The following is a 42,056-nucleotide window of genomic DNA, read 5'->3' as shown; positions in this document are numbered from 1 at the left end:
GTGGCCGCCCGCCAGGTGCGGCAGGGTCAGATAGAGGGCCCCGGCCGTGGCGGAGACGGTGAGCAGCCCGGCCGAGGCCGCGCGGTGCGGGTCGCGCTGCCCGGCGATCCCGGCGGCGGCCACCGCCGTCGCGGTGCCGGAGCCGATCCCGCCGAGGACCGAGCCCGCGATCACCAGCGGCACGAGGCCGGTCGCGGCGGCGGCGGAGTAACCGACCGTCATCGCGAGGAGGCCCGCGCGGGCCGCCCGGCGCGGGGCGATCCGCTCCCCGCGCGCGGCGAGCGTGAAGCCGGCGGACGAGGAGCCGAGGAGGAGCACCGAGCCGACCAGGCCCGCTTGCGCGGGAGTGAGGCCGAGCCCGGCGGAGAGCCGTCCGACGACGGTCGGCAGCAGATACGGGGCGAGATAGCCGGCGGTGAAGAGGGCGACGAGGGCGACGAGGGCCCCCGGGACGCGCGGGCGCGACGACATGGGCGTTCCAGGAACTGAACAGGGAAATGAGACGGGGCCCGGTCATCCACGGGCTCGCGGCACCATGTGTATCAAGCATCCGAGCAAGCGGAGAAGACGGTTCCCCCCGATTCGACCTGTGATGTGGGTCACCAATAGTTTGGGTCGGGTTCGTCGGGGTACGCCGTGACGTTCCTGCGGTGTCACCCCCGTCTCTCCAGCCCTATCGGGCACACTGTCCGGATCGGCACCACGGTGCCGATCCGCCGCACCACGACCGGGAGTCCGCCGTGACCACAGCCAGGGGAGAGCAGCAGCGACACGAGTCCGAGGTCGACCCGCTGGGGTGCCTGCGCGAGCCCACCGACCCCTCCTGTGACGTCTTCCTGACCGGCACCGTCTTCCTCGACATCATCTTCACCGGCCTCGACAGCGCCCCCGTCCGGGGCACCGAGTCCTGGGCCCGGGGCATGGGATCGAGCCCCGGCGGCGTCGCCAACATGGCCACCGCCCTCGCCCGCCTCGGCCTCCACACCTCCCTCGCCGCCGCCTTCGGCGACGACCACTACGGCGAGTACTGCTGGGACGCCCTCGAACAGGGCGAGGGCATCGACCTCGCCCTCTCCCGCACGGTCCCCGGCTGGCACTCCCCGGTCACCGTCTCCATGGCCTACGAGGGCGAGCGGACGATGGTCTCCCACGGCCACGAGGCCCCCGACCCGGACGGCGTGCCCGTCCACCCGCCGCGCGCCCGCGCCGCCGTCGCCTCCCTGGTCCCCGGTCGCCCCGAGGAATGGGTCGCACGGGCCGCCCGGAACGGCGCCAAGGTCTTCGCCGACGTCGGCTGGGACGACACCGGCCACTGGGACCTCAAGGGCCTCACCGACCTCGAACACTGCGAGGCCTTCCTGCCCAACGCGGCCGAGGCCATGCGCTACACCCGCACCGACTGCCCCCGGGCGGCCGCCCGCGCCCTCGCCGACAAGGTCCGCTACGCCGTCGTCACCCTCGGCTCCGAAGGCGCCTACGCCGTCGACGGCGGCACCGGCGAGACCGCCGAGGTCCCCGCCATCCAGGTCTCCGCCCTCGACCCGACCGGCGCGGGGGACGTCTTCGTCGCCGGATTCGTCACCGGCACCCTCGCCGACTGGCCGCTGGCCGACCGGCTCGCCTTCGCCGGGCTCACCGCGGCCCTCTCCGTCCAGGAGTTCGGCGGCTCGCTCTCCGCCCCCACCTGGGACGAGATCGCCGCCTGGTGGCAGTACGCCCAGGGGCACACCGGACAGGACCCCGAGCTGCTGCGCGCCCGCTACGCCTTCCTGGAACGGCTCCTCCCCGCCCCGGCCCGCGCCTGGCCGCCGCGCAGGGCCGTCCCCACCATCGGCTTCCGCGCCGCCCCGGCCTGACAGGCACCGGTCCCATGGGTTCATCCGACGATCGCCCGAGCCGGAAATCCGCTCGACCGCTAAACCCGTAAACCACTACGGGCTCCCGGCCCCCAAGTCGTAGGCTTGGTGGCCAGAGGTTGTCGAGCGGCGACAACCCTGCACGGGAGGTATGCGCAGGCCACTGTGCCGGCCCATGACTCAGACACCCACAGCCCACGACGGATCGCCCCAGGACGGGACGCCCGGACAGGCCCGCGCCCACTTCACCGTCCCCGCCAAGCATCCGATGGTGAGCCTCCTCGGCTCCGGTGACGCACTGCTCCGCGTGATCGAACGCTCCTTCCCCCGGGTCGACATCCACGTCCGGGGCAACCAGGTCAGCGCGGTCGGCGAAGCGGCGGAAGTCGCCCTGGTCCAGCGCCTGTTCGACGAGATGATGCTGGTGCTCCGCACCGGACAGCCGATGACGGAGGACGCGGTGGAACGCTCGATCGGCATGCTCAGAGCGAACGAGAACGGATCGGGTGACGGCGGGGAGACCCCCGCCGAGGTGCTCACCCAGAACATCCTCTCCAACCGGGGCCGCACGATCCGCCCCAAGACGCTCAACCAGAAGCGCTACGTCGACGCCATCGACAAGCACACGATCGTCTTCGGCATCGGCCCCGCCGGCACCGGAAAGACCTACCTGGCCATGGCCAAGGCGGTCCAGGCGCTCCAGTCCAAGCAGGTCAGCCGCATCATCCTGACCCGCCCCGCCGTGGAAGCGGGCGAACGCCTCGGCTTCCTCCCCGGCACCCTCTACGAGAAGATCGACCCGTACCTGCGCCCCCTGTACGACGCGCTCCACGACATGATCGACCCCGACTCCATCCCCAAGCTGATGGCGAGCGGGACGATCGAGGTGGCGCCGCTGGCGTACATGAGGGGTCGCACCCTCAACGACGCCTTCATCATCCTCGACGAAGCCCAGAACACGAGCTCCGAGCAGATGAAGATGTTCCTCACCCGCCTCGGTTTCGACTCCAAGATCGTCATCACCGGTGACATCACCCAGGTCGACCTGCCGAACGGGACGAAGAGCGGACTGCGGCAGGTCCGCGACATCCTGGAAGGGGTTCCGGACGTCGCCTTCTCGTCGCTCACGTCGCAGGATGTCGTCCGGCACCGGCTCGTCGGCCGTATCGTCGACGCGTACGAGCAGTACGACAGCCGCAACGGGAAGTAGTACACGAGCACCATGTCGATCGACGTCAACAACGAGTCCGGAACCGAGGTCGACGAGCAGGCGATCCTCGACATCGCCCGCTACGCACTGGCCCGGATGCGCATCCACCCGCTCTCCGAACTCTCGGTGATCGTGGTGGACGCGGAGGCCATGGAGCAGCTCCACATCCAGTGGATGGACCTGCCCGGACCGACGGACGTCATGTCCTTCCCGATGGACGAGCTGCGTCCGCCGGTGAAGGACGACGAGGAGCCCCCGCAGGGCCTCCTCGGCGACATCGTGCTCTGCCCCGAGGTCGCCACCCAGCAGGGCAAGGACGCGCCGACGGAGCACTCCATGGACGAGGAGCTCCAGCTGCTCACCGTCCACGGCGTGCTGCACCTCCTCGGGTACGACCACGAGGAGCCCGACGAGAAGGCCGAGATGTTCGGCCTCCAGGCGGCGATCGTCGACGGCTGGCGCGCGGAGAAGGGCCTCACCGGCCCGTCCCCCGCGCCGACCGTCTCCTGACCCGATGAGCGTCTCGCTGATCCTCGGCGCGGTCGCCCTGGTCGTGGTGGCCTGGCTGGCCGCCTGCGCCGAGGCGGGTCTCGCCCGCGTCTCCGGTTTCCGCGCGGCCGAGGCCGTACGGTCCGGGCGGCGCGGGGCCGAGCGGCTCGCCCAGGTGACCTCGGACCCCACCCGCTACCTCAACGTGGCGCTGCTGGTCCGCGTCGCCTGCGAGATGGCGGCCGGGGTCCTCGTCACGTACGCCTGCCTCGAAGCCCTTCCCGAGACCTGGGAGGCGCTGCTCGTCGCGATCGGCGTGATGGTCCTGGTCTCCTATGTGGCCGTCGGCGTCTCGCCCCGGACGATCGGCCGCCAGCACCCGCTGAACACGGCCACCGCCGCCGCGTACGTCCTGCTGCCGCTGGCCCGGGTCATGGGCCCGATCCCGCAGCTGCTGATCCTCATCGGCAACGCGCTCACCCCCGGCAAGGGCTTCCGCAAGGGCCCCTTCGCCTCCGAGGCGGAGCTGCGGGCCCTGGTGGACCTCGCGGAGCGGGAGTCGCTGATCGAGGACGAGGAGCGCCGTATGGTGCACTCCGTCTTCGAGCTGGGCGACACCCTGGTGCGCGAGGTGATGGTGCCCAGGACCGATCTGGTCTGCATCGAGCGGTACAAGACGATCCGCCAGGCCCTCACCCTCGCGCTGCGCTCCGGCTTCTCGCGCATCCCGGTCACCGGGGAGAACGAGGACGACATCGTCGGCATCGTCTATCTGAAGGACCTGGTCCGCAAGACGCACGTCAACCGGGAGTCCGAGTCGGACCTGGTGTCGACGGCGATGCGGGCCGCGGCCTTCGTGCCCGACACCAAGAACGCCGGTGACCTGCTGCGCGAGATGCAGCAGGAGCGCACCCATGTCGCCGTCGTCGTCGACGAGTACGGCGGCACGGCCGGCATCGTCACCATCGAGGACATCCTGGAGGAGATCGTCGGGGAGATCACCGACGAGTACGACCGGGAGCTGCCGCCGGTCACGGACCTCGGCGGGGGACGGCACCGGGTGACCGCCCGGCTCGACATCGGCGACCTGGGCGAGCTGTACGGTCTGGGGCCCGACGAGTACGACGACGAGGACGTGGAGACCGTCGGCGGTCTGCTCGCCAAGGCGCTCGGGCGGGTCCCGATCGCGGGCGCGAAGGCGGTCGTGGAGCTGCCGGACGGGCGGTCGCTGCGGCTGACGGCCGAGTCCCCGGCCGGCCGCCGGAACAAGATCGTCACGGTGCTCGTGGAACCGCTGGACCAGGAGGAGAACCCGAAGTGACCCCCGACGAGCTGCGCGCCTTCTGCCTGGACTTCAACGACGCGACGGAGGAGTTCCCCTTCGGTCCCGAGTCCTCCGTCTTCAAGGTCGCCGGGAAGATGTTCGCGCTCTCGTCGCTCGACGCCGAGCCGCTGCGGGTCAACCTCAAGTGCGATCCGGACGACGCGCTGCGGCTCCGCGAGGAGCACCCGGGCATCGCCCCCGGCTATCACATGAACAAGCGGCACTGGAACACGGTGAGCGTGGGAGAGCTCCCGGACCGGCTGGTCCGGGAGCTCGTCGAGGACTCGTACGACCTGGTGGTCGCGGGTCTCCCCAAGGCGGTACGGCTCCGCCTCGACCACCCCTGAGTCACCGGCGCCGCAGTCCGAGCCCCACCAGGAGCGCGGCGCCGAACAGGATCGCCGCGTCCAGGACGAAGACGGTGCGGACGCCCTCGTAGAGGTTTCCGCCGGTGGTGGCGAGGACGCCGAGCAGCGGGACGCCGACGGTGAGGCCGACCTGCTGGGTGGTGGTCACCAGACCGGTGGCCAGACCCTGCTCCTCGTTGGGGACGCCGGAGGTGACGGTCAGTCCGTACGAGACGATCGAGCCGAGGTGACCCGCCGAGGCCAGCGAGACGGCGACGGTCGCAAGCATCACGCCCGAGTCCTCGCCGACCCCCAGCAGCGCGGCGGTCATGACGGCCTGGAGCAGGAGCGAGCCGACGAGGACGCGACGGGCGCCGAACCGGCCGACGGCCCGGGGCGCCAGCATTCCGGCGGCCACCGACGCCACGCCCTGCACGCCGAAGACCAGACCGGTCGCGAAGGCGGAGAGGCCCAGGGTCTCCTGGAGGTACAGGGTGAGGACGAAGACGATCGTCGACATCATCGAGAAGGTGATCAGACCGCCCAGGTTGCCGAAGGCGACCGTGCCGCGCCGGAGCATCGGCAGCGAGACCAGCGGGGCCGCCGCGCGGGACTCGACCCGCACGAAGAGGGCGAGGAGGAGTATGCCCGCCACCAGGGTGACCAGGACGTCCGTACCGCCGAAGCCGCGCTCGGCGGCCGTCGACAGGGCGTAGATCAGGGCGAGCAGTCCGCCGGTCACGGTCAGCGCGCCGGGCACGTCGAGCCGGGGCCGGTCGGGGGTGCGGGACTCGGGGAGCAGACCGGGGGCCAGCGGCAGCACGATGACGCTGAAGAGGGTGAGCAGGCCCATGGTGGAGCGCCAGCCGAGGGTGTCGGTCATGACGCCGCCGAGGACCATGCCGACGGTGAAGCCGAGGGAGAGCAGGGTGCCGGAGATGCCGAGCGCCCGGTCGCGCAGCGGGCCCTCGGGGAAGGTCGTGGTCAGCAGGGACATGCCGGTGGGCACGATCGCGGCGGCGCCGATGCCCTGGAGGGCGCGGGCGGCGAGGAAGACGGCCGGGCTCCAGGCGAGGGTGGCGAGCAGCGAGGCGGCGCCGAAGAGCGCGAGCCCGGAGAGGAACAGCCTCTTGCGTCCGTAGAGGTCGCCGACGCGTCCGAAGAGGAGCAGGAAGCCGCCGGAGGGCAGGGCGAAGGCGGTGATGGCCCACTGGAGGGAGGACTGCCCGAAACCGAGGTCGGAGCCGAGGACGGGCAGGGCCACGTTCAGTACGGAGAAGTCGAGCGACACCATGAACTGGGCGGCGCACAGCACGACGAGGATGAGCCGGGTGCGGCCGTCGATGGCCGGGGGAGCGGCCGGAGCGGCGAGGCCGCCGGGAGGGGTGGTCAGGGTTGGCATGACCCCACCTTCGGCGCACGGGAACAAGGCTGGGGAGCGGGAACTTATGCTGTTGGTCGCACCACCAGGCACGGGCGGCGGCCACCGGACAGCACCGCGAGGGCCCCGAAGGGATGAAGGACACGTGGCCACCACGTTGGAGAGCACCACGGCGAAGCAGCGTCGGCTGGCTCAGCTTCGCGAGTTTCTGATGAGCCGCAGGGCCCGGGTGAGCCCGGCCGAGGCGGGGCTGCCGGACGGTGGCGCGCGGCGCCGTACGCCGGGGCTGCGCCGGGAGGAGGTCGCGGTCCTCGCGGGCGTCGGCGTCTCCTGGTACCAGTGGCTCGAACAGGGGCGGGACATCACGGTCTCGCCGCAGGTGCTCGACTCGGTGGCGCGGGTGCTGCGGCTGAGCCCGGCGGAGCGGCGCCATCTGTACGTCCTGGCGGCGCTGAACCCGCCGGCCCCGGTGACCGCGCCGGAGGACCGGGACATGTGCGCGGGGCTGCGGCGGATGATCGACGCGTGGATGCCGTTCCCCGCGCAGATCATGGACATCTACTGGAACACGATCCTGTACAACGACGCGGCGGCGGTCGTGTTCGGGATGCGGCCGGGGACCTCGCAGAACTGTCTGCGGAACTTCTTCACCGATCCGCTGTACCGGACGCGTCTGGGCCAGTGGTCGGCGCTCGCGCCGAAGGTCGTCGCGCAGTTCCGTTCGGCCTGCTCGGAGTCCCCGGAGGACGAGGGCTTCCGGGTGGTGGTCGAGGACCTGAAGGCGCTGAGCCCCGATTTCACGGAGCTGTGGGAGCGGCAGGACGTCCGGCCCGGCGGCCAGAACCGCAAGGAGCTGGAGCATCCGCTGGTCGGCGCGCTGGTGTTGGAGGCGACCCAGCTGAAGGTCCCGGCCCGGCCCGATCTGGTGATCGTGCTCCATACGCCGCTGGCGGAGGAGGACACGGCGGGAAAGCTGGAGTGGCTGGCGTCGCCGGAGGGACGGCGCGGGGCCATGTACCCGGTCGCGGTCTGAGCCGCCGGGCCGCGGGCCCCGTCGTGGTCCGGCCTTCGATGCCGGTGTACCCGGTCGCGGGCCTGGTCCCGGGGCCGACCTATGCTCAGGGGCATGACACTCAGCAGCGAGCACGGCGACCTCGGCGCCGAGGACCTGAAGATCATCACACTGGCGCGTAGCGCCCGCGCCCGCAACGGGGTGCCCGAGGGCGCCGCCGTACGCGACGAGACCGGGCGCACCTATGTGGCGGGGACCGTGGAGCTGGAGTCCCTCCGGCTGAGCGCGCTGCGGACGGCGGTCGCCATGGCGGTGGCCAGCGGCGCCCAGTCCCTGGAGGCCGCGGCCGTCGTGTCGAGCGCGGAGGAGGCCTCGGCGGAGGACCGGGCGGCGGTGCGGGACCTGGGCGGTCCGGAGACCCCGGTGCTCCTCGCGGGCCCGGACGGAAAGCTGCGCGCGGCGGTCACGGCGGGCTGAGCCTCCGGAATCGGGCGGAGCCCCCGGAGACGGAAGAAGGACCAGGGGCGGGCCGAGCCCCGGGAGCAGGATGGGGAAGGGCCCGGCGGCGCGCCGGGGCCTTCCCCTTCGCGTATTCGTGAAGGATCACCGCGCCTTCTCTTGCCTTCCCCGGCCGTCTGCGTCTCAATGAACTCCGGTTCGTTCGATGGGCCGTCAGATTCACCGTCCTTGACGCAGCGCCCGCACCCCTGCGTTCGTCATCGGAAGGGGTTCGAACCCGTCATGAGAAGAAGCAGCACCCTGGGGACCGTCGCGGTCCTCGCCGGTGGTCTCGCCGCCACCGCACTCGCCTTCGCCCCGACGGCCGCCGCCGTCTCGCCGGGCTCGGCCTCGGCTTCGTACGACTGCGGCACCTGGGGCGGCGGTCCCGCCACCCTCACCGCGACCCAGAGCGGCACGACCGCGACCTTCACCCTCACCTCCGGCATCACGACCCCGCTCGCGGTCGGCGTCGACCAGATCAACGCGACGCTGACGATGGCCAAGGCGGGTGGCGGCACCCGGGCCTTCACCGGCAAGAAGAACCCGGCGCTCCCGATGGGCGGGACGGTGGTCATCGGCCCGCTGACCGGGACCGTGGCCTCGGGCGACAGCCTCAACTCGTACTTCGCGGGTGTCGCCCTCAAGATGGTGATCTTCGGGGTCACGGTGAACTGCGACGCGGTGACCTCGCAGACCCCGGGCCCGTTCGTCTTCAGCTGAGCCGGACCCGCTCCGGCCCGGACCGGTGCCGCCCCGGCGGTACCGGTCTCCTTCGTGCGCAGACCCACCCGTGACCTGCGAAGAGACCGGGCAAGTGGCCCCGCCCGCAGCTGATGGTCCATCAGGCAATGTCTCCCGTGTGCCTTGACTTCTTCCGACCGGCACCCGTCAATGGCGCCCACTCATTCCTCAGGAGGGGGCACACCATGGCACTCACCCGAACCCGGGCGGCGGTCCGAGGACGGCGCTGGACCGCCGTCCTCGGCGCCACCGCACTCGCGGTCGCCGGGGGCGGCGCGCTCGCCGCCCCCGCCGGAGCGACCAGTACCTCCGTCGAGGTCGGCTTCCCCACCCGCTGCGTCCCGCCGCCGATCGCGGGCATCCCGCCCATCGAGGGCACCACCACCGCCGCGATCTCGGTCGACAAGAGCCGCCCCAAGGTCGGCGACACCGTGACGGTCACCTACACGGTCGCCAAGCCCGCCGCGTCCAACCCGGTCGACCTCGCGCTCCCGGCCGACATCATGACCCCCAGCGGCAAGGTCGCCCTCGGCGGCGCCCAGTCCGGCTCCGTCACCGTCACCGGGCCCAGGAAGAACCCCCCGGTCCCCGGCAAGGGCTCCTTCCCCGCCTTCTCCATGACCGGCACCTTCACGGTCGCCAAGGCGGGCACGATCACCCTCTCGCCCGGCGACTACAACATCCACACCAGCTACCTCATGGAGCTGGACACCCCCTGTACGGTCCTCACCCCGCCCGCCCCCGTCTCGGAGACGCTCGTCGCCACCCCGGCGACCACCCCCAGCCCCCGGGCGCTCCAGCTCGACACGGCCTCCGGCGCCCCCGGTGTCCGGGTCACCGTCAACGGCTCCCGGTTCACCCCGCTCACCGCCGTCACCGTCGTCGGACGCGCCGGAGCCGCCGAGACCGCCGACAAGATGACCGTCACCACCGACAGCGAAGGCTCCTTCGCCGCGCGCCTCAAGGTCAACGACACGGCGACCACCGGGATCGTGGCCTACGAGGGCGCCTCCTGGAACGCCGACAAGGGCGCGGGACCGGCCGCGTACACCGTCGTCGACGACACCCCGCAGCCGCCGGGCAGCCAGCGGATCAGCGCCTCCGTCACGGCGGGCGAGCTGTCCATGACGCAGGCGGGGGACGCCGTCGGGCTCTCCGCCGTCGACTTCGGCCACGGCGGCGCCGCCACCGGCGGCCTCCAGACGGTGACCGTCAAGGACTTCCGGGGCGGCCCCGCCGGATGGTCCCTCACCGGCAAGGTCACCGACTTCACCGGCCCCGGCGGCTCCATCGGCGCCGGAAACCTCAGCTGGACCCCGTCCTGCACCGCGAAGGCGGGCAGCCCCAGCACCTGCGCGGCCGGTTCGGCGGGCCCCGTCGGCGGCTCCGGCGCCACCCTCGCCACCACCCCGAACGGCACCGTCACCGGCGGCGAGTTCACCGTCGACGCGGGTCTCTCCCTCGACGTACCGGCGTTCACCGCGCCCGGCGCGTACGCGGGCGTGCTCACGCTCACCCTGTCCTGACCCCGCGACGGGCCGGGCGCGCACCCGCCCGGCCCGCCGCCGACCCGCACCCCAGGGGGTTCCCGCACCGTGCGCGCCGCACCGCACGTCCACCGAGCGAAGCCGTACGCCCACCAGGCCAGGCCGTCCGTCCACCGAGCGAAGCCGTACGCCCACCAGGCCAAGCCGTCCGTCCATCCCGCCAGGCCGTACGCCCACCGAGCCAAGCCCTGCGCCCACCCCGCCAGGCCCTGCGTCCTCCTCCTGAGCGTGCTTCTTCTGCTCCTCGGGTTCGCGGCGGACGCCGGGGCGGCCGAGAACGGCGAGTGGGCCGTCTATCCGACGGCCGCCAAGCCCGGCAGCCGCCCCTACTTCTTCCTGACCGCCGACCCGGGCACCACCGTCACCGACCGGGTCACCGTCACCAACAAGACGAGCGCCCCGCTGACCTTCCGGCTCTACGGCGCCGACGCCTACAACACCGACCGGGACGGCGGCTTCGCCGTCCGCACGGAGCGGGAGACGCAGACCGGCACCGGAGCCTGGATCAGACCCGCCCGCACCCGGGTCACCGTCCCGCCCCGCTCCGCCGTCACCGTCCCCTACACCCTGACCGTCCCCGCCGACGCCGACCCCGGCGACCATCCGGGGGCCCTCGTCGCCCTCGACGAGCGGATCAGCCCCGGCGCGCCGGGCTCCGTCGCCGTCGGCGTCCAGCGGGCCGTCGCCGCCCGCGTCTATCTGCGGGTCACCGGACCGACCGTGCCCGCCCTCGCCGTCGAGGACGTCACCCTCGAACAGGACCGGCCGCTGGTCCCCGGCACCCGTGCCGGAAGCGCCGTCCTCTCGTACACCCTGCACAACCGGGGCAACGTCACCCTCAGCCCCCGGGTCGCGCTCCGCGCCGAAGGGCTCTTCGGCCGCACCCTGCTCGCCCGCGACCTCGCGAAGGTCCCCGCCGAGCTGCTGCCCCGGCAGCGGATCCGGCTCACCGAGCGGTGGACGGGCTCCCCGCAGTTCGACCGGGGCGAGATCACCCTCACCGCCACCGCCAAGGACGTACGGGAGACCGGCACGGTCACCTTTCTCGCCCTGCCCTGGCCCGCCGCCGCCCTCCTCCTCACGGTGGCCGTCGCGGTGCTTCTCGCCCTCCGGTTCCGGCGCCGGGCGGCCCGCCGGGACCCGGCGGACGGGCGGGCGGAGACGCCCCGCGCACCCGCGAGCGCGCACTGAGTGCGTACGGGGGCCGCTCATCGGGGACAATGGCCCCCATGAGCGCTCGCAACCAAGAAACCGAAGCCGTCCACCGGGCCGGCTTCGCCTGCTTCGTCGGCCGCCCCAACGCGGGCAAGTCCACCCTCACGAACGCTCTGGTCGGCCAGAAGGTGGCCATCACCTCGAACCGGCCGCAGACCACCCGGCACACCGTCCGGGGCATCGTGCACCGCCCGGACGCCCAGCTGATCCTGGTCGACACCCCCGGGCTCCACAAGCCGCGCACCCTCCTCGGCGAGCGGCTCAACGACGTGGTGCGCACCACCTGGGCCGAGGTCGACGTGATCGGCTTCTGCCTGCCCGCCGACCAGAAGCTGGGCCCGGGTGACCGGTTCATCGCCAAGGAACTCGCGGAGATCAAGAAGACCCCCAAGGTCGCGATCGTCACCAAGACGGACCTGGTCGACTCCAAGACCCTCGCCGAACAGCTGATCGCGATCGACCAGCTCGGCCGGGAGCTGGGCATCGAGTGGGCGCAGATCGTGCCCGTCTCGGCCGTCGGCGACAAGCAGGTGCAGCTCGTCGCCGATCTGCTGATCCCGCTGCTCCCCGAGTCCCCGCCGCTCTACCCCGAGGGCGACCTCACCGACGAGCCGGAGCAGGTCATGGTCGCGGAGCTGATCCGCGAGGCGGCCCTCGAAGGCGTCCGCGACGAGCTGCCGCACTCCATCGCCGTGGTCGTCGAGGAGATGATCCCGCGCGAGAACCGCCCGGCGGACCGGCCGCTGCTCGACATCCACGCCAACGTGTACATCGAGCGCCCCAGCCAGAAGGGCATCATCATCGGCCCGAAGGGCAGCCGCCTCAAGGAGGTCGGCATGAAGTCCCGCAAGCACATCGAGGCCCTGCTCGGCACCCCGGTCTTCCTCGACCTGCACGTGAAGGTCGCGAAGGACTGGCAGCGGGACCCCAAGCAGCTGCGGAAGCTCGGCTTCTGACCCGACCGCCCCGCTTCCCGCCCCGCTCGCCCGCCCCGTTTCCCTTCCGTCCGGTCTCCCGGCCGGAAGGGTCCGGCTAGGCGCCTTCCTTGAGGACCCTCGTGACGAGGGTCCTCTGGTCGTCCGTGAGCCGCGGATCGCCGCAGCGCACGGTGGTGCCGTCGATGGTGATCTCGTACGAGAAGCCGTCCGGCACGCCCCGGCCCCCGTCGCCGCCCTCCCGGAGGACCGCGCCGGCCAGGGCGTGCCAGACCTCGGCGTCCGGCCGGCCGGAGGTGTCCACCTCCGCCGACCGCTCGATCCCCGCGAAACCGCCTGTGCGCCGCACTCGAATCCGCATGGGACCTGTCTACCAGCCGGATCAGCCGGTCGGCACGCCCACCGTGGACCAGGCCTTCAGAACGGCCTGGATCTCCGCCCCGTCGCCGTACCGGGCCCGCGCCGCCGCGACGGTGGCCGCCGCGAACTCGGTGAACCGGGCCTCGGGAGCGAGCGACCCGTTGGTCATCACGTCGTACCAGATCTGCCCGGCCCGCTCCCAGGCGTTGCCGCCGAGTTCGGTGGCGGCCAGGTAGAAGGCGTGGTTGGGGATGCCGGAGTTGATGTGGACGCCGCCGTTGTCCCGGCTGGTGCGGACGTAGTCGTCCATGTGGCCGGGCTGCGGGTCCTTGCCGAGGACGTCGTCGTCGTACGCGGTGCCCGGCGCCTTCATGGAGCGCAGCGCCGTCCCCTCCACGTCGGGGCCGAAGAGCCCCTCGCCGATGAGCCAGTCCGCCTGCTCGGCGCTCTGGCCGAGGGCGTGCTGCTTCACCAGGACGCCGAAGACGTCGGAGACGGACTCGTTGAGGGCGCCGGACTGGCCGTAGTACTCCAGGTTCGCCCCGTACTGGGTGAAGCCGTGGGTGAGTTCGTGGCCGATGACGTCCACCGGGAGGGTGAAGTCGAGGAAGATCGCCCCGTCCCCGTCGCCGAACACCATCTGCTCGCCGTTCCAGAACGCGTTGCCGTAGTTCCGGTCGTAGTGGACGGAGGCGTTCAGCGGGAGTCCCGCGCCGTCGATGGAGTCGTGCCCGTAGGCGTTGAGGTAGAGGTCGAACGTGGCGCCGAGACCGGCGTACGCCCGGTTGACGGTGGCGTCGGCGGAGGCGGCGTCGCCCTCGCCCCGGACCTTGGTGCCGGGGAGGGTGGTGCGGTGCTTGCAGTCGTGGATGGTGCGGTGCGGATGTCCGGCGGCGTCGGCACCGAGGACCGCTGCCGAGGGCGGCAGACCCCGGAAGGTACGGGCGGAGGCGTCGGCGACGAGGGTGCGCCGGGCGACCGCGGCGACCTCGGGATCGCTGGAGCGCGAGAGGTGTTCCAGCAGGTGCGGGGGGACGATCGAGCAGAAGACAGGCCTCTGGGGTGTCATGCTCGCAATGTGGCACCGCGTGAGCGCACTGTCACGGGATGGGACGAGGATTGGCGAAATGGAGTGATGCATCACTGTTCGGCCTTGACGAACACCCCGTCCCGCATACTGAAACGCGACGTCCGTCTCCGCCGACCTCCGCTAGGCTGCCGCCCATCATGCGTTTCGGGCTGCTTCTCCTTAGCTGCCGCGGCGAGGGCCTGTAGTCGTAGGCCGACCCCCTCCCCGCGGGACCTGGTGTTGCGTTCGACAGTCGGCCTCCCCGAGTCCCGTTTCGAGGGACTGGGGGGAATCTCCGCCGCACCGAGGAGCCCAACGCGATGTCCCAGTCCCCGTTCATCGGCCGTCCCACGCCCGTCACCAACGCGACGCGCCCGCAGAAGCCGTCCGGGATGCCGATCCACAAGTACGGCCGGTACGAGGCCGTCGAGATCCCCGACCGCACCTGGCCCGAGCAGCGGATCACCCGGGCCCCCCGCTGGCTCTCCACCGACCTGCGCGACGGCAACCAGGCCCTGATCGACCCGATGAGCCCGGCCCGCAAGCGCGAGATGTTCGATCTGCTGGTCCGGATGGGCTACAAGGAGATCGAGGTCGGCTTCCCGTCCTCCGGCGAGACCGACTTCGCCTTCGTCCGCTCGATCATCGAGGAGGGCGCGATCCCGGAGGACGTCACCATCTCCGTACTGACCCAGGCCCGCGAGGACCTGATCGAACGGACCGTGGAGTCCCTGGTCGGCGCCAGGCGCGCCACCGTGCACCTGTACAACGCCACCGCGCCCACCTTCCGCCGGGTCGTCTTCCGGGGCTCGAAGGAGCAGATCAAGCAGATCGCCGTGGACGGCACGCGGCTGGTGATGGAGTACGCGGAGAAGCTGCTGGGCCCGGAGACGGCCTTCGGCTACCAGTACAGCCCGGAGATCTTCACCGACACCGAGCTGGACTTCGCCCTGGAGGTCTGCGAGGCCGTCTGCGACGTGTGGCAGCCGGGCCCGGACCGCGAGATCATCCTCAACCTGCCCGCCACCGTGGAGCGTTCGACGCCCTCCACCCACGCGGACCGCTTCGAGTGGATGTCCCGGAACCTGACCCGCCGGGAGTACGTCTGCCTGTCGGTGCACCCGCACAACGACCGGGGCACGGCCGTGGCCGCCGCCGAGCTGGCGCTGATGGCCGGCGCCGACCGCGTCGAGGGCTGCCTGTTCGGGCAGGGCGAGCGGACCGGCAACGTCGACCTGGTGACCCTGGGCATGAACCTGTTCAGCCAGGGCGTCGACCCGCAGATCGACTTCTCGCAGATCGACGAGATCCGCCGCACCAGCGAGTACTGCAACCAGATGGAGGTCCACCCGCGCCACCCCTACGCGGGCGACCTGGTCTACACCGCCTTCTCCGGCTCCCACCAGGACGCCATCAAGAAGGGTTTCGACGCCATGGAGGCGGACGCCGCCGCCCAGGGCAGGACCGTCGACGAGATCGAGTGGGCCGTGCCGTATCTGCCGATCGACCCCAAGGACGTCGGACGCTCCTACGAGGCCGTCATCCGGGTCAACTCCCAGTCCGGCAAGGGCGGCATCGCGTACGTCCTGAAGAACGACCACAAGCTGGACCTGCCGCGCCGGATGCAGATCGAGTTCTCGCGGATCATCCAGCAGAAGACCGACACCGAGGGCGGCGAGGTCACCCCGGCGGCGATCTGGGCCGTCTTCCAGGACGAGTACCTGCCCAACCCGGAGAACGCCTGGGGCCGGGTGCAGCTGCGCTCGGGGCAGAGCACCTCCGACACCGACGGCACGGACACGCTGACCGTCGAGGCGGTCGTGGACGGCGTGGAGACCGTCCTGACGGGCTCCGGCAACGGCCCCATCTCCGCCTTCTTCGCCGCGCTCCAGGAGGTCGGCGTCGACGCCCGGCTGCTGGACTACCAGGAGCACACCATGAGCGAGGGCGCCTCCGCGCAGGCCGCCTCCTACATCGAGTGCGCCATCGACGGCCAGGTCCTGTGGGGCATCGGCATCGACGCCAACACCACCCGCGCCTCCCTGAAGGCGGTCGTCTCGGCGGTGAACCGCTCCGCTCGATGATCGCTGCGGGTAGTCGCTGAAACCGGTTACTACCCGTTGGTACCAACTGAATTCACCACCCCACCGTCGCTGCCCCGTACCTCTCCGTGAGATACGGGGCAGCGACACGTGTGAAGTGCGTCACTGTTTCAGGCTTCCTTAAGGAGGAACGTCCGATCAAGGCGGATTGGCTCCTGTATGGGGCGAGTTGACGGTAGATCAAGGCGTGGCGGAAGGTCTGTCCGTCCCCCATGGACATTCCCCACGCCCCCCCACGCGCCCTCCCCGTAATCTCCCTGACCTGGAGTTTCGTTATGCGCACGACCGCTGCCGTGGCCGCCGTTCTCGCCGTTACAGGCGCCGCCCTCACCTGGGCCCCCGTGGCTTCCGCCACGACCACGACGGAGTGCGTGACGAATCCACTCGGCATCGCCGGCCACTACGCCGAGTTCGTCGAGAAGGACTCCGTCCGCCACTCGGACTCCGAGGGCGCGGTCGCCGTCGGCGGCGACGCCACCTTCGGTGACCCCAAGCGGCCCTCGGGCTTCTCCATCGGCCACCAGCTGACCGCCGCCGACCTCGCCCAACTGCCCGACGGCCGCAGCCTCGTCGTCGGCGGCACGCTCTACGCGAACGGCGTCGTCCTCGACAACGGCACCGGCATCGCCCGCAAGGTCGTCAACCGCGCGACCCAGGGCCAGGGCTTCGGCGTCGACGGCAACAAGGTCAAGGAAGGCCCCTCGCCGATCGACTTCGGCAAGGAGTTCGCCGGGCTGCGGGTCCTCTCCGCGGGCTGGGCGGGCGTCAAGCCCAACGGCGAGGTCTCCGCGAGCGAGCAGGGCGTCTTCCTCACCGGCACCGACGCCAAGCTGAACGTCTTCGCGATCAACGCCGCCGACCTGGAGAAGGCCGGCGCCATCTCGATCAAGGTCCCGGCCGGTTCCTCCACCCTGGTGAACGTCCTCGGCGGCTCGTACAACATGCAGGCCAAGCCCACCTACGGCGTGTGGATCTGGGACGAGCAGTCCAACGGCTACGTCCAGGACGACTACAACTCCGGCAGCGCCGCCTTCAAGCAGGTCCGCTCCAAGCTGCTCTGGAACTTCCCGCAGGCCGAGACCGTGAAGAAGAACTACTCCTCGTGGCCGGGCACGATCTTCGCGCCCAACGCCACCGTCTCCATGGGCAGCGAGGGCGGCTACGGCCCCGGGCACGTCAACGGCTCCGTCATCGCCGAGACCCTGAAGACCATCCCCGGCGCCGAGACGCACCAGATGAACTTCACCGGCTGCCTCCCCGGCAAGGTCACCCCCGGCCCGGTCATCACCCCGGAGACCCCCAAGCCGACCGAGACCCCCGCCCCCACCCCCTCGGCCACCACCTCCGAGCCCGTCCCCGGGGCCACCCCCAGCGAGGGCGGCGAGACGCCGGGCGCCACCGAGTCGCCCAGCGGCTCCGCCTCCCCGTCCAGCCCGGCCACCCCCGGCACGCCGGAGGAGACCGAGTCCGCCCCGGCCCCGGCCGCGACGCCCACCGAGGCGCCGTCCGCCACCCCCGAGGGTGACCTCGCCTCGACCGGTTCGTCCGTCGGACCCGTCGTGATCGGCGTCGCGGCCGCCGCGGTCGTCGTCGGCGGAGGCTTCCTGGGCTTCGCGAAGTACCGCCGCCGCACCTCCTGAACGAAGGCGCGTCTCGGCCATCTCCACGGCGAAGTGCTGACGGGGTGCTGACGCCACATCGAGGATGTGGCTAACATCACGCCAACACCGGCAGTGCAGCCGGGCCGTCGAGGAGGTGCGTGTGCGGTCTGCCCGGAATTCACGTGGTGGAAAAGTGGGCGTCTGCGGAATCCGTACCTCCTGGAACACCGTCGGAGACGGCGAGTTCTTCTGCGAGGAGTGCGGGGGCGACCGCAACTACCGGCGGCGCACCGGCCGCCGCCGGTTCGCCGTCCTCGGCGTCCCGGTCCTGCCCCGGGGCTGTACGGGCCCCGTCGTCGAATGCGCCGCCTGCCACACGCACTTCGGCACGGAGGTGCTCGACTCCCCGACGACCGGCCGCTTCGCCGCGATGCTCAGGGACGCCGTGCACACCGTCGCCCTGGCGGTGCTCGCGGCCGGCGGCACCGACTCGCGCGAGGCCCTGGACCGGGCCGTCGACGCGGTCAGGTCCGCCGGCTTCGCCGAGTGCACGGCCGCCCAACTCGTCGACCTGGTGGAGGCCCTGGAGGCCGACACGGGCCGCTTCATGCCCGAGGTGAACCCCGAGGGGGCGCTCCTCGCGATCGAGCTGCACGAGGCCCTGGAGCCGCTCGCCCCGCATCTGGCCGCCGCCGGGCGCGAGGCGATCCTGCTCCAGGCCGCCAGGATCGCCCTCGCCGACGGGGCCTACACCCCCTCCGAGCGGGAGGTCCTGGCCACCGTGGGCACCGCCCTCGCCCTGGACCCCGGCGACGTGGCCCGCCTCCTCGCCTCGGCCCGTACGGTGCCGTGAACCCCGGCCCGTACGGTGCCGTGAACCCCGGCCCGTATGGAGGGACTTGGGGCTTGGTTCGTACGACCGTGTGAAGAAACGCGTGACGGCTCCGGCCCCCGCCCCGTCCTCCCGGAGGAGGCGGGGCGGGGGCCGGAGCCGTCGGCCGTGCCGGGGCCGTCAGCCGATGGCGCCGCTCGCGCGCAGCATGTCCTCGCGCTCGACGATCTTCACGCGCTCGCGGCCCTGCGGCTCGCCGAGCGCCTTCTCCGCCGCGTCCAGGGCGTACCAGCCCTCCCACGTCGTGTACGTGAGCCCCTGGGCCTTCAGGAAGGCCACCACGGCGTCCTCCTCCGGGGCGTCGGGGGTCAGCAGGCGTCCGTGGGCGAAGTCGTCCAGGAGGTTCGCCACGGTCTCGTTGGCGTCGCCCTTGGTGTGGCCGATGAGGCCGACCGGACCGCGCCGGATCCAGCCGGTGACATAGGTGGAGGCCATGTGCTCGCCGGTCTCCTCCACGACCCGGCCGCCCTGGTCGGGGACGGTGCCGCTCGCGGTGTCCCAGGGCAGCTTGGGCAGCTCGTCGGAGAGGTAGCCGACCGCGCGGTAGACCGCACTGACGTCCCAGTCGGTGGTGGCGCCGGTGCCCTTCACGTTCCCCGTGCCGTCCAGCCCGGTGCGCTCGGTGCGCAGACCGACGACCCGGCCGTCCTCGCCGAGGATCTCGACGGGCGACTCGAAGAAGTGCAGGAAGAGCTTGTGCGGGCGGTCGCCGACATCGCGGATCGCCCAGTTCTCCAGGGTCTTGGCGACCATGTCGGTCTGCTTGTTCTTGCGCCGCTCGGCGATCGAGCCCTCGTCGTAGTCGATGTCCTCGGGGTTGACGATGACCTCGATGTTCGGCGAGTGGTCCAGCTCGCGCAGCTCCATGGGGCTGAACTTGGCCTGGGCCGGACCGCGACGGCCGAAGACGTGGATCTCGACGGCCTTGTTGGCCCTGAGGCCCTCGTGGACGTTGGCCGGGATCTCGGTCGGCAGCAGCTCCTCGGCGGTCTTGGCGAGGATGCGGGCGATGTCGAGGGCCACGTTGCCCACGCCGAGGACGGCGACCTTCTCCGCTTCGAGCGGCCAGGTGCGCGGGACGTCGGGGTGGCCGTCGTACCAGGAGGCGAAGTCGGCGGCGCCGTACGAGCCGTCCAGCTCCACGCCCGGGATGCTCAGCGGGCGGTCGGCCATCGCGCCGGTGGAGAAGATCACGGCGTCGTAGAAGGCGCGCAGATCGTCCAGGTGCACGTCGGTGCCGTAGTCGATGTTGCCGAAGAGGCGCACCTGCGGCTTGTCGAGGACCTGGTGGAGGGCGGTGATGATGCCCTTGATGCGGGGGTGGTCGGGGGCGACGCCGTAGCGGATGAGACCGAAGGGGGCGGGCATCCGCTCGAAGAGGTCGATGGACACGCCCGGCTCGGCGGCGGCCGCGGACTTCAGCAGCGCGTCGGCGGCGTAGATTCCGGCAGGGCCGGCGCCGACGATCGCGACCCGGAGGGGGCGGGGCATGACTGGGTTCCCTTCGCAAACGACGTGGCGGCGAAGCCGCCGACACTTAGGCCACCCTAAATAATGCCGGGTCGAGGACGGTACCCGCCCCTGACCTATGGACCCATAAGGCGATCTTATGACTTCCCCAAGGTAACCTAAGCGCTCGATCCGCCCGCCGCGGGCCCCCCGGGGCGCCATCGGCCACCGGGTCCGGCGCCCCTCCTCCCGTACGCGAGAATGGCCCCATGAGTCTGTTCCGCGACGACGGCATCGTGCTGCGCACCCAGAAGCTGGGCGAAGCGGACCGCATCATCACCCTCCTCACCCGGAGCCACGGACGCGTCCGGGCCGTCGCCCGGGGCGTCCGGCGGACCAAGTCCAAATTCGGCGCGAGACTCGAACCGTTCTCCCATGTCGACGTGCAGTTCTTCGCCCGGGGGAGTGAACTGGTCGGACGCACCCTGCCGCTCTGCACCCAGAGCGAGACCATCGCCCCCTACGGCGGCGGGATCGTCACCGACTACGCCCGCTACACCGCGGGCACCGCCATGCTGGAGACCGCCGAGCGCTTCACCGACCACGAGGGCGAGCCCGCCGTCCAGCAGTATCTGCTGCTCGTGGGCGGGCTGCGGACCCTCGCCCGGGGCGAGCACGCCCCTCATCTCATCCTCGACGCCTTCCTCCTCCGCTCCCTCGCGGTGAACGGCTACGCGCCCAGCTTCGACGACTGTGCCCGCTGCGGGCTGCCCGGACCCAACCGGTTCTTCTCGGTCGCGGCCGGCGGGGTCGTCTGCGCGGACTGCCGGGTGCCCGGGAGCGTCGTACCCTCTGCGGAGGCCATCGGCCTGCTCAGCGCGCTGCTCACCGGCGACTGGGCGACGGCGGACGCGTGCGAGCCGCGTCACGTCCGGGAGGGCAGCGGACTGGTGTCCGCCTATCTGCACTGGCATCTGGAGCGCGGACTGCGTTCCCTGCGGTACGTAGAGAAGAGCTAGGAGATCCATCGCCATGGCCATCGCACGACGCGGAATCCTCGGGCGGCAGCGCCGGGAGTACAAGCTCCCCGAACCGCACCCGTCCGGCGCCCGCCCGCCGAAGCTCCCGCCGGAGCTGGTGCCGAATCACGTGGCCTGCGTGATGGACGGCAACGGACGCTGGGCCAAGGAGCGCGGACTGCCCCGCACCGAGGGCCACAAGGTCGGCGAGGGCGTCGTCCTCGACGTGCTCAAGGGCTGCCTGGAGATGGGGGTCAAGAACCTCTCCCTCTACGCCTTCTCCACCGAGAACTGGAAGCGCTCGCCCGACGAGGTGCGCTTCCTGATGAACTTCAACCGGGACGTCATCCGCCGCCGCCGCGACGAGATGGACGAACTCGGCATCCGGATCCGCTGGGTCGGCCGGATGCCCAAGATGTGGAAGTCGGTCGTCCAGGAGCTCCAGATCGCCCAGGAGCAGACCGTCGGCAACGACGCCATGACCCTGTACTTCTGCGTCAACTACGGCGGTCGCGCGGAGATCGCCGACGCGGCCAAGAGGATCGCCGAGGAGGTCGCGGCGGGCCGGCTCGACCCGTCGAAGGTCAACGAGAAGACCTTCCAGAAGTACCTCTACTACCCGGACATGCCGGACGTCGACCTCTTCCTGCGCCCCAGCGGCGAGCAGCGCACCTCCAACTATCTGATCTGGCAGAGCAGCTACGCCGAGATGATCTTCCAGGACGTGCTGTGGCCGGACTTCGACCGCCGCGACCTGTGGCGCGCCTGCGTCGAGTACGCCTCCCGGGACCGGCGCTTCGGCGGCGTCGACCCGGCGGACCTGGCCGTCCTCGACAAGGCCTGACCCGACCCGACCCGGCCCGACCCGACCGCCCGGGGCGTACGCGAAGAGGCCTGACCCGGCCCCCGCGACCCATGCGAGAGGGGCCCGTACCGATGCCGGTACGGGCCCCTCTCGCGTCCGTCGGGTCACTTCTCCGCGCACTCCGCGCAGGTCCCGAAGATCTCCACCGTGTGCGCCACGTTCACGAAGCCGTGCTCCGCGGCGACCGCCTCGGCCCACTGCTCCACCATCGGGCCCTCCACCTCCACCGCCTTGCCGCAGACGCGGCAGACCAGATGGTGGTGGTGGTCGCCGGTCGAACAGCGGCGGTAGACCGTCTCGCCCTCGCTGGTGCGCAGGGCGTCGACCTCGCCCGCGTCCGCGAGGGACTGAAGCGTGCGGTAGACGGTGGTGAGGCCGACCGAGTCGCCGCGGTGCTTGAGCATGTCGTGCAGCTCCTGGGCGCTGCGGAACTCGTCCACCTCGTTCAGCGCCGCCGACACCGCGGCCCGCTGCTTGGTCGAACGGCCTCGTACGGGGGGTCCTGCCGTCACCACGGGGGCCTCCTTGGATGCTTGTCTGCCCCCGCCATTCTGCCAGCCCCCCGTGGACCGACGAGGTGAGCGGATCAGACCTTCACATCGTCGCCCGGTCGCCGACCTGCCGGAACCGGGACGTCACAGGCGGCCGTGGCCGCCTCGGCGGCGCGGGCCCGCCGTTTGGCCAGCGGCGTGGCGAGCAGCGTCAGGAGGGCGAAGACCCCGATGGCGTACAGGACGATCGTCGCGCCCGGCGGCACGTCCTGGTAGTACGAGGTGACCGTGCCCGCCAGGGTGACGGCGATGCCGGTCGCCACCGCGAGGACGAAGGTGGCCCGGAAGGACTTCGTCAGCTGCTGGGCCGCCGCCACCGGCACCACCATGAGCGCGCTGACCAGCAGCAGGCCGACCACCCGCATGGCGACCGTGACGGTCACCGCGGCGGTGACCGCGATCAGCAGGTTCAGGAGGCGCACCGGCAGACCGGTGACCCGGGCGAACTCCTCGTCCTGGCTGACGGCGAAGAGCTGGCGGCGCAGTCCGACGGTGACCAGGACGACGAAGGCGGCCAGGATCCCGATCGCGGTGATGTCGGCGGGGGAGACCGTGGAGAGCGAGCCGAAGAGGTACGAGCTGAGGTTGGCGTTGGAGCCGGTCGGCGACAGGTTGATGAGGAGCACGCCGCCTGCCATGCCGCCGTAGAAGAGCAGCGCGAGCGCGAGATCGCCGCGGGTCTTCCCGTACGCCCTGATCAGCTCCATCGCCACCGAACCCGCGACGGCGACCAGGGTGGCCATCCAGACGGGGCTGGAGTTGAGGAGGAAGCCGAGGCCGACTCCGGTCATGGCGACGTGGCCGATGCCGTCGCCCATCAGGGCCTGGCGGCGCTGGACGAGGTAGACGCCGACGGCGGGGGCGGTGATGCCGACGAGCACGGCGGCGAGCAGCGCCCGCCGCATGAAGGCCGGTTCGAGGAATTCCATGGTCAGGTCAGCAGTCCCGTGCGGAGCGGCTCTCCGGCCGCGTGCGGATGTACGTGGTCGTGGCCGGGCAGCGCGTGCTGCCCGACGGCCTCGGGCGGCGGCCCGTCGTGGACGACACAGCCGTCGCGGAGCACCACCGCCCGGTCGATCAGCGGCTCCAGGGGGCCCAGCTCGTGCAGGACGAGGAGGACCGAGGTGCCGCCCGCGACCTGCTCGCGCAGGGTCGAGGCGAGGATCTCCTGGCTGGCGAGGTCCACGCCGGCCATCGGCTCGTCCATGATCAGCAGCTCGGGCTCGGAGGCGAGCGCGCGGGCGATCAGGACCCGCTGGTGCTGGCCGCCGGAGAGCGCGGAGACGGAGTCGTCGGCGCGGTCGGCGAGCCCGACGAGGTCGACGGCCCGGTCGACGGCGGCCCGGTCGCGCCGGGTGAGCCAGCCGAAGGGGCGGCGGGAGAGCCGTCCGGAGGCGACGACCTCGCGGATGGTGGCGGGGACGCCACCGGCGGCGGTGGTGCGCTGCGGCACGTAGCCGACCCGGGCCCAGTCGCGGAACCGCCTGCGGTCGGTGCCGAAGAGTTCGATCGTGCCGCCGGTCAGCGGCACCTGGCCGATGATCGAGCGGACGGCGGTGGACTTGCCGGAGCCGTTGGCGCCGAGCAGGGCGACGACCTCGCCCCGCTGGACGGTGAGGTCGACGCCGCGCAGCACGGGGCGTGCGCCGAGGGCCGCGGAGGCGCCGCGGACGGAGATGACGGGTTCCGTGTCCATGACGGACACCTCCTGGGTTGCGGGGGTCACTTGGCGCCGAGGGCCTTCTGGAGCGCGGCGAGGTTGGAGCGCATGACCTGGAGGTAGTCGGCGCCCTTCGACCGGTCCGTGATGCCCTCCAGCGGGTCGAGCACATCGGTCCTCAGACCGGTGTCGCCCGCGAGGGTCCTGGCGGTCTTGTCGCTCGCGAGGGTCTCGAAGAAGACGGTCGTGACCTTGTCCCTCGCCGCGATGTCCTGGATCTCCTTGATCCGGGCGGGGCTGGGCTCGGACTCGGGGTCGACGCCGGAGATGCCCTCCTGGTCGAGCCCGTACCGCTCGGCGAGGTAGCCGAAGGCGGAGTGGGTGGTGACGAAGGTCCGGGTGGCCGTGTTCTCCAGGCCCTTCGCGAAGTCGGCGTCCAGCGCGTCGAGCTTCGCCACCAGGGCGGTGGTGTTCTTCGCGTAGTCGGCCGCGTGGCCGGGGTCGGCCTTCTCCAGGACGGCGCCGACGCCCCGGGCGATCTCGGCGTACTTCACCGGGTCGAGCCAGACGTGGGGGTCGGAGCCCGCCTCGGAGCCGTGGTCGTGGCCGGCTTCCTCGTCGGCGTGGCCGTGGTCGTGGCCCGCGCCGGTGCCGTGCCGTTCGAGGGTGGTGAGGGTGGCCGCGTCGACCGTGTTCTTCACCTCGGCGAGGGCGATGGCCTCGTCGACGGCGGGCTGGATGCCCTTGAGGTAGAGGAGGACGTCGGCCTTGCCGAGCGCCCCGATCTGGCGGGGCTTGAGCTCCAGGTCATGGGGCTCGACGCCGGGCTTGGTGAGGGTGTCGACGGTTATGTGGTCGCCGCCTATCTCCTCGGCCAGGTACTGGAGCGGGTAGAACGACGCCACGACCTCCAGCTTGCCGCCGCCGCCCTTGTCGGCCGCGTCGGAGGTTCCGGCGCAGGCGGAGAGGGTCAGCACACCGAGTGCGACGGCTCCGGCGAGGGCGGCGCTGGGTATCGGACGGCGTATGTTCATGACACTCATTTTCAACAAAACTGGAAACGATTGTCAATTGTCCTTGCGGTCGCCCGGGTGAGGGACGGGCCACACGACCCGCCGAAGGCCCGCGTACCGTCCGATCGCCGAACCGATTTGATACAGGGGGTGCGGGCGCCGGTAACCTGAGGCATTCGCACTTCGTCGTCGTAATGAAGAGAGCACCGTGGCCGCCGACAAGATCGACACCATCGTCAGCCTGAGCAAGCGCCGTGGCTTCGTCTACCCGTGCAGCGAGATCTACGGCGGCCAGCGTGCCGCCTGGGACTACGGGCCGCTGGGTGTCGAGCTGAAGGAGAACATCAAGCGCCAGTGGTGGCGTTACATGGTCACCGCGCGCGAGGACGTCGTCGGCATCGACTCGTCGGTCATCCTGGCCACCGAGGTCTGGGAGGCCTCCGGCCACGTCGCGACCTTCAGCGACCCGCTCACCGAGTGCACCTCCTGCCACAAGCGCTTCCGCGCGGACCACCTGGAGGAGGCATACGAGGAGAAGCACGGCCGTCTCCCCGAGAACGGCCTCGCCGGCCTCAACTGCCCCAACTGCGGCAACAAGGGCACCTTCACCGAGCCCAAGCAGTTCTCCGGCCTGCTCGCCACCCACCTCGGCCCGACGCAGGACTCCGGCTCCGTCGCCTACCTGCGCCCCGAGACCGCCCAGGGCATCTTCACCAACTTCGGCCAGGTCCTCCAGACCTCGCGCAAGAAGCCCCCGTTCGGCATCGCCCAGATGGGCAAGTCGTTCCGGAACGAGATCACTCCGGGCAACTTCATCTTCCGCACCCGCGAGTTCGAGCAGATGGAGATGGAGTTCTTCGTCAAGCCGGGCGAGGACGAGGAGTGGCAGGAGTACTGGATGCAGCAGCGCTGGAACTGGTACACCGGCCTGGGCATGCGCGAGGAGAACATGCGCTGGTACGAGCACGCGCAGGAGAAGCTCTCCCACTACTCCAAGCGCACCGCCGACATCGAGTACCGCTTCCAGTTCGGCGGCAGCGAGTGGGGCGAGCTGGAGGGCGTCGCCAACCGCACCGACTACGACCTGAGCGCCCACTCCAAGGCCTCCGGCGCCAACCTGACCTACCTGGACCAGGAGACCGGCGAGCGCTGGACGCCGTTCGTCATCGAGCCCGCCGCCGGTGTCGGCCGTACGATGCTGGCCTTCCTGCTCGACGCCTACACCGAGGACGAGGCCCCCAACGCCAAGGGCGTCATGGAGAAGCGCGCCGTGCTGCGCCTCGACCCGCGCCTCGCCCCGATCAAGGCCGCGGTCCTGCCGCTCTCCCGCAACCCGCAGCTCTCCCCGAAGGCCAAGGGCCTGGCGGCGGACCTGCGCCAGAACTGGAACATCGAGTTCGACGACGCCGGCGCCATCGGCCGCCGCTACCGTCGCCAGGACGAGATCGGCACCCCGTTCTGCGTCACCGTCGACTTCGACACCCTCGACGACAACGCGGTGACGGTGCGCGAGCGCGACACCATGAAGCAGGAGCGCGTCTCGCTCGACCAGATCCAGAGCTACCTGGGCAGCCGCCTCCTCGGCTGCTGAGCCCGCTCGCCGTACGGAGAAGCCCCCGGTTCCGCACCTCGGAACCGGGGGCTTCCCCATGGGCCGTGTCGTGAAAGTGGTCAGGCCGCCCGGCGCCTGCCGAACCAGGCGGTCCACACCGCCAGCGCCCCCAGGACCGTGTAGATCATGACGGGGCTGAGCACCACCATGGCCGAGGTGCTCAGCGTGTACGCCAGGGCGATCCGCACCAGCGCCTCCACCACGTACGCCACACCCCACACCAGGGTCATCGTGCGCAGGGTCGACCGGAACCCCTCGTACTGCCACATCCCGTTCCACCAGGCGGTGCTCGCCGGGGTGCCGTCGGTGGCGAACTTGCGCCCGAAGTAGAACATCAGCGGGCGGGGCGCGAGCAGGGTGCCCAGACAGAGCAGCCCGAACAGCCCGGTCACCCCCGAGTCCTTCACGAGCAGCGCGCGGGCGGTGTGCGCGCCGAGGAGCGAGACCACCGCCGTGATCACCAGGAAGACCAGGGTGACCACGGCGAACTCGTCGACCTTGCGGCGCCAGGCGATCATGACGGCGCTGTCCAGGACGGGCCAGACGCTCCCGGCGAGCAGCGCGGCGAACTCGGACCAGCCGCGGTCGGTCAGTGTGTCGTAGGTGAGGATCGGCGCGACGACGGTGAGCCCGATGGTCAGGATCCAGCCGAGTACCGAAGCTCCCTTGGACCGCGCGGGCCGCTTCCCGGCGTCCCCTGCCGCCGTCCCCGCTGTCTCGGCCGTCCCTGCCGTCTCTGTCGTTTCCGCTGGTGAGCGGTTGTCTGTGGACATGGTTCCCCCTGGTGTTTCCTCAAGCGCGGTGCGGGAGAACGGTAGCCACGCCCCGGACAGGGAACGGAAAAGTCCAAGCCAAATGATCTTCAAAACGCGTCCGGACGGAAACGGGCGGGCCCGGTGGGGAGGGGGAGGCACCAGACGGCAGGGCCCGGCCCGGCCGCCGGACCCCGGACCCTCCGGAACCCCTGGCTCCCGGCCCCTCAGGCCTTCCCGGCCCGTGCCGTCCTCGCGGGCGGCTGCGGCTCCTCCTCCGCCAGACGCCGTGCCGTGCGCTCCGCCGTGCCCCGGCCCCACTTCCCGGTGGTCAGCGCCCCCATGCCGAGCACCGCGAGCCCGCACGCCGTCACCACCCAGTACCCCGGCCGGGCCGCCGCCTCGAAACCGTCCAGGGACCTGCCGCCGCCCGCCCCGGCCGCCAGCACCGCGCCCACGACCGCCACCCCGAGGGTCGTCCCCACCTGCCGGCTCGTCGACGCCACCGCCGCCGCCACTCCGGCCTGCGCGCGGGGCATCCCCGCGACGGCCGTGTCGGTGATGGGCGCGTTCACCAGGCCGAAGCCGATGCCGAAGACCACGTAACCGGTGAAGAGCAGCGGATTGCGCGTCTCGGCCCCGAAGGCGGCGAAGAGCAGCGCTCCCGCCGACATCGCCGTCCCGGCGAGCAGCAGCGGGAGCCGGGGTCCGCGCGCCCCCGTCAGGCGTCCCGACAGCGGGGCGAAGACGAGGGTCATGCCCGCCATGGGCAGGGTGAAGAGCCCCGCGTGCAGGGGGGAGAGCCCGCGCACCCCCTGGAGGTACAGGGTGTTCAGGAAGAGGAAGCCGCCCAGGGCCGCGAAGGCGCAGACCGCTATCACGGTGGCCCCGCTGAACGGCGCGCTGTGGAAGAACCGCAGGTCGATCAGGGGCTCGCGGCGCCGGGGCTCGTACAGGAGGAGGCCGATGAGCGCGGCGGCGGAGATCCCGGCGAAGAGCGGGTCGGTCTCGATGATCGCGTAGGTGAGGGAGCCGAGGAAGGCCGCCACCAGGAGCTGTCCGACGGGGTCGGGGCGCCGGGGCCGGGGCGCCCGGGACTCGGGGACGTACCGCAGGGTGAGGATCAGGGCGGTGACGGCGACCGGCAGGTTCACCCAGAAGATGGCCCGCCAGCCGACGGACTCCACGAGCGCCCCGCCGACCAGGGGCCCCGCCGCCATGGAGACGCCGACGACCCCGCCCCAGACGCCGATGGCCCGCGCGCGGGCGGCGGGCTCGGTGAAGGTGTTGGTGATGATCGACATGGCGACCGGGTTGAGCATCGAGCCGCCCACGGCCTGGAGCGCCCGGAAGGCGATCAGGGTCTCCAGGTTCGGGGCGAGGGAGCAGAGCAGCGAGCCGAGGGCGAAGACGACGAGTCCGGTGGTGAAGACCTTGCGGCGGCCGAGCCGGTCGGCGGTGGAGCCGGAGAGCATCAGGAGGGAGGCGATGACCAGGGTGTAGGAGTCGATCGTCCACTGGAGCCCGGAGACGGAGGCTCCCAGTTCGCGCCGGAGGGAGGGCAGGGCGACATTGAGCGCGGTGTTGTCCAGGCTGACGATGAGCAGGCTCATACAGCAGATCGCCAGGACGAGGAGTTGCCTGCGCCGGGGGAGGGGCGAGCGGGTGGCCTCGGACATGCTCGGATAGTACGGCTAACTAATGACCGACGCAGTGCGCGACAATGGCGCCATGACCGTGCTCTCCCCGCTCTCCTCGTTCACGCCCCTGGCCATCGGGCCGCACATCGTGCAGCCCCCGGTGGTGCTCGCCCCCATGGCCGGCATCACCAACGCCCCCTTCCGCACCCTCTGCCGCGAGTTCAGCGGCGGCAAGGGGCTGTTCGTGAGCGAGATGATCACGACTCGGGCGCTGGTCGAGCGCAACGAGAAGACGATGCAGCTCATCCGGTTCGACGCGACCGAGCAGCCTCGTTCGATCCAGCTGTACGGGGTGGACCCGGTCACGGTCGGCAAGGCGGTGCGGATGATCGTCGACGAGGACCTGGCCGATCACATCGACCTGAACTTCGGCTGCCCGGTCCCCAAGGTGACCCGCAAGGGCGGCGGCTCGGCCCTGCCCTACAAGCGCCCGCTGCTGCGCGCGATCCTGCACGAGGCGGTGACCAACGCGGGTGAGCTGCCGGTCACCATGAAGATGCGCAAGGGCATCGACGACGACCACATCACCTATCTGGACGCGGGCCGGATCGCGGTGGAGGAGGGCGTCACGGCGATCGCCCTGCACGGGCGGACGGCAGCGCAGCACTACGGCGGCACGGCGGACTGGGACGCGATCGCGCGTCTCAAGGAGCACGTGCCGGAGATCCCGGTGCTCGGCAACGGCGACATCTGGTCCGCCGACGACGCCCTGCGGATGATGCGGGAGACGGGCTGTGACGGCGTGGTCGTGGGGCGCGGCTGCCTGGGCCGCCCGTGGCTCTTCGGCGACCTGGTGGCGGGCTTCGAGGGCACCGGCGCCTACGCGCAGCCGGGGCTCCGGGAGGTGGCGGACGCGATGGTCCGGCACGCGCGGCTCCTCGGGGAGTGGCTGGGCGACGAGGCACGGGGTGTCATCGACTTCCGGAAGCACGTGGCCTGGTATCTGAAGGGCTTCTCGGTGGGCTCCGAGATGCGCAAGAAGCTGGCGATCACCTCGTCCCTGGAGGAGCTGCGCGCTCAGTTGAGCGAGCTGGACCTTGATCAGTCGTGGCCGGTGGGTGCGGACGGCCCCCGGGGTCGTACGTCCGGAAACAACCGAGTTGTCCTGCCGGACGGCTGGCTGAAGGACCCCTACGACTGCGCCGGAGTGAGCGAGGAAGCCGAGCTGGACACGTCCGGCGGCTGAGATACGGGCGTTTTCAGGGAGTGATCCTCGCCACCCTTGAGGGGGTGGATGCTCAGATGAGCATATCGGGGGTGACTTCAGGAGATGGATGGGTGGCACGGAGTGCCACCCATTTTGTCTTCAAAGGTTGAACGCAAATGTGCCTAAGGGGCGCTCATTCGAGCGGATCGCTTCTGGTTTGGGTCATGCGGCCTTCGGGGCGTGAAACCGGAAACTTCGGCTCGTTAACTTTCGAAGTGCTGGCGGACGGGTGGTTAAGGCCAGGCGACCGTCAGGCGTACCTCCCCAGAAGCCTTCGATCTGGGTATGTTCCTCGCCGTCAGGGCAGCCAACCGAGTCGTCGAGGAGTCGAGACCCGTGTCGGGAAACATTGATCAGAAGTTCGTGTACGACTTCACCGAGGGCAACAGGGATCTGAAGGACCTGCTCGGTGGCAAGGGCGCCAACCTCGCCGAGATGACCAACCTCGGCCTTCCGGTGCCTCCGGGCTTCACGATCACCACCGAGGCGTGCAAGGTCTACCTTGAGAGCGGCTCGGAGCCGGTCGAGCTCCGCGACGAGGTCAGCGCGCACCTCGACGCCCTTGAGCGGCAGATGGGCAAGAAGCTCGGCCAGGCCGACGACCCGCTGCTCGTCTCCGTCCGCTCGGGCGCCAAGTTCTCCATGCCGGGCATGATGGACACCGTCCTCAACATCGGTCTCTCCGACGAGTCGGTCGCCGGTCTCGCCACGCAGGCGGACAACGAGCGCTTCGCCTGGGACTCGTACCGCCGTCTCATCCAGATGTTCGGCAAGACCGTCCTCGGCGTCGACGGCGAGCTGTTCGAGGAAGCCCTCGACGAGGCCAAGACCGTCAAGCAGGTCGCCAGCGACACCGATCTGGACGCCTCCGACCTGAAGAAGGTCGTCGAGCACTTCAAGAAGATCGTCCAGAGCGAGACCGGCCGGGACTTCCCCCAGGACCCGCGCGAGCAGATGGACCTCGCCATCGAGGCCGTCTTCAACTCCTGGAACACCGACCGCGCCAAGCTCTACCGGCGCCAGGAGCGCATCCCGGGCGACCTCGGCACCGCCGTCAACGTCTGCTCGATGGTCTTCGGCAACCTCGGCCCCGACTCGGGAACCGGTGTCGCCTTCACCCGCGACCCCGCCTCGGGCCACGCCGGCGTCTACGGCGACTACCTCCAGAACGCGCAGGGCGAGGACGTCGTCGCGGGCATCCGCAACACCGTGCCGCTCGCCGACCTGGAGTCGATCGACAAGACGTCGTACGACCAGCTCATGCACATCATGAACACGCTGGAGACCCACTACAAGGATCTCTGCGACATCGAGTTCACCATCGAGCGCGGCCAGCTCTGGATGCTCCAGACCCGCGTCGGCAAGCGCACCGCCGGTGCCGCCTTCCGCATCGCCACCCAGCTCGTGGACCAGGGCCTGATCGACGAGGCCGAGGCGCTCCAGCGCGTCACCGGCGCCCAGCTGGCCCAGCTGATGTTCCCCAAGTTCGACGAGAAGGCCAAGGTCGAGCAGATCGGGCGGGGCATCGCCGCCTCCCCGGGCGCCGCCGTCGGCAAGGCCGTCTTCGACTCGTACACCGCCGTCAAGTGGTCCCGCTCCGGCGAGAAGGTCATCCTGATCCGCCGCGAGACCAACCCGGACGACCTGGACGGCATGATCGCCGCCGAGGGCATCCTCACCTCCCGGGGCGGCAAGACCTCGCACGCCGCCGTCGTCGCCCGGGGCATGGGCAAGACCTGTGTCTGCGGCGCCGAGGAGCTGGAGGTCGACACCAAGCGCCGCCGGATGACCACCGCCGACGGCCAGGTCGTCGAGGAGGGCGACGTCGTCTCCATCGACGGCTCCACCGGCAAGGTCTACCTCGGAGAGGTGCCCGTCGTGCCCTCCCCGGTCGTGGAGTACTTCGAGGGCCGTATGCACGCCGGTGCCGACGACGCCGACGAGCTGGTCCAGGCCGTCCACCGGATCATGGCCTACGCGGACCGCGTCCGCCGTCTGCGGGTCCGCGCCAACGCCGACAACGCCGAGGACGCCAACCGCGCCCGCCGCTTCGGCGCCCAGGGCATCGGCCTCTGCCGCACCGAGCACATGTTCCTCGGCGAGCGCCGCCAGTACGTCGAGCGGCTGATCCTCGCCGACACCGACGCCGAGCGCGACCAGGCCCTCGAAGCGCTGCTCCCGCTCCAGAAGGCCGACTTCGTCGAGCTGTTCGAGGCCATGGACGGGCTGCCCGTCACCGTCCGGCTGCTCGACCCGCCGCTGCACGAGTTCCTCCCCGACATCACCGAGCTGTCGGTCCGCGTCGCCCTCGCCGAGTCCCGCAAGGAGCCGCACGAGAACGACCTGCGCCTGCTCCAGGCCGTGCACCGGCTGCACGAGCAGAACCCGATGCTGGGTCTGCGCGGTGTCCGCCTCGGTCTGGTCATCCCCGGCCTGTTCACCATGCAGGTCCGGGCGATCGCCGAGGCGGCGGCCCAGCGCGTCGACGCCAAGGGGGACCCGCGCGTCGAGATCATGATCCCGCTCGTCGGCACCGTCCAGGAGCTGGAGATCGTCCGCGAGGAGGCCGAGCAGGTCATCGCCGAGGTCCAGGCCAAGACCGGCATCGAACTGAAGCTCGCCCTCGGCACCATGATCGAGCTGCCGCGCGCCGCCGTGACCGCCGGGCAGATCGCCGAGGCCGCCGAGTTCTTCTCCTTCGGCACCAACGACCTGACCCAGACGGTGTGGGGCTTCTCCCGCGACGACGTGGAGGCCTCGTTCTTCACCGCGTACCTGGAGAAGGGCATCTTCGGCGTCAGCCCCTTCGAGACCATCGACAAGGACGGCGTGGGCGCCCTGGTCCGCAGCGCCGTCCAGGCCGGCCGGGCCACCCGCCCCGACATCAAGCTCGGCGTCTGCGGCGAGCACGGCGGCGACCCGGAGTCGGTGCACTTCTTCCACGAGGTCGGTCTCGACTACGTCTCCTGCTCGCCCTTCCGGATTCCGGTCGCGCGTCTGGAGGCGGGCCGCGCGGCGGCCGAGGCGAAGGGCAGCGACAGCCGCTGAACCCCGCCGCCCCGGAAGGCCCCGTGCCTCCGGTACGGCTTCCGGGACCGCCGCCGGTCACCTCCACCCTCACCGGCGGGCGGCGGCCCCGGCACCGAGGAACGGGACGGACACCTCGTGCGGAGGTGTCCGTCCCGTCGTTCGTCCGGTGTCGGGAAGTCGGTCGCCGGGATGTGCGGCGACGTTCAAATACGGCTGATTGAATTATTCGCCGTTGAACTTTTCCGGAGTGGTCAGGTAAGCGGTCGGAAGAGGTCCGGAAATGGAGCGGGCGCGACCCCCGGATCCCCACCCGGAGGCCGCGCCCTTTACCGGTGCCGGGCAGGTGAGCCGTAACCTCGCCGACCGCCGCCGGACGGACAAAGCCCCCCACGGTCTTCGCCGCCACCTCGGTCCTGAAGGTTTCCTCCCCGACCCGTACAGCTTTTCGTTTCCGCTGGATTGCCGCGATGCTTTTCAACTGTGGCTGAAACACCCTGGTAACGTGCAGTGATGCTGTGCATACTCGGTGTCGGGGGGAGGATGATCGTGCACAGGTGGGGACGTCATGCTGCGGATTCATTTCACCGGAAACGACTTGGCGGGGGTGCGTACGGCCGCGCGGCCGGATGTTCTATGGGAAACGATTCTGAGCTTTCACCGTTTAAGGGACCGGCGCGGCCTCGGCGTGTACGGGGAATGGCGCTCGGAAACGCGGATGAGGCTCGGCGGTGAGACCCGCATCCTTGCCGCGCTCGTTCCCAGCCGGGGTTATTTCCCGGACTTCCTGACGCCCGCCGAGGGCATCCAGGGTCTGGACGAGGGACTCCAGGCGATCCGCGCGACCGGCACCGACCGGCTGCGCGAGGAACTCTCCCTGCTCGCCGCCGACCGGTCCGGCGGACGGACCGTGCCGCACTCGCTGCGGGCCCTCGCCGACGGCGGCGCCCAGCCCTTCGACCGGCTGACCGGAGCCCTGCGAAGCTATCACCGCGCGGCCATCGAGCCCTACTGGCCCCACATCAGGGCCCGCGTCGAAGCCGACCGGGCGCGCCGGGGCCGCGCCCTCCTGGACGGCGGCGCGGAGGAACTCCTCGCCTCGCTGCCGCCGATGATGCGCTGGCGCGCACCCGTCCTGGAAGCGGACTACCCCGTCGACCGGGACGTGTACCTGGACGGGCGGGGGCTGCTCCTCCAGCCCTCGTACTTCTGCCGGGGGACCCCCGTCGTGCTGCGCGATCCCCGGCTGCCGCCGGTCCTGGTCTACCCCGTCACCCACGGCGAGGCGCCGACCGTCCGCGCGCCCGGCGGCTCCTCGCTGGCCAAGCTGGTCGGCCAGACCCGCTCGACGGTCCTCCACGCGATCGGCGACGGCGGTACGACGAGCGAGCTGGCCCGTCGTGCCGGAGTCTCGCTCGCCTCCGCGAGCCAGCACGCGGGCGTCCTGCGCGAGGCGGGCCTCATCGCGACCCTGCGCAACGGGAACGCGGTCCTGCACACCCTGACCCCGCTGGGCGCCGCCCTGCTCGGCGGCGCCCGGCGGATGCCCGACCCGGAGTGCTTCGCGCGCACGGACCGGTGAGCGGTGGCGGGCCCCGCAGGGGAAGGGCGGGGCCCGCCACCGGCCTCGGGCGCGTACGGCCTCAGGCGCGGAACGGGCCGGTGACCTCGTAGGTGATGCCGCCGGACGAGCTGCCGCTGGTGCCGCGCTGGCTGGAGAAGTACAGCCGCCTGCCGTCGGGGGAGAAGGCCGGTCCGGTGATCTCCGAGCCGGACTGGCCGTTGATCCGCAGGAACGGGGCGACGGTGTCGGCCGGGGTGATGAGGCAGATCTCCATGTTGCCGCCGTCCTCGGCGACGAACAGGTCGCCGGAGGAACTGCCGGTGATGTTGTCGACGCCGGTCAGCGGGGCGGCGCCGCCGGGGACGAGCGAGTCGTCGTAGGCCAGCTCGTAGGTCCCGGCGACCAGGTCGAGCTGCCAGACCCGGTTGTCGCCCTTGGTGGTGAACCAGACGGTGTCGTCGGCGTAGTGGCAGCCCTCGCCGCCGTTGAAGTGCTTGGCGCCGGAGACCTGGCCGCGCGTGGTGGTCGGCGAGCCGTCCGGGTCCGGCACGTTCTGCCAGGTGAAGGTGCCCGAGGCGGCGGTGGAGGCGACGAGCACCTGGAGCGTGCCGGCGGAGAGGTTGCCCCAGGTGGTGGGGATGAAGCGGTAGAAGCAGCCGTCCGTCTCGTCCTCGGTCAGGTAGACCACCTTGCGGACCGGGTCGGCGGCGGCCGCCTCGTGCTTGAACCGGCCCATCGCGTCCCGGCGGTAGGCGGTGCCGCCCCACGGGTTCGACTCGTAGACGTAGCCGAGGGAGACCTCCTCGCAGGAGAGCCAGGTGTTCCAGGGGGTGGCGCCGCCCGCACAGTTCTGCCGGGTGCCGGAGAGGATGCGGTACGCGCCGGTGATCGTGCCCGCCGCGTCGAACCGCACCGCGCTCGCGCCGCCGCCGGGGTTGACCTCCGAGTTCGACACGTAGATCCAGCCCGTGCCGTCGACGAAGCAGGCGCCGCCGTCGGGGGCGCTGTGCCAGGCGTACGAGGTGCCGGGGACCGACTGGCCGGACCGGGCGATCACCCGGCTGGTGAACCCGGCGGGCAGCAGGATGCCGTTGGCGTCGGCCGCGCCGAGGGCGCCGTAGGGGCCGGTGCCGGGCTGGGCGGGGGCGGCGAGGGCCGCCCCGTGCCAGAGGCTGCCGCCGAAGGCGGCGGCCGAGGTGCCGATGACCGCTCCACGCAGGAAACCGCGTCGCTCCACGTCTCACTCCCGAGAAGGATGGTGATCCGCCCCGCCGCGCCGGTCGGGCGACGGGGTCGCGCGCTTCCGGAACCTAGGAGCACAGAGTTGACTGAGCATCAACAAGTAATGAAGGGGAGACGGCGGTCACCCGGCGACGGGGCCGGGGCCTTCCGGGCGGGGGCCGGGTGCGGGGGCGGAACCTTCCGGGCGGGGCTGGACGTGGGGGTCGGGGCCTTCCGGGTGGAGGCCGGGTGTGCGGGCCGACGGCACCGGCACGGGACCCGCCCCGCCCGTCCCAGGGCCCGCCCGGAAGGCCCCCGCCCCACCCGCCCCCCGGGCCCGCCCGGAAGGCCCCCGCCCCCGTACCCGTCCGCCCCGGCCCCGCCCGTCCCGCCCGCGTCCGACGCCCCGCCCCGTTGCCGGTGCCGCCCGCCGGCTTCGGGGCCATGTCGATCCTCGCGCGTTCCCTCGGCTCGGTACGGCTCCCCGGTGGCCGGGACCTGGTGCACGGCAGTGCCTGGGAGGTCCGGTCCGGGCGCCCGCCCCGCGCCCTGCTGTTCCACGGGGGCGGGCTGGAGGTCCGGGAGGCATGGCCCGGGGCGCCCCGGGGACCTTCGGCTCTTGGGGGAGGCGGGGTCGGCGGGGACACTGGGAGCATGCGTGCCACCCGGGACATCCGCGACCGTGCCGATCTCGACGTACTGCTGCGCCGCTTCTACACCGCCGCCTTCGCCGATCCGCTCATCGGTCCCTTCTTCACCGAGATCGCCGGGACCGACCTCGAAGCCCATCTGCCGCACATCACGGACTTCTGGGAGCGGGCCCTGCTGCGGGGCGCCGAGTACCGGCGCGACGCCTTCGCCCCGCACGCCGCGCTGCACTCCGCGCGCCCCCTGACCGCCGCCCACTTCGGACGCTGGGTGCAGCTCTGGCACGCCGACGTCGACGGGCTGTACGCAGGGCCGCTCGCCGAGCGGGCCAAGGCGCAGGGCGAGCGGATCGCCCTCGCCCTGCTCAAGCGGCTCGCCGGACCCGGCGCGGTGGCCGAGGCGGGCTCCGGCGGCACTGCCGGCGGGTTCATCCCGCTGGCCGCCCTGGAACTGCGCACGGCCGCCTGACCGCCCCCGTCCGCCCCGGCTACCCGAGGGTCCGTACCGGATAGACGGCCACCGTCACCCCCTCCTCGTCCAGGCAGCGGCCCGTCTCCAGGTCGAAGCGCTGCTTCAGGAGCGGCGACGCCACGAACGGGCGCCCGTCCGCCGAGCCGACCAGCCCCCGGGAGAGGACCTGCGCCCCCGTGAAGGGGTCGCGGTTGTCGATCGCGTACGCCCGGCCCGAGCGGTCCCGGAAGACCGCCGCCTGCCTGCCATCCGGGAGCAGCGCCGCCACGCCCCGGCCCGGGGTCAGCAGGGCCGTCTCGCAGACCGGCAGCCACGAGCCGGGGGACGGGGAGAGTTCGAGGGTCGTCATCGGGAGGTGGCCCCTTCCAGGGTTCCGGCGGCAGGGGTTCCGGCGGCCAGCGGTCCGGCGTTCGGCGGCCCGGCGGTGAGCGAGACGAGGTCGGGCTTGATCTGGTCGCGCTCGGGCACGAACCGGACCGAGGGGTCGGGTGCCTCCGGCGCGTTCACGAAGGAGACGAAGCGCGCGAGCCGCTCCGGATCGTCCAGGGTCTGCGCCCACTCGTCCCGGTAGCCGCCGACGTGCTCCGTCATCAGCGCCTCCAGCTCGGCGCAGAGTCCGAGCGAGTCGCGTACGAGGACGTCCTTGAGGTGGTCGAGCCCGCCGTCCAGGCGTTCCAGCCAGGTCGAGGTCCGTTCGAGCCGGTCCGCCGTCCGGATGTAGAACATCAGGAACCGGTCGATCAGCCGCACCAGTTCGGCGTCCGAGAGGTCCTGGGCGAGCAGGTCCGCGTGGCGCGGGGTCGCGCCCCCGTTCCCGCCCACGTGGAGGTTCCAGCCGTGGGCCGTCGCGATGACCCCGAAGTCCTTCGACTGGGCCTCGGCGCACTCGCGGGCGCACCCCGAGACCGCCGACTTCAGCTTGTGCGGGGCGCGAAGTCCCCGGTAGCGCAGTTCGAGCCGGATCGCCATCCGCATCGAGTCCTGGACGCCGTACCGGCACCAGGTCTGCCCCACGCAGGACTTCACCGTGCGCAGTGCCTTGCCGTACGCGTGCCCCGACTCGAAGCCCGCTTCGACCAGACGGGCCCAGATCGTGGGGAGTTGGTCCACCCGGGCGCCGAAGAGGTCGATCCGCTGCCCGCCGGTGATCTTCGTGTAGAGGCCGAAGTCCCGGGCCACCTCCCCGATCACGATCAGCTTCTCCGGGGTGATCTCGCCGCCCGGGACGCGCGGCACGACCGAATAGGAGCCGTTGCGCTGCAAGTTGGCGAGGAAATGATCGTTGGTGTCCTGGAGCGCGGCCTGCTCGCCGTCCAGGATGTAGCCGGGAGCGAGGGAGGCCAGGATCGAGCCGACGGCCGGCTTGCACACCTCGCAGCCCTCGCCGCCACGCGCCTCCGGCCGCCCGTGGGCGTCGAGCAGTGCGGCGAAGGAGCCGATCCGCCGGGTGCGGGCGATCTCGTACAACTCGCTCCGCCCGTACGGGAAGCAGCCGCAGAGCCCCTGGTCGGCGGCGGGCGGCAGCAGCTTCCCGATCATTTTCAGACAGCTGCCGCATCCCGTGCCCGCCTTGGTGTCCCGCTTCACCTCGGCCAGTGAGGAGCGGGCGGCGATCTCCCGCTTCGACACGTTGTGGCAGGAACAGATCACCGCCTCGTCCGGCAGCGCCCCGGGACCGAGCGCCACCGGCGCCCCCGCGCCCGGGGGCAGCACCAGCTGTTCGGGGGCGACCGGCGGCACGGTGCCGGTGAGGGGCCGCAGCAGCCCGTACGCCTCGGCGTCGCCGACCAGGACACCGCCGAGCAGCACGCCCTCGCCGTCCACCACCAGCTTCTTGTAGACACCCGCGCGGGCGTCCGCGTACACCACGTCGAGACAGCCCTCCGTCGTGCCGTGCGCGTCGCCGAACGAGGCCACGTCCACCCCGAGCAGCTTCAGGCTCGCCGAGGTGTCGGCGCCCGTGAAGCCCTCGCCGTCCGGCTCGCCCGCGAGGACGGCGGCCACCGTCCGTGCCATCTCGTACCCCGGCGCCACCAGTCCGTACACCCGCCCGTCGGTGGCCAGCGCGCACTCGCCGATCGCGAAGACCGCCGGGTCGGAGGTGCGGCACCACGCGTCGACCGCGACCCCGCCGCGCTCCCCGACGGCCAGCCCGCACTCCCGCGCCAGCCCGTCCCGGGGGCGTACCCCCGCCGAGAACACGACCATGTCCACGGCCAGTTCGGCTCCGTCCGTCAGGACCATGCCCGTCACGGCGCCGTCCTCGGCCAGCACCTCCCGGGTGCCCGTCCCGGTGTGCACGGTCAGCCCCCGCCGCTCGATCGTGCGCCGCAGCACCGCGCCGCCGCCCTCGTCGACCTGCACCGGCATCAGACGCGGGGCGAACTCCACGATGTGCGTGCCGAGTCCGAGTCCCTGGAGCGCGCCCGCCGCTTCGAGTCCGAGCAGCCCGCCGCCGACGACCGCGCCGGTCCTCGCCGTCTTCGCGTACTCCTCGATCGCGAGCAGGTCCTCGATCGTCCGGTAGACGAAGCAGCCCCGGGCGTCCTTGCCGGGCACCGGGGGCACGAAGGGGTACGAGCCGGTGGCGAGGACGAGCGTGTCGTAGCCGAAGGTCCGGCCCGAACGAGCCGTGACCGTACGGGCTTCGCGGTCCACCGTCTCCGCCGGATCGCCCACGTACAGCTCGATGCCGTGCTCGTCGAGGAAGCCGTCCTCGACCACCGAAAGCTCCTCGGGCGTCCTGCCGGAGAAGTACGAGCTGAGCCGGACGCGGTCGTAGGCGGGGCGCGGCTCCTCGCAGAGCACGACGATCCTGGCCCGCGCCGCGACGCCCCGACGGGCCAGCTCCTCCAGGAACCGCTGGCCGACCATCCCATGGCCGACCAGGACGATCGTCGGTACGCGCGGGGTTCCGGGGGAGTCCGGGGCGGTGTTCGGGGCGGCGCTCATGTCGATGCCTCCGTGATGGGCGGGCGGGCGAGTGGGCAGGGCGGGGCGGACGGTTCCCGCCGGAAGGGCGGGGGCGAGCGGTTCCCGCCCTCGTACGGAAGCCTGCGCGGCCGGTGTTACCCGAGTGCACCCCGGCTGTTTCCCGCGTGGAACACCGGTCTCCGGGCGCCGGTTCGGGGGCTGTGAGGGGAGCTGCCGGGGTGGCGTGAAGTCGGTCGTGGGGTGCGGTGAGGCCCGGCTGTCCGGGTGGCGTGAAGTCGACCGTCCGGTGCCGCGAGGCACACCGCTCGCCGCCGTGGGGTCCGCCGGGGTTAACCCGTGGTCAGCCTCGGCTCAAGCCCGCCTTAAGGATCATGGGGACGGGACCGAGCCGGGGGACGCCGGCCGGAACCGGACCCTAGGGTGCCGGATGTGACCCCCGAGGCCCGCCCCCACCCCCATCCCCACCCCCATCCCCACCCCAACTCCCTTGTCCCTCCGCCCTCTCAGCCCCTCCGTGTGCGACTGCCCGGACACCCGGCCCCCGTCCCCTTCCCGGCGGCCGTCCCCTTCCCGGCCCCCACCGCGCGCCCGGTCCGCCCCCCGGCCTCTTCCGGCACCCCGGCCTCTTCCGGCGCCCCGGCTCCTTCCGGCACCCCGGACCCCTACGGCACCCCCGCCCCGGAAGCCGCCTCCCCCGCCCCGGAAGCCCCCTCCGTCACACCGGTCCCGGCCGCCCCCGCCCCCGGGATCCCCGACGTCCCCGCCCTGCGGCTCGCCCCCGACCGGATGCGGGTCGGCATCCTCGTCGGAGCCGGTGCGGTCACCCTCCTGTGGGGCGTCCAGGCCCGGCTCTCCGCCCGGCCCGACATCCTCTTCGCCGGCGGCGCCCATCTCGCGGGTCTCCTCGCCGGATACGGCGTCCTCGTCCTGCTGCTGCTCATGGCCAGGGTCCCGGCGATCGAGCACGGTGTCGGCGCCGACCGGCTCGCCCGCTGGCACGCCCGGGGCGGCCGGTACGCCCTCGGGCTCGTCGGCGCGCACGCGGCCCTCGCCCTCTGCGGCTACGCCGTGCACGCCCGTACCGACCTCGTCACCGCCTCCGCCGACCTCCTCGCGTACGGGGCCATCGCCGCCGCCACCGCGGGCACCGCCCTCTTCGTCGCCGTGGGCGTCACCTCCGCGCGGGCCGTGCGCCGCCGGGTCCGGCACGAGACCTGGCGGGCCGTCCACCTCGGCGCCCTCCTCGCCGCCGCCCTCGGCTTCGCCCATCAGCTCGTCGGCCCCGACCTCGTCGGCGGACTCCTCACCCGCTGGCTCTGGTCGATGGCCCACACCACCGTCGCCGTCCTCCTCGTCTGGTACCGGATCGTCGTCCCCGTCCGCGCCGCCCTCCGCCACGACCTGCGGGTCGTCGAGGTCCGCGACGAGGGCCCCGGCGTCGTCTCCGTCCTCGTCCGGGGCCGGGGAGTGGCCGGACTGCGCGCCGAACCCGGCCAGTTCTTCCGCTGGCGTTTCCTGCGGCCCGGACTCCGGGCGACCGCGCTGCCCTTCTCGCTCTCCGCGCCCGTCCGCGACGACACCCTCCGCATCACCGTCAAGGAACTCGGCGACCACACCCGCCGCATCCGCCGCCTCAAGCCCGGCACCCGGGTGCTCGCCTCGGGCCCGTTCGGCGCGCTCACCGCCCACCGCCGCACCCGCCGCAAGGTGCTGCTGCTCGCCGGGGGCGTCGGCATCACCCCGCTGCGGGCCCTCTTCGAGACCCTGCCCGGCGGGCCCGG

Annotated in this window: 35 protein-coding genes and 1 pseudogene (1 of these 36 running past the window's edge); 22 read left to right on the top strand and 14 right to left on the bottom strand. The window is 71.7% G+C overall.

Going from position 1 to position 42,056, the window contains the following annotated elements:
• A pseudogene (locus BU197_RS06655) lies at nt 1-471 on the bottom strand (MFS transporter); the annotation flags it as partial.
• A gap of 269 nt (nt 472-740) precedes the next feature.
• Here BU197_RS06655 and BU197_RS06650 point away from each other — a divergent pair.
• From BU197_RS06650 to BU197_RS06630, 5 genes are all read left to right on the top strand, one after another.
• Nucleotides 741-1,856, top strand: a complete 1,116-nt coding sequence (locus BU197_RS06650; protein ID WP_188267261.1) for a carbohydrate kinase family protein — start codon at nt 741-743, stop codon at nt 1,854-1,856.
• 175 nt (nt 1,857-2,031) lie between these two features.
• Nucleotides 2,032-3,066 (top strand): PhoH family protein, encoded by a 1,035-nt coding sequence (locus BU197_RS06645; RefSeq protein ID WP_188267260.1) that lies wholly within the window; start codon nt 2,032-2,034, stop codon nt 3,064-3,066.
• A 12-nt stretch (nt 3,067-3,078) separates the two neighbouring features.
• A complete protein-coding gene (gene ybeY / locus BU197_RS06640; RefSeq protein WP_188267259.1) occupies nt 3,079-3,576 on the top strand; it encodes an rRNA maturation RNase YbeY in 498 nt (165 codons plus the stop codon).
• Nucleotides 3,577-3,580: 4 nt separating this feature from the next.
• Nucleotides 3,581-4,876: a hemolysin family protein gene (locus BU197_RS06635; RefSeq protein ID WP_188267258.1), complete on the top strand. Its 1,296-nt coding sequence runs from the start codon at nt 3,581-3,583 to the stop codon at nt 4,874-4,876.
• Complete coding sequence (locus BU197_RS06630; RefSeq protein WP_188267257.1) at nt 4,873-5,226, top strand: MmcQ/YjbR family DNA-binding protein; 354 nt, start codon at nt 4,873-4,875, stop codon at nt 5,224-5,226. Before BU197_RS06635 ends, BU197_RS06630 begins: the two co-directional genes overlap by 4 nt.
• Nucleotide 5,227: 1 nt before the next feature.
• Here BU197_RS06630 and BU197_RS06625 read toward each other — a convergent pair whose 3' ends face one another.
• Nucleotides 5,228-6,628 (bottom strand): MFS transporter, encoded by a 1,401-nt coding sequence (locus BU197_RS06625; protein ID WP_188267256.1) that lies wholly within the window; start codon nt 6,626-6,628, stop codon nt 5,228-5,230.
• Nucleotides 6,629-6,818: 190 nt separating this feature from the next.
• Between BU197_RS06625 and BU197_RS06620 the strand changes: the two genes are divergently transcribed.
• The 6 genes from BU197_RS06620 (at nt 6,819) to era (ending at nt 12,579) form a co-directional block, all read left to right on the top strand.
• Complete coding sequence (locus BU197_RS06620) at nt 6,819-7,640, top strand: helix-turn-helix transcriptional regulator (protein WP_223183347.1); 822 nt, start codon at nt 6,819-6,821, stop codon at nt 7,638-7,640.
• Between the two features lie 93 nt (nt 7,641-7,733).
• Nucleotides 7,734-8,096 carry a cytidine deaminase gene (locus BU197_RS06615; RefSeq protein WP_188267254.1) on the top strand — a complete coding sequence of 121 codons (363 nt, stop codon included), beginning with the start codon at nt 7,734-7,736 and terminating at the stop codon, nt 8,094-8,096.
• Nucleotides 8,097-8,360: 264 nt separating this feature from the next.
• The gene (locus tag BU197_RS06610; RefSeq protein ID WP_188267253.1) at nt 8,361-8,840 is read left to right on the top strand and encodes a hypothetical protein; all 480 of its coding nucleotides are present in this window, start codon (nt 8,361-8,363) and stop codon (nt 8,838-8,840) included.
• A gap of 206 nt (nt 8,841-9,046) precedes the next feature.
• Nucleotides 9,047-10,387: a beta-xylosidase gene (locus tag BU197_RS06605; protein ID WP_188267252.1), complete on the top strand. Its 1,341-nt coding sequence runs from the start codon at nt 9,047-9,049 to the stop codon at nt 10,385-10,387.
• Nucleotides 10,388-10,630: 243 nt separating this feature from the next.
• Nucleotides 10,631-11,599, top strand: coding sequence for a WxL protein peptidoglycan domain-containing protein (locus BU197_RS06600; RefSeq protein WP_188267279.1), 969 nt, complete (start codon nt 10,631-10,633; stop codon nt 11,597-11,599).
• Nucleotides 11,600-11,628: 29 nt separating this feature from the next.
• Nucleotides 11,629-12,579, top strand: coding sequence for a GTPase Era (gene era, locus BU197_RS06595; protein WP_123452163.1), 951 nt, complete (start codon nt 11,629-11,631; stop codon nt 12,577-12,579).
• A gap of 76 nt (nt 12,580-12,655) precedes the next feature.
• Here the strand turns inward: era and BU197_RS06590 are convergent, their stop codons facing one another.
• Nucleotides 12,656-12,919, bottom strand: a complete 264-nt coding sequence (locus BU197_RS06590) for a protealysin inhibitor emfourin (protein ID WP_188267251.1) — start codon at nt 12,917-12,919, stop codon at nt 12,656-12,658.
• Nucleotides 12,920-12,940: 21 nt separating this feature from the next.
• Nucleotides 12,941-13,987 (bottom strand): M4 family metallopeptidase, encoded by a 1,047-nt coding sequence (locus tag BU197_RS06585; protein ID WP_188267250.1) that lies wholly within the window; start codon nt 13,985-13,987, stop codon nt 12,941-12,943.
• A gap of 320 nt (nt 13,988-14,307) precedes the next feature.
• Here BU197_RS06585 and leuA point away from each other — a divergent pair, with 320 nt between their 5' ends.
• From leuA to BU197_RS06570, 3 genes are all read left to right on the top strand, one after another.
• A complete protein-coding gene (gene leuA, locus BU197_RS06580) occupies nt 14,308-16,071 on the top strand; it encodes a 2-isopropylmalate synthase (RefSeq protein ID WP_188267249.1) in 1,764 nt (587 codons plus the stop codon).
• Between the two features lie 293 nt (nt 16,072-16,364).
• On the top strand, nt 16,365-17,729 hold the full coding sequence (locus BU197_RS06575; protein WP_188267248.1) for a choice-of-anchor A family protein: 1,365 nt from the start codon (nt 16,365-16,367) through the stop codon (nt 17,727-17,729).
• Nucleotides 17,730-17,850: 121 nt separating this feature from the next.
• Nucleotides 17,851-18,543, top strand: coding sequence for a TerB family tellurite resistance protein (locus tag BU197_RS06570; protein ID WP_188267247.1), 693 nt, complete (start codon nt 17,851-17,853; stop codon nt 18,541-18,543).
• 159 nt (nt 18,544-18,702) lie between these two features.
• Here the strand turns inward: BU197_RS06570 and BU197_RS06565 are convergent, their stop codons facing one another.
• On the bottom strand, nt 18,703-20,073 hold the full coding sequence (locus BU197_RS06565; protein WP_188267246.1) for an FAD-dependent oxidoreductase: 1,371 nt from the start codon (nt 20,071-20,073) through the stop codon (nt 18,703-18,705).
• Nucleotides 20,074-20,300: 227 nt separating this feature from the next.
• Here BU197_RS06565 and recO point away from each other — a divergent pair, with 227 nt between their 5' ends.
• Both recO and BU197_RS06555 read left to right on the top strand, forming a co-directional pair.
• Entirely contained in the window at nt 20,301-21,050 is a 750-nt protein-coding gene (gene recO, locus BU197_RS06560; protein ID WP_188267245.1) for a DNA repair protein RecO, read from the top strand.
• A gap of 19 nt (nt 21,051-21,069) precedes the next feature.
• A complete protein-coding gene (locus BU197_RS06555) occupies nt 21,070-21,894 on the top strand; it encodes an isoprenyl transferase (protein WP_188267278.1) in 825 nt (274 codons plus the stop codon).
• 125 nt (nt 21,895-22,019) lie between these two features.
• Here BU197_RS06555 and BU197_RS06550 read toward each other — a convergent pair whose 3' ends face one another.
• From BU197_RS06550 to BU197_RS06535, 4 genes are all read right to left on the bottom strand, one after another.
• The gene (locus tag BU197_RS06550) at nt 22,020-22,430 is read right to left on the bottom strand and encodes a Fur family transcriptional regulator (protein ID WP_188267244.1); all 411 of its coding nucleotides are present in this window, start codon (nt 22,428-22,430) and stop codon (nt 22,020-22,022) included.
• 71 nt (nt 22,431-22,501) lie between these two features.
• Nucleotides 22,502-23,395: a metal ABC transporter permease gene (locus tag BU197_RS06545; protein ID WP_188267243.1), complete on the bottom strand. Its 894-nt coding sequence runs from the start codon at nt 23,393-23,395 to the stop codon at nt 22,502-22,504.
• A gap of 2 nt (nt 23,396-23,397) precedes the next feature.
• Nucleotides 23,398-24,162, bottom strand: coding sequence for a metal ABC transporter ATP-binding protein (locus BU197_RS06540; protein ID WP_188267242.1), 765 nt, complete (start codon nt 24,160-24,162; stop codon nt 23,398-23,400).
• 26 nt (nt 24,163-24,188) lie between these two features.
• Complete coding sequence (locus tag BU197_RS06535; protein ID WP_188267241.1) at nt 24,189-25,160, bottom strand: metal ABC transporter substrate-binding protein; 972 nt, start codon at nt 25,158-25,160, stop codon at nt 24,189-24,191.
• Between the two features lie 187 nt (nt 25,161-25,347).
• On the opposite strand from BU197_RS06535, the gene BU197_RS06530 reads away from it, so the two are divergent.
• Nucleotides 25,348-26,730, top strand: coding sequence for a glycine--tRNA ligase (locus tag BU197_RS06530; protein ID WP_188267240.1), 1,383 nt, complete (start codon nt 25,348-25,350; stop codon nt 26,728-26,730).
• A gap of 80 nt (nt 26,731-26,810) precedes the next feature.
• Here BU197_RS06530 and BU197_RS06525 read toward each other — a convergent pair whose 3' ends face one another.
• Nucleotides 26,811-27,524, bottom strand: a complete 714-nt coding sequence (locus tag BU197_RS06525; RefSeq protein ID WP_188267239.1) for a VC0807 family protein — start codon at nt 27,522-27,524, stop codon at nt 26,811-26,813.
• 206 nt (nt 27,525-27,730) lie between these two features.
• Nucleotides 27,731-29,182, bottom strand: coding sequence for an MFS transporter (locus tag BU197_RS06520; RefSeq protein ID WP_188267238.1), 1,452 nt, complete (start codon nt 29,180-29,182; stop codon nt 27,731-27,733).
• Between the two features lie 52 nt (nt 29,183-29,234).
• Here BU197_RS06520 and dusB point away from each other — a divergent pair, with 52 nt between their 5' ends.
• The 3 genes from dusB (at nt 29,235) to BU197_RS06505 (ending at nt 35,019) form a co-directional block, all read left to right on the top strand.
• On the top strand, nt 29,235-30,389 hold the full coding sequence (gene dusB, locus BU197_RS06515) for a tRNA dihydrouridine synthase DusB (protein WP_188267277.1): 1,155 nt from the start codon (nt 29,235-29,237) through the stop codon (nt 30,387-30,389).
• A gap of 357 nt (nt 30,390-30,746) precedes the next feature.
• Nucleotides 30,747-33,458, top strand: coding sequence for a pyruvate, phosphate dikinase (gene ppdK, locus BU197_RS06510; RefSeq protein WP_188267237.1), 2,712 nt, complete (start codon nt 30,747-30,749; stop codon nt 33,456-33,458).
• A gap of 547 nt (nt 33,459-34,005) precedes the next feature.
• Nucleotides 34,006-35,019, top strand: a complete 1,014-nt coding sequence (locus BU197_RS06505) for an ArsR/SmtB family transcription factor (RefSeq protein WP_188267236.1) — start codon at nt 34,006-34,008, stop codon at nt 35,017-35,019.
• 61 nt (nt 35,020-35,080) lie between these two features.
• Here BU197_RS06505 and BU197_RS06500 read toward each other — a convergent pair whose 3' ends face one another.
• Nucleotides 35,081-36,238: an alkaline phosphatase PhoX gene (locus BU197_RS06500; RefSeq protein WP_188267235.1), complete on the bottom strand. Its 1,158-nt coding sequence runs from the start codon at nt 36,236-36,238 to the stop codon at nt 35,081-35,083.
• A 638-nt stretch (nt 36,239-36,876) separates the two neighbouring features.
• Here BU197_RS06500 and BU197_RS06495 point away from each other — a divergent pair.
• On the top strand, nt 36,877-37,338 hold the full coding sequence (locus BU197_RS06495) for a group III truncated hemoglobin (protein ID WP_188267234.1): 462 nt from the start codon (nt 36,877-36,879) through the stop codon (nt 37,336-37,338).
• A gap of 19 nt (nt 37,339-37,357) precedes the next feature.
• Here BU197_RS06495 and nirD read toward each other — a convergent pair whose 3' ends face one another.
• Entirely contained in the window at nt 37,358-37,690 is a 333-nt protein-coding gene (gene nirD / locus BU197_RS06490) for a nitrite reductase small subunit NirD (protein WP_188267233.1), read from the bottom strand.
• On the bottom strand, nt 37,687-40,293 hold the full coding sequence (nirB, locus tag BU197_RS06485) for a nitrite reductase large subunit NirB (protein WP_188267232.1): 2,607 nt from the start codon (nt 40,291-40,293) through the stop codon (nt 37,687-37,689). Before nirB ends, nirD begins: the two co-directional genes overlap by 4 nt.
• A gap of 498 nt (nt 40,294-40,791) precedes the next feature.
• Between nirB and BU197_RS06480 the strand changes: the two genes are divergently transcribed.
• On the top strand, nt 40,792-42,056 hold the 5' portion of the coding sequence (locus tag BU197_RS06480; protein ID WP_317452202.1) for a ferric reductase-like transmembrane domain-containing protein. The gene runs 292 nt beyond the window's last position; the window shows 1,265 of its 1,557 coding nt (coding positions 1-1,265); it begins with the start codon at nt 40,792-40,794; the stop codon falls past the right edge of the window.

Source organism: Streptomyces sp. CBMA291 (genome assembly GCF_014596525.1).
Lineage (GTDB): Bacteria > Actinomycetota > Actinomycetes > Streptomycetales > Streptomycetaceae > Streptomyces.
This window is presented reverse-complemented; position numbering and strand designations above follow the sequence as displayed.

What these genes read in the sequence shown, in the direction of transcription:
- BU197_RS06645 (WP_188267260.1), top strand. Translation starts at nt 2,032, where the DNA reads ATGACTCAGACACCCACAGCCCACGACGGATCGCCCCAGGACGGGACG.
- ybeY (WP_188267259.1), top strand. Translation starts at nt 3,079, where the DNA reads ATGTCGATCGACGTCAACAACGAGTCCGGAACCGAGGTCGACGAGCAG.
- BU197_RS06635 (WP_188267258.1), top strand. Translation starts at nt 3,581, where the DNA reads ATGAGCGTCTCGCTGATCCTCGGCGCGGTCGCCCTGGTCGTGGTGGCC.
- BU197_RS06625 (WP_188267256.1), bottom strand. Translation starts at nt 6,628, where the DNA reads ATGCCAACCCTGACCACCCCTCCCGGCGGCCTCGCCGCTCCGGCCGCT.
- BU197_RS06620 (WP_223183347.1), top strand. Translation starts at nt 6,819, where the DNA reads ATGAGCCGCAGGGCCCGGGTGAGCCCGGCCGAGGCGGGGCTGCCGGAC.
- BU197_RS06615 (WP_188267254.1), top strand. Translation starts at nt 7,734, where the DNA reads ATGACACTCAGCAGCGAGCACGGCGACCTCGGCGCCGAGGACCTGAAG.
- BU197_RS06610 (WP_188267253.1), top strand. Translation starts at nt 8,361, where the DNA reads ATGAGAAGAAGCAGCACCCTGGGGACCGTCGCGGTCCTCGCCGGTGGT.
- BU197_RS06605 (WP_188267252.1), top strand. Translation starts at nt 9,047, where the DNA reads ATGGCACTCACCCGAACCCGGGCGGCGGTCCGAGGACGGCGCTGGACC.
- era (WP_123452163.1), top strand. Translation starts at nt 11,629, where the DNA reads ATGGCCCCCATGAGCGCTCGCAACCAAGAAACCGAAGCCGTCCACCGG.
- BU197_RS06590 (WP_188267251.1), bottom strand. Translation starts at nt 12,919, where the DNA reads ATGCGGATTCGAGTGCGGCGCACAGGCGGTTTCGCGGGGATCGAGCGG.
- BU197_RS06585 (WP_188267250.1), bottom strand. Translation starts at nt 13,987, where the DNA reads ATGACACCCCAGAGGCCTGTCTTCTGCTCGATCGTCCCCCCGCACCTG.
- leuA (WP_188267249.1), top strand. Translation starts at nt 14,308, where the DNA reads ATGTCCCAGTCCCCGTTCATCGGCCGTCCCACGCCCGTCACCAACGCG.
- BU197_RS06575 (WP_188267248.1), top strand. Translation starts at nt 16,365, where the DNA reads ATGCGCACGACCGCTGCCGTGGCCGCCGTTCTCGCCGTTACAGGCGCC.
- BU197_RS06565 (WP_188267246.1), bottom strand. Translation starts at nt 20,073, where the DNA reads ATGCCCCGCCCCCTCCGGGTCGCGATCGTCGGCGCCGGCCCTGCCGGA.
- recO (WP_188267245.1), top strand. Translation starts at nt 20,301, where the DNA reads ATGAGTCTGTTCCGCGACGACGGCATCGTGCTGCGCACCCAGAAGCTG.
- BU197_RS06545 (WP_188267243.1), bottom strand. Translation starts at nt 23,395, where the DNA reads ATGGAATTCCTCGAACCGGCCTTCATGCGGCGGGCGCTGCTCGCCGCC.
- BU197_RS06540 (WP_188267242.1), bottom strand. Translation starts at nt 24,162, where the DNA reads ATGGACACGGAACCCGTCATCTCCGTCCGCGGCGCCTCCGCGGCCCTC.
- BU197_RS06535 (WP_188267241.1), bottom strand. Translation starts at nt 25,160, where the DNA reads ATGAACATACGCCGTCCGATACCCAGCGCCGCCCTCGCCGGAGCCGTC.
- BU197_RS06525 (WP_188267239.1), bottom strand. Translation starts at nt 27,524, where the DNA reads ATGTCCACAGACAACCGCTCACCAGCGGAAACGACAGAGACGGCAGGG.
- BU197_RS06520 (WP_188267238.1), bottom strand. Translation starts at nt 29,182, where the DNA reads ATGTCCGAGGCCACCCGCTCGCCCCTCCCCCGGCGCAGGCAACTCCTC.
- dusB (WP_188267277.1), top strand. Translation starts at nt 29,235, where the DNA reads ATGACCGTGCTCTCCCCGCTCTCCTCGTTCACGCCCCTGGCCATCGGG.
- BU197_RS06505 (WP_188267236.1), top strand. Translation starts at nt 34,006, where the DNA reads ATGCTGCGGATTCATTTCACCGGAAACGACTTGGCGGGGGTGCGTACG.
- BU197_RS06495 (WP_188267234.1), top strand. Translation starts at nt 36,877, where the DNA reads ATGCGTGCCACCCGGGACATCCGCGACCGTGCCGATCTCGACGTACTG.
- nirD (WP_188267233.1), bottom strand. Translation starts at nt 37,690, where the DNA reads ATGACGACCCTCGAACTCTCCCCGTCCCCCGGCTCGTGGCTGCCGGTC.
- nirB (WP_188267232.1), bottom strand. Translation starts at nt 40,293, where the DNA reads ATGAGCGCCGCCCCGAACACCGCCCCGGACTCCCCCGGAACCCCGCGC.